The sequence below is a fragment of the Haemophilus sputorum CCUG 13788 genome, from assembly GCF_000238795.1.
Classification (GTDB): Bacteria; Pseudomonadota; Gammaproteobacteria; order Enterobacterales; family Pasteurellaceae; genus Haemophilus_A; species Haemophilus_A sputorum.
Genome location: NZ_AFNK01000085.1, coordinates 1 through 56560 on the forward strand (window position 1 = coordinate 1; position 56560 = coordinate 56560).

General features: G+C 40.3%; 61 protein-coding genes, 4 tRNA genes and 1 pseudogene (1 of these 66 cut by a window edge). 15 read left to right on the top strand and 51 right to left on the bottom strand.

Features of this window, described 5'->3' with window-relative positions; all coding sequences use genetic code 11:
* The first annotated feature begins 210 nt into the window (after window positions 1-210).
* Window positions 211-1158: a transaldolase gene (gene tal / locus HSP_RS0110390; protein WP_010130084.1), complete on the top strand. Its 948-nt coding sequence runs from the start codon at window positions 211-213 to the stop codon at window positions 1156-1158.
* Between the two features lie 131 nt (window positions 1159-1289).
* On the opposite strand, the gene gnd is transcribed toward tal, so the two are convergent.
* The 16 genes from gnd to galE all read right to left on the bottom strand — a co-directional run bounded on the left by gnd (window position 1290) and on the right by galE (window position 17933).
* Window positions 1290-2744 carry a decarboxylating NADP(+)-dependent phosphogluconate dehydrogenase gene (gene gnd / locus HSP_RS0110395; protein WP_010130085.1) on the bottom strand — a complete coding sequence of 485 codons (1455 nt, stop codon included), beginning with the start codon at window positions 2742-2744 and terminating at the stop codon, window positions 1290-1292.
* 172 nt (window positions 2745-2916) lie between these two features.
* Window positions 2917-3168 carry a YceK/YidQ family lipoprotein gene (locus HSP_RS0110400; RefSeq protein ID WP_007526261.1) on the bottom strand — a complete coding sequence of 84 codons (252 nt, stop codon included), beginning with the start codon at window positions 3166-3168 and terminating at the stop codon, window positions 2917-2919.
* 71 nt (window positions 3169-3239) lie between these two features.
* Window positions 3240-3632 carry a GNAT family N-acetyltransferase gene (locus HSP_RS0110405; RefSeq protein ID WP_007526268.1) on the bottom strand — a complete coding sequence of 131 codons (393 nt, stop codon included), beginning with the start codon at window positions 3630-3632 and terminating at the stop codon, window positions 3240-3242.
* Window positions 3633-3789: 157 nt separating this feature from the next.
* Window positions 3790-4830: a DUF1176 domain-containing protein gene (locus HSP_RS0110410; RefSeq protein ID WP_010130087.1), complete on the bottom strand. Its 1041-nt coding sequence runs from the start codon at window positions 4828-4830 to the stop codon at window positions 3790-3792.
* Window positions 4831-4901: 71 nt separating this feature from the next.
* Window positions 4902-5957, bottom strand: a complete 1056-nt coding sequence (locus HSP_RS0110415; RefSeq protein WP_007526273.1) for a DUF1176 domain-containing protein — start codon at window positions 5955-5957, stop codon at window positions 4902-4904.
* 71 nt (window positions 5958-6028) lie between these two features.
* Window positions 6029-7075 carry a DUF1176 domain-containing protein gene (locus HSP_RS0110420; RefSeq protein ID WP_007526270.1) on the bottom strand — a complete coding sequence of 349 codons (1047 nt, stop codon included), beginning with the start codon at window positions 7073-7075 and terminating at the stop codon, window positions 6029-6031.
* Window positions 7076-7147: 72 nt separating this feature from the next.
* Window positions 7148-8173: a DUF1176 domain-containing protein gene (locus HSP_RS0110425; protein WP_010130090.1), complete on the bottom strand. Its 1026-nt coding sequence runs from the start codon at window positions 8171-8173 to the stop codon at window positions 7148-7150.
* 72 nt (window positions 8174-8245) lie between these two features.
* Window positions 8246-9283: a DUF1176 domain-containing protein gene (locus HSP_RS0110430; protein WP_010130091.1), complete on the bottom strand. Its 1038-nt coding sequence runs from the start codon at window positions 9281-9283 to the stop codon at window positions 8246-8248.
* Between the two features lie 71 nt (window positions 9284-9354).
* Window positions 9355-10389: a DUF1176 domain-containing protein gene (locus HSP_RS0110435; protein ID WP_010130093.1), complete on the bottom strand. Its 1035-nt coding sequence runs from the start codon at window positions 10387-10389 to the stop codon at window positions 9355-9357.
* Window positions 10390-10460: 71 nt separating this feature from the next.
* Entirely contained in the window at window positions 10461-11516 is a 1056-nt protein-coding gene (locus HSP_RS0110440) for a DUF1176 domain-containing protein (protein ID WP_007523664.1), read from the bottom strand.
* 320 nt (window positions 11517-11836) lie between these two features.
* A complete protein-coding gene (gene pgl / locus HSP_RS0110445) occupies window positions 11837-12535 on the bottom strand; it encodes a 6-phosphogluconolactonase (protein ID WP_007523660.1) in 699 nt (232 codons plus the stop codon).
* Window positions 12536-12567: 32 nt separating this feature from the next.
* Window positions 12568-14052: a glucose-6-phosphate dehydrogenase gene (gene zwf / locus HSP_RS0110450; protein WP_007523762.1), complete on the bottom strand. Its 1485-nt coding sequence runs from the start codon at window positions 14050-14052 to the stop codon at window positions 12568-12570.
* A 74-nt stretch (window positions 14053-14126) separates the two neighbouring features.
* On the bottom strand, window positions 14127-14936 hold the full coding sequence (gene cysQ / locus HSP_RS0110455; RefSeq protein ID WP_007523916.1) for a 3'(2'),5'-bisphosphate nucleotidase CysQ: 810 nt from the start codon (window positions 14934-14936) through the stop codon (window positions 14127-14129).
* Window positions 14924-15472, bottom strand: coding sequence for an ADP compounds hydrolase NudE (nudE, locus tag HSP_RS0110460; RefSeq protein WP_007523856.1), 549 nt, complete (start codon window positions 15470-15472; stop codon window positions 14924-14926). Before nudE ends, cysQ begins: the two co-directional genes overlap by 13 nt.
* A gap of 12 nt (window positions 15473-15484) precedes the next feature.
* On the bottom strand, window positions 15485-16771 hold the full coding sequence (locus HSP_RS0110465) for an AmpG family muropeptide MFS transporter (protein ID WP_007523882.1): 1287 nt from the start codon (window positions 16769-16771) through the stop codon (window positions 15485-15487).
* Window positions 16772-16916: 145 nt separating this feature from the next.
* Window positions 16917-17933 (bottom strand): UDP-glucose 4-epimerase GalE, encoded by a 1017-nt coding sequence (galE, locus tag HSP_RS0110470; RefSeq protein ID WP_007523667.1) that lies wholly within the window; start codon window positions 17931-17933, stop codon window positions 16917-16919.
* A gap of 192 nt (window positions 17934-18125) precedes the next feature.
* Between galE and HSP_RS11555 the strand changes: the two are divergent.
* From HSP_RS11555 to rraB, 4 genes and pseudogenes are all read left to right on the top strand, one after another.
* Window positions 18126-18209: pseudogene (locus tag HSP_RS11555) on the top strand (ZIP family metal transporter); the annotation flags it as partial.
* Between the two features lie 6 nt (window positions 18210-18215).
* Window positions 18216-18638, top strand: a complete 423-nt coding sequence (locus HSP_RS0110475) for a DUF805 domain-containing protein (RefSeq protein ID WP_007523716.1) — start codon at window positions 18216-18218, stop codon at window positions 18636-18638.
* A gap of 27 nt (window positions 18639-18665) precedes the next feature.
* Window positions 18666-19295: a ribosome biogenesis GTP-binding protein YihA/YsxC gene (gene yihA, locus HSP_RS0110480; protein WP_007523770.1), complete on the top strand. Its 630-nt coding sequence runs from the start codon at window positions 18666-18668 to the stop codon at window positions 19293-19295.
* Between the two features lies 1 nt (window position 19296).
* Window positions 19297-19737, top strand: coding sequence for a ribonuclease E inhibitor RraB (gene rraB, locus HSP_RS0110485; protein WP_007523909.1), 441 nt, complete (start codon window positions 19297-19299; stop codon window positions 19735-19737).
* Between the two features lie 87 nt (window positions 19738-19824).
* Here the strand turns inward: rraB and hslO are convergent, their stop codons facing one another.
* Window positions 19825-20718, bottom strand: a complete 894-nt coding sequence (gene hslO, locus HSP_RS0110490) for an Hsp33 family molecular chaperone HslO (protein ID WP_007523785.1) — start codon at window positions 20716-20718, stop codon at window positions 19825-19827.
* 75 nt (window positions 20719-20793) lie between these two features.
* On the bottom strand, window positions 20794-21201 hold the full coding sequence (gene hslR, locus HSP_RS0110495; RefSeq protein WP_007523797.1) for a ribosome-associated heat shock protein Hsp15: 408 nt from the start codon (window positions 21199-21201) through the stop codon (window positions 20794-20796).
* 204 nt (window positions 21202-21405) lie between these two features.
* Between hslR and adk the strand changes: the two genes are divergently transcribed.
* Window positions 21406-22050, top strand: coding sequence for an adenylate kinase (gene adk / locus HSP_RS0110500; protein ID WP_010130096.1), 645 nt, complete (start codon window positions 21406-21408; stop codon window positions 22048-22050).
* Window positions 22051-22099: 49 nt separating this feature from the next.
* On the opposite strand, the gene rho is transcribed toward adk, so the two are convergent.
* Together rho and HSP_RS0110510 are read right to left on the bottom strand one after the other, a co-directional pair.
* On the bottom strand, window positions 22100-23362 hold the full coding sequence (gene rho, locus HSP_RS0110505) for a transcription termination factor Rho (RefSeq protein ID WP_007523741.1): 1263 nt from the start codon (window positions 23360-23362) through the stop codon (window positions 22100-22102).
* Window positions 23363-23586: 224 nt separating this feature from the next.
* Window positions 23587-23910, bottom strand: coding sequence for a zinc ribbon domain-containing protein YjdM (locus HSP_RS0110510; RefSeq protein WP_007523877.1), 324 nt, complete (start codon window positions 23908-23910; stop codon window positions 23587-23589).
* A gap of 261 nt (window positions 23911-24171) precedes the next feature.
* On the opposite strand from HSP_RS0110510, the gene rlmN reads away from it, so the two are divergent.
* The 4 genes from rlmN to HSP_RS0110530 all read left to right on the top strand — a co-directional run bounded on the left by rlmN (window position 24172) and on the right by HSP_RS0110530 (window position 28753).
* Window positions 24172-25341: a dual-specificity RNA methyltransferase RlmN gene (gene rlmN, locus HSP_RS0110515; RefSeq protein WP_007523681.1), complete on the top strand. Its 1170-nt coding sequence runs from the start codon at window positions 24172-24174 to the stop codon at window positions 25339-25341.
* Between the two features lie 126 nt (window positions 25342-25467).
* Complete coding sequence (gene pilW / locus HSP_RS0110520; protein WP_007523764.1) at window positions 25468-26010, top strand: type IV pilus biogenesis/stability protein PilW; 543 nt, start codon at window positions 25468-25470, stop codon at window positions 26008-26010.
* A gap of 35 nt (window positions 26011-26045) precedes the next feature.
* A complete protein-coding gene (locus HSP_RS0110525; RefSeq protein WP_007523783.1) occupies window positions 26046-28361 on the top strand; it encodes a Tex family protein in 2316 nt (771 codons plus the stop codon).
* A 128-nt stretch (window positions 28362-28489) separates the two neighbouring features.
* Window positions 28490-28753 carry a GrxA family glutaredoxin gene (locus HSP_RS0110530; protein WP_007523895.1) on the top strand — a complete coding sequence of 88 codons (264 nt, stop codon included), beginning with the start codon at window positions 28490-28492 and terminating at the stop codon, window positions 28751-28753.
* Window positions 28754-28794: 41 nt separating this feature from the next.
* Here HSP_RS0110530 and trmB read toward each other — a convergent pair whose 3' ends face one another.
* The 6 genes from trmB to pepQ are packed head-to-tail and all read right to left on the bottom strand — an operon-like array spanning window position 28795 to window position 33852.
* Entirely contained in the window at window positions 28795-29544 is a 750-nt protein-coding gene (gene trmB, locus HSP_RS0110535) for a tRNA (guanosine(46)-N7)-methyltransferase TrmB (protein ID WP_007523672.1), read from the bottom strand.
* Window positions 29545-29553: 9 nt separating this feature from the next.
* The gene (locus tag HSP_RS0110540) at window positions 29554-30504 is read right to left on the bottom strand and encodes a beta-ketoacyl-ACP synthase III (RefSeq protein ID WP_007523839.1); all 951 of its coding nucleotides are present in this window, start codon (window positions 30502-30504) and stop codon (window positions 29554-29556) included.
* Between the two features lie 54 nt (window positions 30505-30558).
* Complete coding sequence (gene nudC / locus HSP_RS0110545; RefSeq protein WP_007523910.1) at window positions 30559-31320, bottom strand: NAD(+) diphosphatase; 762 nt, start codon at window positions 31318-31320, stop codon at window positions 30559-30561.
* Window positions 31321-31330: 10 nt separating this feature from the next.
* Complete coding sequence (locus tag HSP_RS0110550; RefSeq protein ID WP_007523710.1) at window positions 31331-32047, bottom strand: pseudouridine synthase; 717 nt, start codon at window positions 32045-32047, stop codon at window positions 31331-31333.
* On the bottom strand, window positions 32035-32502 hold the full coding sequence (locus HSP_RS0110555) for an FxsA family protein (RefSeq protein ID WP_007523903.1): 468 nt from the start codon (window positions 32500-32502) through the stop codon (window positions 32035-32037). The genes HSP_RS0110550 and HSP_RS0110555 overlap by 13 nt, the downstream gene beginning before the upstream one ends.
* 9 nt (window positions 32503-32511) lie before the next feature.
* A complete protein-coding gene (gene pepQ / locus HSP_RS0110560; RefSeq protein WP_007523852.1) occupies window positions 32512-33852 on the bottom strand; it encodes a Xaa-Pro dipeptidase in 1341 nt (446 codons plus the stop codon).
* A gap of 9 nt (window positions 33853-33861) precedes the next feature.
* Here pepQ and tusA point away from each other — a divergent pair, with 9 nt between their 5' ends.
* Window positions 33862-34104 carry a sulfurtransferase TusA gene (gene tusA / locus HSP_RS0110565; protein ID WP_007523822.1) on the top strand — a complete coding sequence of 81 codons (243 nt, stop codon included), beginning with the start codon at window positions 33862-33864 and terminating at the stop codon, window positions 34102-34104.
* Here the strand turns inward: tusA and HSP_RS0110570 are convergent.
* The gene (locus HSP_RS0110570) at window positions 34101-34850 is read right to left on the bottom strand and encodes a class I SAM-dependent methyltransferase (RefSeq protein ID WP_007523800.1); all 750 of its coding nucleotides are present in this window, start codon (window positions 34848-34850) and stop codon (window positions 34101-34103) included. The two genes, tusA and HSP_RS0110570, sit on opposite strands and share 4 nt — an antisense overlap.
* A 124-nt stretch (window positions 34851-34974) precedes the next feature.
* Between HSP_RS0110570 and suhB the strand changes: the two genes are divergently transcribed.
* A complete protein-coding gene (suhB, locus tag HSP_RS0110575) occupies window positions 34975-35787 on the top strand; it encodes an inositol-1-monophosphatase (protein ID WP_010130099.1) in 813 nt (270 codons plus the stop codon).
* A 121-nt stretch (window positions 35788-35908) separates the two neighbouring features.
* Window positions 35909-37768 carry a 1-deoxy-D-xylulose-5-phosphate synthase gene (gene dxs / locus HSP_RS0110580; protein WP_010130100.1) on the top strand — a complete coding sequence of 620 codons (1860 nt, stop codon included), beginning with the start codon at window positions 35909-35911 and terminating at the stop codon, window positions 37766-37768.
* A 68-nt stretch (window positions 37769-37836) separates the two neighbouring features.
* Here dxs and HSP_RS0110585 read toward each other — a convergent pair whose 3' ends face one another.
* From HSP_RS0110585 to mlaF, 21 genes are all read right to left on the bottom strand, one after another.
* Entirely contained in the window at window positions 37837-38664 is an 828-nt protein-coding gene (locus tag HSP_RS0110585) for an NAD(P)H-hydrate dehydratase (RefSeq protein WP_010130101.1), read from the bottom strand.
* A 10-nt stretch (window positions 38665-38674) separates the two neighbouring features.
* Window positions 38675-39601: a LysR family transcriptional regulator gene (locus HSP_RS0110590; RefSeq protein ID WP_010130102.1), complete on the bottom strand. Its 927-nt coding sequence runs from the start codon at window positions 39599-39601 to the stop codon at window positions 38675-38677.
* Between the two features lie 67 nt (window positions 39602-39668).
* Window positions 39669-41309: a glucose-6-phosphate isomerase gene (gene pgi / locus HSP_RS0110595; protein ID WP_010130103.1), complete on the bottom strand. Its 1641-nt coding sequence runs from the start codon at window positions 41307-41309 to the stop codon at window positions 39669-39671.
* A gap of 148 nt (window positions 41310-41457) precedes the next feature.
* Window positions 41458-41532, bottom strand: a tRNA-Gln gene (locus HSP_RS0110600).
* 41 nt (window positions 41533-41573) lie between these two features.
* A tRNA-Gln gene (locus HSP_RS0110605) sits at window positions 41574-41648 on the bottom strand.
* Between the two features lie 24 nt (window positions 41649-41672).
* Window positions 41673-41757: transfer RNA gene (locus HSP_RS0110610), tRNA-Leu, on the bottom strand.
* A gap of 3 nt (window positions 41758-41760) precedes the next feature.
* Window positions 41761-41837, bottom strand: a tRNA-Met gene (locus HSP_RS0110615).
* A 153-nt stretch (window positions 41838-41990) separates the two neighbouring features.
* Window positions 41991-42812 (bottom strand): shikimate dehydrogenase, encoded by an 822-nt coding sequence (gene aroE / locus HSP_RS0110620; RefSeq protein WP_010130104.1) that lies wholly within the window; start codon window positions 42810-42812, stop codon window positions 41991-41993.
* A 2-nt stretch (window positions 42813-42814) separates the two neighbouring features.
* Window positions 42815-43369, bottom strand: coding sequence for an L-threonylcarbamoyladenylate synthase type 1 TsaC (gene tsaC / locus HSP_RS0110625; protein ID WP_010130106.1), 555 nt, complete (start codon window positions 43367-43369; stop codon window positions 42815-42817).
* Window positions 43362-43907, bottom strand: a complete 546-nt coding sequence (locus HSP_RS0110630) for a DNA topoisomerase family protein (RefSeq protein WP_010130107.1) — start codon at window positions 43905-43907, stop codon at window positions 43362-43364. The genes tsaC and HSP_RS0110630 overlap by 8 nt, the downstream gene beginning before the upstream one ends.
* Before the next feature lie 5 nt (window positions 43908-43912).
* Window positions 43913-44389, bottom strand: coding sequence for a recombination regulator RecX (recX, locus tag HSP_RS0110635; protein ID WP_010130108.1), 477 nt, complete (start codon window positions 44387-44389; stop codon window positions 43913-43915).
* Between the two features lie 46 nt (window positions 44390-44435).
* A complete protein-coding gene (gene recA / locus HSP_RS0110640) occupies window positions 44436-45560 on the bottom strand; it encodes a recombinase RecA (protein ID WP_007523835.1) in 1125 nt (374 codons plus the stop codon).
* A 218-nt stretch (window positions 45561-45778) separates the two neighbouring features.
* Entirely contained in the window at window positions 45779-46378 is a 600-nt protein-coding gene (locus HSP_RS0110645) for an aminotransferase class IV family protein (RefSeq protein WP_007523685.1), read from the bottom strand.
* Complete coding sequence (locus tag HSP_RS0110650) at window positions 46356-47324, bottom strand: aminodeoxychorismate synthase component I (RefSeq protein ID WP_007523911.1); 969 nt, start codon at window positions 47322-47324, stop codon at window positions 46356-46358. Before HSP_RS0110650 ends, HSP_RS0110645 begins: the two co-directional genes overlap by 23 nt.
* A 54-nt stretch (window positions 47325-47378) precedes the next feature.
* Window positions 47379-48656 carry a UDP-N-acetylglucosamine 1-carboxyvinyltransferase gene (gene murA / locus HSP_RS0110655; RefSeq protein WP_007523868.1) on the bottom strand — a complete coding sequence of 426 codons (1278 nt, stop codon included), beginning with the start codon at window positions 48654-48656 and terminating at the stop codon, window positions 47379-47381.
* Between the two features lie 87 nt (window positions 48657-48743).
* Window positions 48744-49004 (bottom strand): BolA family protein, encoded by a 261-nt coding sequence (locus tag HSP_RS0110660; protein ID WP_007523722.1) that lies wholly within the window; start codon window positions 49002-49004, stop codon window positions 48744-48746.
* A gap of 24 nt (window positions 49005-49028) precedes the next feature.
* On the bottom strand, window positions 49029-49355 hold the full coding sequence (locus HSP_RS0110665) for an STAS domain-containing protein (RefSeq protein ID WP_007523776.1): 327 nt from the start codon (window positions 49353-49355) through the stop codon (window positions 49029-49031).
* Window positions 49356-49362: 7 nt separating this feature from the next.
* On the bottom strand, window positions 49363-50001 hold the full coding sequence (mlaC, locus tag HSP_RS0110670; RefSeq protein WP_007523884.1) for a phospholipid-binding protein MlaC: 639 nt from the start codon (window positions 49999-50001) through the stop codon (window positions 49363-49365).
* Between the two features lie 114 nt (window positions 50002-50115).
* Window positions 50116-50631 (bottom strand): outer membrane lipid asymmetry maintenance protein MlaD, encoded by a 516-nt coding sequence (gene mlaD, locus HSP_RS0110675; protein ID WP_007523899.1) that lies wholly within the window; start codon window positions 50629-50631, stop codon window positions 50116-50118.
* Between the two features lie 19 nt (window positions 50632-50650).
* Window positions 50651-51427: a lipid asymmetry maintenance ABC transporter permease subunit MlaE gene (gene mlaE / locus HSP_RS0110680; RefSeq protein ID WP_007523831.1), complete on the bottom strand. Its 777-nt coding sequence runs from the start codon at window positions 51425-51427 to the stop codon at window positions 50651-50653.
* The gene (mlaF, locus tag HSP_RS0110685; RefSeq protein ID WP_007523864.1) at window positions 51420-52223 is read right to left on the bottom strand and encodes a phospholipid ABC transporter ATP-binding protein MlaF; all 804 of its coding nucleotides are present in this window, start codon (window positions 52221-52223) and stop codon (window positions 51420-51422) included. The genes mlaE and mlaF overlap by 8 nt, the downstream gene beginning before the upstream one ends.
* Window positions 52224-52486: 263 nt before the next feature.
* On the opposite strand from mlaF, the gene HSP_RS0110690 reads away from it, so the two are divergent.
* Entirely contained in the window at window positions 52487-53926 is a 1440-nt protein-coding gene (locus HSP_RS0110690) for a DegQ family serine endoprotease (RefSeq protein WP_029495422.1), read from the top strand.
* Window positions 53927-54022: 96 nt separating this feature from the next.
* On the opposite strand, the gene HSP_RS0110695 is transcribed toward HSP_RS0110690, so the two are convergent.
* The gene (locus HSP_RS0110695) at window positions 54023-54718 is read right to left on the bottom strand and encodes a YggS family pyridoxal phosphate-dependent enzyme (RefSeq protein WP_007523833.1); all 696 of its coding nucleotides are present in this window, start codon (window positions 54716-54718) and stop codon (window positions 54023-54025) included.
* A 55-nt stretch (window positions 54719-54773) separates the two neighbouring features.
* On the opposite strand from HSP_RS0110695, the gene HSP_RS0110700 reads away from it, so the two are divergent.
* Window positions 54774-55310 (top strand): KdsC family phosphatase, encoded by a 537-nt coding sequence (locus HSP_RS0110700; protein ID WP_007523827.1) that lies wholly within the window; start codon window positions 54774-54776, stop codon window positions 55308-55310.
* A gap of 315 nt (window positions 55311-55625) precedes the next feature.
* Here HSP_RS0110700 and HSP_RS0110705 read toward each other — a convergent pair whose 3' ends face one another.
* Complete coding sequence (locus tag HSP_RS0110705; protein ID WP_007523908.1) at window positions 55626-56081, bottom strand: type II toxin-antitoxin system VapC family toxin; 456 nt, start codon at window positions 56079-56081, stop codon at window positions 55626-55628.
* A 1-nt stretch (window position 56082) separates the two neighbouring features.
* On the bottom strand, window positions 56083-56560 hold the 3' portion of the coding sequence (locus tag HSP_RS0110710; protein ID WP_007523847.1) for an AAA family ATPase. The gene runs 632 nt beyond the window's last position; 478 of the gene's 1110 nt are visible here — the last part of the coding sequence; its start codon lies beyond the right edge, outside the window; the stop codon is at window positions 56083-56085.

Here is a 56560-nt window from a genome sequence, read left to right on the forward strand (position 1 = left end):
ACCGCTTGTTGAAAATTACGACAACAAGTGTAAATTCGCATCAACAAGCGGTCTATTTTTCTCCAAGTTTTGCAAATTACTTAATAATATATAGTTTGTATGTTGTGATTGTTTTTAATGGAGTCTGAAAAAAATTGATATAAACTACATAAAAGCTTTTCTATTTAGGTTAATATGCCATAATAAGAAAAAAACAGAAGAGGAACTATTATGAACCAATTAGACGCTTTACGCGAAATGACTGTTGTTGTTGCTGATACTGGCGATATTGATGCAATTAAACAATATCAACCACAAGATGCAACAACTAACCCTTCTTTAATTTTAAGTGCTTCTGCATTACCACAATATGCACCATTAATTGATGAAGCTGTGGCTTATGCAAAATCTAAAAGCAATGATAAGGCTCAACAGCTAATTGATGCTGAAGACAAATTAGCCGTAAACATCGGTTTAGAAATCCTAAAAATTGTCCCAGGGCGTATTTCAACAGAAGTTGATGCTCGTTTTTCTTACGATACAGAAAAAACTATTGCTAAAGCGCGCAAATTAATGGCTTTATATAATGAAGCTGGTATCTCTAACGATCGTATTTTGATTAAAATTGCCTCTACATGGCAAGGTATTCGTGCCGCTGAAGTGTTAGAGAAAGAAGGTATTAACTGTAATCTCACATTATTATTCTCTCAAGCACAAGCACGCGCTTGCGCAGAAGCTGGTGTTTATTTAATTTCTCCTTTTGTGGGTCGTATTTTAGACTGGTATAAAGCACACGAAGGTAAAGAATATGCAGCAAATGAAGATCCGGGCGTAATTTCTGTAACCAGCATTTATAACTACTATAAACAATATGGTTATAATACTATTGTAATGGGTGCGAGTTTCCGCAATGTTGGCGAAATCACTGAACTTGCAGGTTGTGATCGTCTTACTATTGCACCACCTTTATTAAAAGCATTACAAGAAAGCAAAACTGCTCTTGTACGTAAATTAGAATATAAAGGTGAAGTAAAAGCTCGTCCAGAAAAACTGACCGAAGCAGAATTCTACTGGGAGCATAACCAAGATCCTATGGCAGTTGAAAAATTAGCTGAAGGTATCCGTAAATTTGCGATTGACCAAGAAAAATTAGAAGCGATGTTAGCTGAAAAACTATAAGGCTACATTGAGCAATTTAAAAGGCTGAGTTCGGAAACTTGAAACTCAGCCTTTTATTTTAGCTATAAAAATCTGCATCTAGTTTCATTAGCTATCTAATTTAACTAAGATGCAGAATCATTCATTGTCAGTTACACATCATATTTTGTTGATGCAGTATTACCACCACGACCAGTCCAGTTTGTATGGAAGAACTCACCGCGTGGTTTGTCGGTGCGCTCATAAGTATGTGCGCCGAAGTAGTCACGTTGTGCTTGCAACAAGTTTGCTGGTAAACGTGCTGAAGTATAGCCATCTAAGAAAGTAATAGCTGATGCCATACAAGGCATCGGAATACCCACTTCAATAGACTTCGCTACCACTTTACGCCATTCACCCATTGCAGATTCTAAAATACCTTTAAAGTAGCTATCTGAACCTAAGAAAATTAAATCTGGATTTGCCTCATACGCATCACGGATATTACCTAAGAAACGGCTACGGATAATACAACCTTCACGCCATAATAATGCGGTATTGCCGTAATTGATATTCCAGTTAAAGTTTTCTGATGCTTCACGAATTAACATAAAGCCTTGTGCGTAAGAAATAATTTTTGATGCTAACAATGCTTTACGAACAGCTTCAATCCAAACGTTCTTATCACCTTCCACTTTACCCACAGTTTTACCAAATAATTGGCTTGCTGCAATACGTTGATCTTTGAATGCAGATACACAACGTGCAAACACAGATTCAGTAATTAACGTTAATGGAATACCAAAATCAAGCGCATTGATACCCGTCCATTTACCCGTACCTTTCTGCCCTGCAGTGTCTAAGATCTTATCTACTAAACGGCTACCATCTTCATCTTTATAGCCAAGAATATCCGCTGTAATATCAATTAAGTAGCTATCTAATTCAGTATTACGCCATGCTTTGAACGTTGCTTCTAACTCATCATCAGATAAACCTACGCCTTCTTTTAAGAATTGGTAAGCTTCACAAATTAACTGCATATCGCCGTATTCGATGCCGTTATGCACCATTTTCACGAAATGGCCTGCGCCATCTTTGCCCACCCAATCACAGCAAGCTTCGCCTTTGTCAGTTTTTGCTGAAATAGCTTGTAACACAGGTTTTACAAATGGCCATGCTTCTTCATTACCACCTGGCATAATAGATGGCCCATGACGCGCACCTTCTTCACCACCAGAAACACCTGTACCGATAAAGCGAATACCTTTCTCACGTAATGCTGCCACGCGGCGGTTGGTGTCTGGATAGTTTGAGTTACCGCCATCAATAATGATATCGCCTTCTTCTAAATGTGGCAGTAATGCCTCAATGAATTGATCCACTACATCACCTGCACGCACCATTAACATCACTTTACGTGGTTTTTCTAATTTAGAAGCTAAATCTTCTAAAGAGTATGCACCGATAATATTGGTGCCTTTTGCTGCACCTTGTAAAAATTCATCCACTTTTGAAGTGGTACGGTTATATGCTACGACTTTAAAGCCATGATCATTCATATTTAAAATGAGGTTTTGCCCCATTACGGCTAAGCCGATAACACCGATGTCGCCTTTGATTGACATTGTTTTCTCCTGTTATAGGGTGGGATTATCCCACCGTTATTTTTGAAATGGTTAATGGTGGGAAATCCCACTCTAATTAATAAAATTAGTATGCCTCTAGTTTATCTAATTACTCTCTCTTATTGATACATTTTAACAGGACGTCACTAACATGCTCACAACACTGCAGTGCCTAATCTTGAACTAAATTTTGAATACCCTTAACGGGTAACATTAATGTATCCCCAACGAAACTGAATGGAAAATCAATAATTGCAAGTGGAGTAAGTATAACAAGCCCTGCGCAACCTACGTTCTTACAAGGTTCCATCAATTCCATATCCTGTTGAATACCACTATAAGGCTTAGATTGATCTAAGGTCGACAAGGTACCACAACCTGCTAAAGGTAATGTTATTAATGCAAGAAAAAGCCATTTTTTCATTTTTATGCCTATACACATTCCAGGAAAGGGACTATTTAAATCTAAAGTGCGGTCACTTTCCCAAACGTTTTTTAACTCTTCGTCCACGCACTCATATGCTGCGTAAATCCAATATGCGGATAATATTCCACTGCTTGCGGTGCTGCTAATAATACGATTTTTGCTTGTGGATGCAAGGCTTGCTTGGTGTATTTAATCAACTGTTGACCAATCCCTTGTTTTTGATACTGTTCCTCCACCGCTAAATCAGACAAATAACAACAATAAGCAAAATCTGTTACTGAACGGGCTACACCCACTAATTGCTCGCCATCCCAAGCGGTGACTAACAAATCTGCATGATGCAACATCATTGCCACGCGCGCTTCATCTTCTAATGGACGGCGAGAACCCAGCGTTGTTTTATTTAGCAATTCAATAAATTGTTTGACTGAAATCGGTTCGTTAATTTTATAGTGAATCACTTGAACCTCCTAATAGTCCTATGTCGCTAAAATGGAATAAAGATTTTACCATTGTATACCGCATCTTGCCCAGACTAACGAGACTTTTTCACCCTATAAACATACAAAAACAAATTTGCAAACGAATCATTAAATCTGACCGCTTGCAAATAAGCCTCTATGGCTTGTTAACCACCTGTTGACTCACAAAAGTTGGGAAAGCACCCCACGCACCACCAATAAATCTTTTACAAGAACCAGAGGTCTGTGCTTTAGTGAGAATAAAAGTTTTACCATTCCATCCAACTTCTTGACTATACCAACAATCTCCAACACCATCCGTTTTTAATACGCCTACAATGAAAGCATCAAATTTTTTATCATAATAACTCGCAAAGTCATATTGATTTTCCAATACTTGTTCTACTTTACCCAATTCATTATCCATGACCGCATAATAGTTATTATAAGGTGCACCACCATTGTCACATTCTACCTCAGCTAAAATTTTTCCATCAGTGAGCGAATAAAGTGTAATTTCATAATCATGAAGAGAATTGCAGTAATTACTTGAGATGGTCTCATTACTTTTACGCAATAATGCTAATACGGCATCAAATTGTTTTTCGCCTCGTTTTAATTTGGTTTTTCTAGGATTTTTAATATAGGCAAGTTGAATTTTCGGCACATCTTGTGGCGCTAATACAGCATGCTTTTCTTGACCTTGGCGAATTAGCGCTGACGGCGTGTCTAAACGCTGTTGAAATTCATCCATTTTAAGCATCGCAGCTTTAGCTCCTTCATTCGATAACTTGCCCCTAAATTGACCAGAAATGAATTCAATATCTGCATTGTTTTTTAAGGCAGTTAATAATGCATCCGTTTGTTTCTCATCTAATGCTGCGACTTGTTTATCAAGCGCTATATCCTCCATCTTTGGCACGATACTGAGCAATTCCCCATTGAGCCTAATTTCTACGGGCTTGCCCTTATCGCTCCCATTATTGACCGATATTGTTAAAGATGATTTTACTGCCGCATTCTCACCGGCTTCTCGCCTAAATAAAAGTGAAACCAAACCATTTTGATAACCTACCATATTACAAGTACCGGTATTATCGCAAATCAAATCCCAATCTTGATAGTTTTCAAAAAAACCTTGAATGGGTGTTGCAATTGCTGTGAACGGTAATAGTGAGAGAAGAATAATTTTTTTCATGTTATAAATACCCAAAAGAAGATTTGCAAAAAATAGAGAAAATCTGCCCGCTTACAAGCAGGCTGTGATTTTTATTTTACTTTAAACTCGCTCACAAAAGTCGGCAATCCGCCCCATGCTCCACCAATAAAGCCTTTACTAGAACCAGAAGTATGTTCCGCTGTAGTGATGAAAGTTTTGCCATTCCATGCTGCTTCGTAGCCATACCAGCTCTCAGCAAGGCCACTAGATTTATATGATCCTTCTACAATTAAAGCATTAAGCTTCTCATCATAATATGCAAAGTTGTATTGATCTTCCAATACTTGTTCTACTTTGCTCAATTTATTGTCCATGACCGCATAATAGCCGGTGTAAGCTGCACTACCACTGATACACACTGCCTCAGCTAACACTTTTCCCTGCGTAAGTGAATAAAGTGTAATTGTCTTCTGTTCAGAATCATCATGAAGAGACAAACAGTAATCAATTGCACTACTATCAGCACTTTTACGCAATAATGCTAATACAGCATCAAATTGTTTTTCGCCTCGTTTTAATTCTGTTTTGCTAGGGTTTTTAATATAGGCAACTTGAATTTTGGGTGCGGCTTGTGGTGCTAATACCGCATGTTTTTCTTGACCTTGACGAATAAGTGCTGAAGGCGTATTTAACCGCTGTTGGAATTCATCCATTTTGAGCATGGCTGCCGCTGCACCTTTGTCTGACACTTTGAGCGTGGTTTTTCCATAGGTGAGACGAATTTCGCTTTCTTTTTTCAATCCGCTAAGTAGTGCCTTAGTTTGCGCCTCAGTGAGTTTATCTGGGTTCTCATCAGAAATATGTTTGACTGTGCCTAATGATTTGCCATTTAGCCAAATTTCAATGTCTTGACCGACTTGAACATCACGGTCGGCTTCACCGAATGGTGAAATAGTGAGTTTCCCTTCAACAGCAGCATTTTCACCTGCTGCGCGAGTAAATAAAATAGAAACTGGATCGTCTCCTTCCTCTTGATAACCTGCCATACGACAAGTGCCAAGATTATCACAAATTAAATCCCAATCTTGGTAGTTTTCTCCAATACCTTTGATTGAAGTTGCCATTGCAGTAAGTGGCAATAATGATAGAAGAATATATTTTTTCATTTTATCAATTCCTAAAAGAAGTTTTGCAAAAAATCATAAAAATCTGCCCGCTTACAAGCGGGCAGTGATTTTTATTTGACGTTAAGCTCAGTCACAAAAGTCGGCAATCCACCCCACGCACCACCCATAAAGCCTTTACCAGAACCAGAAGTATATTCCGCTGTAGTGATGAAAGTTTTGCCATTCCATGCTGCTTCGTGGCCATACCAGCTATAACCAATGCCATCAGATTTAAATGATCCTTCTACAATTAAAGTATTAAGCTTCTCATCATAACGTGCAAAGGTGTATTGATTTTCCAATACTTGTTCTACTTTGCTCAATTTATTGTCCATAACCGCATAATAGCCGGTGTAATATGCGCCATCACTGAGACACGCTGCCTCAGCTAAAACTTTTCCATGCGTAAGTGAATAAAGTGTAATTGTCTTCTGTTCAGAATCATCATGAAGAGACGCACAGTCACTTGCACTACTATTAGCGCTTTTACGCAATAATGCTAATACGGCATTAAATTGTTTTTCGCCTCGTTTTAATTCTGTTTTGCTAGGTTTTTTAATATAGGCAACTTGAATTTTAGGTGCTGCCTGTGGCGCTAATACCACATGTTTTTCTTGACCTTGACGAATAAGTGCTGAAGGTGTGTTTAAACGTTGTTGAAACTCATCCATTTTGAGCATCGCGGCAGCTGCACCTTTATCAGAGACTTTCTCCTTAAACTCCCCAAAAATCACTTCAATACTTGCATTACCTTTTAGTGCAGTGAGTAATTCAGTTGTTTGTTTTTCACTTAATTTTGCGTTCCCATCCTCTGAAATATTTGGAACAGTACCGAGTGATTGACCATTTAAGATAATTTCAGCCGTTTTATTACCAACATCTTCACGTAATAATGCCAACTGTGCGGTCACAGATGCTTTCTCACCCGCACTTCGAGTAAATAAAATCGAAACAGGATGCTCAGAGCCATCTCTTTCTTCTTGATAACCCGCCATATTACAAGTACCGGTATTATCACAAATCAAATCCCAGTTTTGATAAGTTTCCACAATACCTTTTAACGATGGCGCAGCCATTGCAGTAAGTGGTAATAGTGAGAGAAGAATAACTTTTTTCATGTTATAAATTCCTAAAAGAAGATTTGCAAAAAGTTCGTCAAATCTAAGCGCTTGTAAGCACGTGTTGTTGATTTATTTTACGATGATATCGCTGACGAAAATCGGTAACTGCCATGCGCCACCAGTAAAACCTTTACAAGATCCCGTTGTCCACTCTGAAGTGCGGATAAAAATTTTGCCATTCCATACTGCATCTTCACTGTTCCAGCAATCACCTATTACTCGCCCCTTGTAAATGCCTCTTACAAACGCATAACCTTGTTTTTCATCATAGCCTGCTTCGTTGTACTGATCCGCCAACACTTGTTCTACTTTGCTCAGTTTGTCATCGAGTACAGCATAGTAATTAGTGTATTGATAAGCGGCTCTGGCACAGAGTGCTTCAGCTAATACCTTGTTTTGTGTTAAGGGATAAAGCGTTATATCTTGGCTTTCTAAGTCTTCATCAACGCAGCCATCGTGGGCTTTACGTAACAGTGCTAGAACATGATTAAATTGTTTTTCACCGCGTTTTAATTCTATTGTTTTGCGGTTGTTCACGCTAACAGCATCAATTTTGGATTCAGCTTTTGGCGCTAATACCGCATGTTTTTCTTGACCTTGACGAATGAGTGCAGAAGGCGTATTTAAACGTTGTTGAAATTCATCCATTTTGAGCATCGCGGCAGCTGCACCTTTATCAGATACTTTCTCCTTAAACTCACCAAACACCACTTCAATACTTGCGTTTCCTTTTAGCGCCGTGAGTAATTCTGTTGTTTGTTTTTCACTTAATTTTGCGTTCCCCTCTTCTGAGAAATTTTGGATCGTACCGAGTGATTGACCATTCAAGATAATTTCAGCCGTTTTATTACCCAGTTCATCGGGTAATAATGCTAATTGCGCCGTCACAGGTGCTTGCTCCCCCGCACTTCGAGTAAATAAAATCGAAACAGAATGCTCAGAGCCATCTCTTTCTTCTTGATAACCCGCCATATTGCAAGTGCCGGTATTATCACAAATCAAATCCCAGTCTTGATAAGTCTTTTCAAACCCTTTTAACGATGGCGCAGCCATTGCAGTGAGTGGTAATAGTGAGAGAAGAATAATTTTTTTCATGTTATAAATGCCTAAAAGAAGATTTGCAAAAAATTCGTCAAATCTAACCGCTTGTAAGCATGTGTTGTTGGTTTATTTAACGATAATGTCACTGATGAAAATCGGCAACTGCCATGCGCCACCGGTAAACCATTTATAACAACCGCCTGTCATCCAGTCCGAAGTGCGGATAAAAATTTTTCCATTCCATACTGCGTCTTGCCCAGCCAAACAATCACCTAATGCTCGACCTTTGTAAGAACCTCTTACAAACGCATAACCTTGTTTTTCATCATAGCCTGCTTCGTTGTACTGCTCCGCTAAGACTTGTTCTACTTTGCTCAGTTTGTCATCGAGTACAGCATAGTAGTTGGTGCCTTGATAAGCGCCTTCAAAACAAAGCGCTTCAGCTAATACCTTATTATGCGTTAACGGATAAATCGTTATATCTTGGCTTTCTAAGTCTTCATCAACGCAGCCATCGTGAGCTTTACGTAATAGTGCGAGCACGTTATCGTATTGTTTTTCACCGAGTTTTAGTTCAGTTGTTTTGCGGTTTTTCACGCTAACAGCATCAATTTTGGGTTCAACTTTTGGCGCTAATACTGCATGTTTCTCTTGACCTTGGCTGATGAGTGCGGAAGGTGTATTTAATCGTTGTTGGAATTCATCCATTTTGAGCATGGCTGCCGCTGCGCCTTTATCTGACACTTTAAGCATGGTTTTCCCATAGGTTAGACGAATTTCGCTCTCTTTTTTCAATCCGCTAAGTAATGCCTTGGTTTGCTCTTCAGTCAGCTTATCTGGTGCGTCGTCAGAAATATGCTTGACTTTGCCTAATGATTTACCGTTTAACCAAATTTCAATGTCTTGACCGACTTGAACATCACGGTCGGCTTCACCGAATGGTAAAATAGTGAACTTTCCTTCGACAGTAGCATTTTCACCTGCCGCGCGAGTAAATAAAATAGAAACTGGATCGTCTCCTTTCTCTTGATAACCTGCCATACGACAAGTGCCCGTGTTATCACATACTAAATCCCAATCTTGGTAGTTTCCAATACCTTTGATTGATGTTGAAGCTGCCATTGCAGTAAATGGTAATAATGAGAGAAGAATAACTTTTTTCATGTTATAAATGCCTAAAAGAAGATTTGCAAAAAATTCGTCAAATCTAACCGCTTGTATTAAGTGTTGTTTGTTTATTTGACGATGATGTTACTAACAAAAATAGGTAACTGCCACGTACCTCCGGGAAGCCCTTTACAAGAGCCTGTTGTCCACTCTGAAGTACGGATAAAGATTTTGCCATCCCATACTGCGTCTTGCCCAGACCAACAATCACCTAATGCCCGACCTTTGTAAGAACCTCTTACATACGCATAACCTTGTTTTTCATCATAGCCTGCTTCGTTGTACTGATCCGCCAACACTTGTTCTACTTTGCTCAGTTTGTCATCGAGTACAGCATAGTAATTAGTGTATTGATAAGCGGCTCTGGTACAGAGTGCTTCAGCTAATACCTTATTTTGTGTTAAGGGATAAAGTGTTATATCTTGGCTTTCTAAGTCTTCATCAACGCAGCCATCGTAAGCTTTACGTAACAGTGCTAGCACATGTTTAAATTGTTTTTCACCGCGTTTTAATTCTATTGTTTTGTGGTTATTCACACTTACAGCCTCAATTTTGGGTGCAGCCTGTGGCGCTAATACCGTATGTTTTTCTTGACCTTGGCGAATAAGTGCGGAAGGGGTATTTAATCGTTGTTGGAATTCATCCATTTTGAGCATAGCTGCCGCTGCGCCTTTGTCTGACACTTTAAGCGTGGTTTTCCCATAGGTTAGACGAATTTCGCTCTCTTTTTTCAATCCGCTAAGTAATGCCTTGGTTTGCTCTTCCGTCAGCTTATCTGGCGCGTCGTCAGAAATATGCTTGACTTTGCCTAATGATTTACCGTTTAACCAAATTTCAATATCTTGACCGACTTGAACATCACGGTCGGCTTCACCGAATGGTAAAATAGTGAACTTTCCTTCCACTGCAACATTTTCGCCTGCCGCACGAGTAAATAAAATAGAGACTGGGTCACTACTTTCATCCTGATAACCTGCCATACGACAAGTGCCCGTGTTATCACATACTAAATCCCAATCTTGGTAGTTTCCAATACCTTTGATTGATGTTGAAGCTGCCATTGCAGTAAATGGTAATAATGAGAGAAGAATAACTTTTTTCATGTTATAAATTCCTAAAAGAAGATTTGCAAAAAATAGAAGAAATCTGCCCGCTTACAAGTGGGCAGCGGTTTTTATTTAACGTTCATCTCGCTCACAAAAATCGGCAATCCGCCCCAAGCTCCACCTGCAAACCCTTTGCAAGAGCCAGAGGTATGTTCTTCAGTACGGATAAAGGTTTTGCCATTCCAAACAGCTTCTTGTCCAGCCCAACAATCACCGATGCCACGCCCTTTAAATGATCCTTCTACTTTTAAAACATGAGTGTTTTTATCATAATCAGCATAGTTATACTGGTTTGCTAGCACTTGTTCAATTTTGGTTAATTTTTCGTCTAATACGGCATAGTAATAAGTGGATTGATAGGCGCCAGCAAGACAAATCGCTTCAGCTAGTACTTTTCCTTTCGTTAGCGGGTAAAGTGTAATTTGTTCATTCCATACATCATCTTTATGAAGTGCATAACAGTAATTTTCTGAGTTTTTATTCGTCCTATTACTTTTACGTAATAAAGCTAATACTGCATCAAATTGTTTTTCACCGCGTTTTAGTTCCGTGGTTTGGCGGTTATTCACACTTACTGCCTCAATTTTGGGTGCAGCCTGTGGCGCTAATACCGCATGTTTTTCTTGACCTTGACGAATAAGTGCAGAAGGCGTATTTAAACGTTGTTGAAACTCATCCATTTTGAGCATCGCAGCGGCTGCACCTTTATCAGATACTTTTTCCTTAAACTCACCAAAAGCCACTTCAATATCTGCATTACCTTTTAGCGCCGTGAGTAATTCAGTCGTTTGTTTTTCACTTAATTTTGCGTTCCCCTCTTCTGAGATATTTGGAACAATACCGAGTGATTGACCATTTAAGATAATTTCAGCCGTTTTATTACCAACATCTTCAGGTAATAATGCCAACTGTGCGGTCACAGGTGCTTGCTCACCCGCACTTCGGGTAAATAAAATTGAAACAGGATGTTCAGAACCATCGCCTTCTTGATAACCCGCCATATTGCAAGTGCCAGTATTATCACAAATCAAATCCCAGTCTTGATAAGTCTTTTCAAACCCTTTTAACGATGGCGCAGCCATTGCAGTGAGTGGTAATAGTGAGAGAAGAATAATTTTTTTCATGTTATAAATTCCTAAAAGAAGATTTGCAAAAAATTCGTAAAATCTGACCGCTTATTTGACCCTGCAAATTTCCAGACAATACTGATAACCATAAATACTCGAAAATACAGGCAAAAACCATCGCTTTTAGTCAATTATGACTGGAAATAATTGAAATTACAATCATAATTTGTGAAGTGATAGTAAATACTTTTACTTGTGATAAAAAAATACTAAATAAACTTTGTAAAAATGGCTTGATACCTAGCTTTATGCCTTCTGCTAAGCATTTAAAATCATAGGCAAAAAAAAGAGCGTACCTCGGTACGCCCTTTGTTTAATTATAATAACCTTGCCGCATCTTTATCTAAATACCATTCAGTCACACCGTTTTGTGCCTGAATTTTCGCTGCCGGATAAGGCAAGCTTTCTGCTGGTGTTTCTTCAATCTCTTTCAGTATTTCTGCTTTCGCAGCCCCAGTCACTAAATAAGTAATGCGTTTTGCCTTCTCAATTAGTTTTGCGGTTTTTGAAATACGGATTTGCCCACTTTCTGGATGTTTGGCAATGACCGCCACATTAGGATCATCAAAGTTTGTTTGATGTGGAAAAAGTGAAGCTGTATGCCCATCATTGCCCATACCTAAAATAATCCAATCGAATGCTAAATCTGGCATACAAGCGGTCAATTCCTGCGAAAATCTTGCAAGTTCAGTTTCTACATTTTCTTCACCACGAATACGATGAATATTCTCAGCCGGAATATTGATGTGATCAAACAATAGCTTCTGCACTTCGCCATAATTACTTTGCTCATCGGTTGGTGGCACCATACGATCGTCACCCCACCAAAAATGCAAGTTTTGCCATTGAATTTCATTAGCATAAGGCGCTTGGGCTAAAGCTTTAAACAACAATTTCGGGGTTGAACCGCCAGAAAGTGAAATATGCACAGGAGTGCCTTTTTCACTATAAGCTTTGAATTCTTGTGCGATTTTTTCAACCGCTTGTTGCGCAGTCTCAAAAATAAATTTATTCATTTTATGCTCTTCTTATTGTTGTGTGATATATGCTATTTCGCTTTTTTCTTCGCCCCTGAAGGTTTTCCCCAGAGTTTGCCATGTCTAGCAATCAGCTTATCAGCCTCAGTCGGCCCCCAGCTGCCTGATTCATATTCATAAACTCGACCATGCGCCGCTTTGTAATCCAAAATCGGTTGAACAAAGCGCCAACAAGCGTGAACAGCATCAGTACGCGCAAATAAGGTTGCGTCGCCTTTCATCGCGTCTAATAATAAACGCTCATAAGCAGTCAACAAGTTAGTTGAAGCTAAATCAGAATAACTGAAGTCCATTGAAACTTCTTTCGCCTCAAAGCCCGCACCCGGTTTTTTCAAACCAAAACGCATTGAAATACTTTCATCCGGTTGAATACGAATAATCAATTTATTCTCTGGCGCATTTTGGCTAAAGACGGGATGTGGTGTCGTTTTAAAGTGAATAACAATTTCTGTCACGCGTGTCGGCAAACGTTTGCCCGAGCGAACATAAAATGGTACGCCTGCCCAGCGCCAGTTATCAATTTCACATTTCAGTGCAATAAAAGTTTCAGTACTAGAATCTGGCGGCACACCTTTTTCTTCTAAATACCCGACTACTTGTTCCCCATCTACTGTACCAGCGACATATTGCCCAAGTACCACATCATTTTTTACATTTTCTGCACTTAATGGGTGTAAGCAATGTAGCACTTTTGCCACTTCATCACGCATAGATGTTGCGTTGATAATTGCTGGTGGCTCCATCGCAACCATTGCAAGCACTTGTAATAAGTGGTTTTGCAACATATCACGCATTGCGCCCGAACCGTCATAATAACCACCACGCTCTTCCACACCAATGGATTCTGCACCAGTAATTTCTACATAATCAATAAAGTTACGGTTCCAAAGCGGCTCAAATAACCCATTAGAAAAACGTAATACTAAAAGGTTTTGGACGGTTTCTTTGCCTAAATAGTGGTCGATACGATAGATTTGATGCTCTTCAAAGAATCGGTGGATTTGGATATCTAAAGCTTTGGCAGTTTCGATGTCATAACCGAAAGGTTTTTCAACGATAATGCGTTTCCAGCCAAACTCTTCAGTATTTAAACCATGTGCTGCTAAACATTCTGGAATCACGCCGTAAAGACTTGGTGGCGTTGAAAGGTAATAAAGTGTGTTACCGCTGCTGCCATATTTATCATGCAGCTCATCTAAGCGAGGTAATAATTTGGCATAATCAAGCGCATCAGAAGTATTCACCGCTTGATAGTAAAGATGTTCGCAAAATGCTTCTAATTCTGGACCGCTTGCTTGCTCGAATTTAATTAACGCTTCATGCATTTTTTGACGAAATTCATCATCACTAAGTCCGGTTCTAGCAACCCCTAATACAGAAAAATGCTTGCCTAAGCGACCAACTTTATAAAGGTTATACAGTGCTGGCACTAATTTACGGGCAGTTAAATCCCCTGAAGCACCGAAAATAACAATACAGCAATTCTCTACATTCATAAGCTTTCCTTTAGTTTTTCTTGTGTAAGAATGAAGGCGAATGAGAATAACATAAAATTGACAGATGAAAAGGGTTATTCAAATGAAAAAACCTTTTGCTCTGATATAAAGTTTGCACCAACCATAACAAAATTGGGATTGATCCACGTTTCCCGCTGATTATAAGTAAGTGGTTGGAAGTGGAAATCAAAAATTTTCCCTCCAACTTCCCGTAATAGTACCTCAGCAACCGCTGTGTCCCACTCTCCCGTATCGCCTAAGCGAATATAACAGTCCGCTTTGCCTTCTGCCACCAACCCCGCTTTTAAGCTGCTTGAACCATAAGTCAAAAATTGCGCTTGATAAGGTTCATTGAGGAATCGGCAAACTTGTTCTTCACAAATAGTTGAGCCAACTGTAATCGTTAAAGTTTTAGGTAAGTTTTGAGAGGCGGCTACAAGCGGCCGAATTTGCTGATTTTCTTGCAAAAAAGCACCGCCATCTTGTTTGGCAAAATAGGTTTTATTGAGAATTGGGGCGTGAATCACACCAAGGACAGGACGATTTGCTTGTACTAAGCCAATCACCACAGAAAATTGATCAGTTTTATCTAAAAATTGTTGCGTACCGTCTAATGGGTCAATAATCCAATATTCCTGCCAATGCCTGCGTTCTGCTAAGGGAATATCACATTGCTCTTCCGATAAAATTGGAACATTCGGCGCCAAAGCTTGCAATTTCTCGCTAATAAAGCGACTTAAAAACAGATCTGCCTCAGTCACCGGTGTATTATCCGCTTTTAGGTGCGGAGAAAGCGATTGTTGATAGAACGCTTTCAGATGTTCGCCAGCTTCTTGTGCGATAGCCCGGACAGTATTTAATAAAGTATCGGTTAATGGCTGCATAAAAACTCCCTAAGCATAAATAGCGCAGATAAATAGCGAGATTCGGCAAAGTTCGGATCTGCTAATAAACGGTCAATCTCACTTAATGGTAAACGGACAATTTCAAGCGGCTCTGGCTCATCGCCTTCTAATTGAGAAGGATAAAGATCTTGCGCAATAAAAACATGCATTAAACCATACATATGGCTTGGCGAAGAATAAAGTGAACGTAAAAAATGTAACTTTTTCGCACCAAAACCAATTTCTTCTTGCAACTCACGATTTGCTGCCACTTCTGGCGATTCATCCGCATCGACAATGCCTTTTGGAAAACCTAGCTCATAGCGCTCCGATCCTACGGCATATTCTTTGATAAGAATTAACTCATTTTGATGAATGGGCAGAATCAACACAGAAGAGCCTCGTTGCGGCGTTAAACGCTCAAAGGTTCGCTCTTCGCCATTGGAAAAACGTAAATCAACCGCTTGAACCTCAAAAATACGACTTTTTGCGACCGTTTCAACTTTTAGAATAGTGGGTAATGTTCGTTCTGTCATCTATTTCTTCTCCTAAGCTTGCTTAGTTTTTTCCTGCCAAGGGGCGACTTTAAATAGCATAAGCATGCCAGGAATAGCTAAAAAGAAACAGATCCAGAAGAAATCATAATAACCCACAGCTTCCACCATTTTTCCTGCATAAGCCCCTAGCAGTTTGCTTGGTATTGCCGCCAAGCTGGTAAAAATCGCTAATTGCATTGCCGTGTACATTGGATTCGTTTCGCGAGCCATAAAAGCCACAAAAGCAGCGGTGCCAAGCCCTACGCCAAGATATTCACCTGCCATCACCACGCCAAGTCTAATGAGCTCAAGCATGCCAATTGAAGCCGTTTCAAACTTACCAAAGCTCGCCAAATAAGCAAAACCTAAAATAGTAATCAACTGAACAAAGCCAAATAACCATAAGGCACGATTTACCCCTAGTTTCAACATGGCAATTCCACCTAAAATTCCACCACCGATGCTACACCAAAGCGATGTCGTTTTTACGACAGCTGCAATATGCGATGTGGTAAACCCCATATCTAAAATAAAACGAGTTTGCAAAGAGGTGGCTAAAGAATCGCCTAATTTATAGAGGAAAATAAATAAAATTAACCCTATTGCTCCCCACATCCCTTTACGAGTCACAAATTCTTGGAACGGGGAAACAAATGCCATATAAAACGGTTGAGTGCGATCAACGGGGCGGTGATTTGGTTCTTTCGTGAACAAAGTAATAAGCAAACATGGCAACATGAAACTTGCTGTTATCACAAATACTGTTTGCCATGAATAATGATCGGACAAATAGAGTGACAACCCACCCGGAATCAAGCCCGCAACACGGTAAGCATTAACATGGATGGAATTGCCTAAACCCAGTTCATTATCGGTTAATATCTCACGTCTGAAAGCATCTACGACAATATCTTGGGTGGCAGAAAGAAAGGCGAGTGCAATAGATAATAAAACGATAATTTTCAGATTTTCAGCTGGATTCAAATAGCCAAAGCTAAACAAAATCGCCAAAAGCCCAAGCTGAGAAATAAAAATCCAACTCCTACGCAATCCTAAAAATGGTGGAGAATAACGGTCTAATAATGCCGCCCAAAGAAATTTCCAAGTATAAGGCAAAGAGGTCAGCGTAAAAGCTGCTACGGTTTTAATGTCTAATCCTGCTTTAGTAAACCATGCTGGCATCAGCTGAATCAACACAAAAAACGGTAAGCCTGAACAAAAGCCCGTGTAAACACAGAGCAACATATTTTTAGAGAAAATCTGTTGCCAAATGGAAGGCTGAGAAGTGGAAGCGGTCATTTTTCTCCCGTGTTTTGCAAAACTAGAATGAAATGATGAAAGAACGATTGCTAAGCCTAGCAAAGCATAAGTAGATTCAAGAATAAAAAACTTACCCTAACATCTGCTTAGCAACCGCTTTTCTTATAGTGGAATACTCCGTGAATTAGCCTTTATATCCATTCGGATTTTTCTTTTGCCAATTCCAAGTATCTTTCATCATTTGCTCTAAACCACGCTCAGTTTTCCAACCCAACTCCACTAAAGCTTTATGCGGATTTGAATAACATTCTGCGATATCTCCCGGACGGCGATCAACTAATTTATATGGTACTGGAACATTATTTGCTTTTTCAAAGGCTTTTACCATATCTAACACTGAATAACCAACGCCTGTACCTAAGTTATACACGTGGAAACCAGCATCATTAGTATGTTTTTGTAGTGCTTTTAAATGACCTAACGCTAAATCTACCACATGAATGTAGTCACGCACGCCAGTACCATCGTGGGTTTCGTAATCGCTACCGAAAATAGAAAGCTCTTTTAATTTACCTACTGCCACTTGGCTAATATAAGGCAATAAGTTATTTGGAATACCATTCGGATCTTCTCCAATTAAACCACTTTCATGCGCACCAACTGGGTTAAAGTAACGTAGCACGACTGCACTAAATTGCGGAAAAGCTTTTGCTGTATCTTCCAAAATACGTTCCACCATGTATTTTGAAGTCCCATAAGGGTTAGTTGTACCACCAACTGGGAAAGTTTCTTTAATCGGGCAACTTTCTGGATCACCATAAACGGTTGCAGATGAGCTAAATACAATAGTATTCACATTCGCACGTAACATTTCTTCAACTAAAATAATAGAACCCGTTACGTTATTTTGATAGTAACGCAGCGGCTCACGCACACTTTCACCAACTGCTTTTAAACCCGCAAAGTGAATGACAGATTCAATCTGATTTTCTGCAAACACTTTACGCAAAATTTCACGGTCAAGAATGTCACCTTTATAGAAATTTACTTTTTTGCCAGTAATTTGCTCAATTCTTGCTAAAGAAATCTCTGAAGAATTGTATAAATTATCTAATACTACGACTTCCTGTTGGTTATTTAACAGCTCAACAACGGTATGCGAACCGATATAACCTGCACCGCCTGTTACTAAAATTGCCATAATAACTCCTGTCATTTAATTATTTTTATGCAATAAACTGTTTTGATTATACCCGTTCAAGCACTTAAATTTAACTAGAAATTTCACACAGAATTTGTAAAAATCAGCCACATTTAAGAAAGTTTTTAAGCAACATTGCAATAGGCTGTGCTGCAGCACGATAATTTTTATAATAATCTAAAATCGCAAATAAGCCTCAGTAACACCGATACTGCCACATTAAGTTTAACGCTCGGCTTTGTGGTAATGATGATTTTAGATGTAGCATTAGGGTAATTTATTATGATTTGGTATAATCTTCTCTTCAGTTTAAAAGGCAGATTAAATCGACAGGGCTTTTGGATTGGCGTTGGATTTAATTTTATTATTTTATTTCTGATTGCAAATTTTTCCCAAAATCTGACCGCTTTCCAGCCGTTATTTTTCTTGCCACTGTTTATTTGCGGTTATAGCTTACTCACTATTGGTGTTAAAAGATTACACGACCGTGGACGTTCAGGCAAAAATGCACTCATTTTAAGTGTGCCGTTCATTTGCTTAATCACCGCACGTTACCTACCGCAACAAAGTACAGAATACTGGCTTATTGGCTTACTTATGCCGATGCTCATATTTACCCTCATTACGATTGAATGGGGATTTTTTAAAGGCGAGAGCCAAGCTAATTTATACGGCGAAAAAGGGCTTTCGCTGAGCTTAAAATAACAGCATACAGCTGTTTACAGAGACATTATGACTGACACAATTCAACTTAATTATCATAAAACCCATTTTTTAACTTCAGCGCCGGATATCCGCCACTTACCAGAAGATAGCGGCATTGAAATTGCGTTTGCTGGCCGTTCTAATGCGGGAAAATCAACTGCATTGAATGCATTAACTAACCAAAAAAACTTAGCGCGCACTTCTAAAACACCGGGGCGCACGCAGCTGATTAATTTATTTGAAGTAGAACCTCAATGTAAGTTAGTTGACTTACCAGGATATGGCTATGCTGCGGTACCTGAACAAATGAAGATCCAATGGCAAAAAGCTTTGGGTGAATACTTACAAAAACGCGAATGTTTAGGCGGTGTGGTAATCTTGATGGATATTCGCCACCCACTTAAAGATTTAGACCAACAAATGATTGAATGGGCAGTATCTGCCGATCTTCCTGTGTTATTACTACTGACTAAAGCAGATAAACTGAGCCAATCAGAACGTAGTAAAACCGTGAAAATGGTACGTGAAGCGATTCTTCCCTTCCAAGGCGACATTCAAGTAGAGGCTTATTCTGCGCTGAAAAAAATCGGCATTGATAAACTTTCTGCCAAACTAAATGCCTGGTTCTCCCCTGCAACGTCCTTACAAGGAGCTTAACATGACCGATTTCAATGCACTACGCCAAGAAACCGATGAGATTATTCAAAACTTACTCGATGATGGTTCTGATCCTGATTCACTTTATATTATTGAGCATCATGTCGCACACCATGATTTTGATAAATTAGAAAAATTAGTGGTCGATGCTTTCAAACTTGGCTATGAAATTTCTGAAGCAGAAGAAGTTGAAGAAGATGGAAAAGTCTTTTTCGTCTGCGATATCGTCAGTGAGATTCATCTAAATGCTGATCTCATCAGCGCACAACAAAAAGAGTTACTCCCACTAATTGAGAAAAACGGTGGAGAATACGAAGGTTGGGGAACATACTTTGAAGATCCAAACGGCGAAGAAGACGAATATGGTGAAGATGGCGAATTCTTTGATGAAGATACCGATGAAGATTTCGACTTTGATGAAGAAACAGTAACTCGCCACTAAAATTTAACCGCTTGTAAGCAGCTGCTACAAGCGGTCTTTTTTTGGAAAAAGTTTGCAAAAGTGCGTATCGCACGCACTTTTTCTAACTTAATGTAAATTCAACTGGCTTAATTTTTCTGCTTCGATTCTAAAGTCCTCAATCGCTTTTTTATCGAAGAAATATTGCGTGCCGCAACATTCACATTGCATATCAATTACGCCATTTTTTTCCGCTAACATTTCTTCAATTTCTTCTGCTGGAACTAATAAAATCGCATTGCCTGAACGTTCACGCGAGCAACCACAATGGAATGCTGTGGCTTGTGCAGGATAAACCTCTACTTTTTCTTCATGGAATAAGCGGTATAGCAACTCTTCAGCAGTTAATCCAAACAGCTCTTCATCTTTTACCGTTTCAGCTAATGTCATTAAATGCTCGAAGTCTTCTGGTGTTCCTGTACCATCTGGCATAATTTGCAACAACATTCCACCTGCTACAGCTTTACCTTCATATTCGCCAGTACGAATCACCAAGTGTGTTTGTAGCTGTTCAGAACGGGCAAAATAATCTTCCAAACATTCACGGATAGTTGGCTTATCAAGGCTAATCACGCCTTGGTAGCGTTCGCCATCAATTGGCATAATAGAGATCACTAACACACCATTGCCGATCATTTCATTTAAACTCGCTTGTTCAGAGATCTCTCCACCAACACGAGCTAAAGCGCGTAATTGTTGTTGATCATTACCATTAACAACCGCTAATTTTAATGGCCCATCACCTTGAATTTGCACGGTTATCGTGCCTTCAAATTTCATGGTTGCCGTTAATAAGCTGGTTGCTACCAACATTTCCCCTAATAGGTTTTGTACGGCTTTTGGATAGTTATGCGTGTTAAGTGTCTCAGTAAAAGTCTCGTTTAAACGAACCCATTCACCACGTACAGCACGGTCTTGGAATAAATAACGATAAAGTTTGTCGTTGTCTTGTTGATAACTCATGGAATTCCTCAAATAAAAAGCCCCTCAATGAGGGGGAATCAATGTTGGCTTTAATATGGAGATATTGTGCCTAAATTACAAGATGTGATCTTTAAATTTCACTAACTCGCGGCGCTCTTTTTTGTTCGGGCGACGATCTGGATGTGGCATTGAAAGCGCATTCGCTTTACGCGCCAATGCAATAGCTTCACGCTGCTTCACACTTTTTTCCGTTTCTTGATAAAGTAGCTGAGCTTCTGGCGCACCACGGCGTTGGTCGCTTAATGCTGTGACGATAATTTCTTTTTCATCATTACCTTGTCTTAGCTTAATCGTTGCGCCGACTTCTACCTCTTTACTGGTTTTAGCACGCTGACCATTATAATGAACTTTACCCCCTTCAATCATCGCTTTTGCGATAGAGCGCGTTTTATAAAAACGTGCCGCCCAAAGCCACTTATCTAAGCGCACACCGGATTTTTCATTAGCAGATTGGGCTTTCATTGCAAACTCTCTTCTCTCAAAATTGGCAAATCTTTAGTCAAAAATGACCGCTTGTTAGCAGAATGCCTTGCATTTAACCGCAAACAAGCGGTCTAATTCAAGCAAAAATTTGCAAATTCCGCCAAGCAACACGAAAAAATTTGCATTTTCAGGCAGTAATCGGTAAGGTTAATGCCTATTTATTCTCGTTTTTAAGAGGTTCTTATGAAAATCATTCTTCTTGGCGCACCAGGTGCAGGTAAAGGCACACAAGCGCAATTTATCATGCAAAAATTTGGCATTCCACAAATCTCAACCGGCGATATGTTCCGTGCTGCGATTAAAGAAGGCACTGAATTAGGCAAACAAGCAAAAGCGTTAATGGATGAAGGTAAATTAGTGCCGGATGAATTAACCGTTGCATTAGTAAAAGATCGTATTGCACAACCAGACTGTGCAAATGGTTTCTTATTAGATGGCTTCCCACGCACTATTCCACAAGCAGATGCATTAAAAGAATCTGGCGTGAAAATTGACCTCGTTTTAGAATTTGATGTGGCAGACGAAGTGATTGTTGAACGTATGAGCGGTCGCCGTGTTCACCAACCTTCAGGCAGAACCTATCACGTAGTTTACAATCCACCAAAAGTGGAAGGAAAAGATGATGTTACCGGTGAAGATTTAATCATTCGTCCAGATGATAAAGCAGAAACCGTATTAGAACGTTTATCAATCTATCACAAACAAACCAAACCGTTAATCGCTTACTACACAGCAGAAGCAGAAGCAGGTAACACTCGCTATGAGCGTTTAGATGGTACTAAACCTGTTGAAGAAGTGAGCGCTGAATTAGCAAAAATTTTAGGCTAATACTTTAAAAACAGAAAAGGAAGTCGATTGACTTCCTTTTTTGCATTGATTAACCACGTTTCATGATTTCGAAAAACTCTTCGTTGGTTTTTGCCACACCAAGTTTATCAATTAACCATTCCATCGCTTCTACTTCACCCATTGGGTTAATTACTTTACGTAACATCCACGTTTTTTGATGCTCTTCTGGGCTCATTAACAAGTCATCTTTACGTGTACCAGAACGATTAAAGTCAATTGCTGGGAATACGCGACGCTCTGCAATTTTGCGAGAAAGATGGAGCTCCATGTTACCGGTTCCTTTAAACTCTTCAAAGATAACCTCATCCATTTTCGAGCCGGTATCAATTAACGCCGTTGCAATAATCGTTAAGCTGCCGCCTTCTTCTACGTTACGTGCAGCACCGAAGAAGCGTTTAGGACGATGTAATGCGTTTGCATCCACACCACCAGATAAAATCTTGCCTGAAACTGGCGTTACAGTATTATAAGCACGCGCCAAACGTGTAATCGAGTCTAATAAAATCACAACATCTTTTTTATGTTCAACCGCACGCTTAGCTTTCTCAATTACCATTTCTGCAACTTGAACATGGCGAGTTGCTGGCTCATCAAATGTGGAAGCAATAACTTCACCACGCACAGTACGTTGCATTTCGGTTACCTCTTCCGGACGCTCATCGATTAACAAGACAATCAACTCACATTCCGGATAATTATGGGTAATGCTTTGTGCAATATTTTGTAGTAACACCGTTTTACCTGCTTTTGGTGGAGCTACGATCAAACCACGTTGGCCTTTACCAATTGGAGCAGCTAAATCTAAAATACGAGCGGTTAAATCTTCGGTTGAACCGTTGCCGCGTTCCATACGCAAGCGAGAATTGGCGTGTAATGGGGTTAAGTTTTCAAAGAGAATTTTACTGCGGGAGACTTCCGGTTTGTCATCATTTACTAAATCGACTTTTAGTAACGCAAAATAACGTTCGCCTTCTTTTGGTGGTCGGATTTTGCCTTCAATCTTATCACCCGTTTGTAAGTTAAAACGGCGGATTTGACTTGGCGAAACATAAATATCATCCGGCCCTGCAAGATAAGAACTGTCTGCCGAACGTAAGAAACCGAAACCATCCGGTAAGATTTCCAACACGCCTTGACCGAAAATATCTTCGCCACTTTTTGCGTGTTGTTTAAGGATTGCAAACACAATATCTTGTTTGCGCAGACGGGCTAGATTCTCTAAACCCATTTGGTTTTCACCCATTTCGACTAATTCCGAAACAGGAAGATTTTTAAGTTGAGTAAGATGCATAGGAATAAAACTACTTGATAAAAAATGAATTCGTTAGATTAGGAATGCGTTAAGAAATGATATAGAAGGTTCATACCTTAAAAACGTGGCGAAGAATACGCCAATTTAGGCAAAATTGCAAATTTTTTATCAGAAAAGACCGCTTGTTATACGCGGTTATTTTATATATTAACGCCCTATTTCCTAAAAAAATCGGGTAGCCAATCTACCCGAAAAATCATTGATTACGCTTTTTTCAAGAACTCTGATTTCAGCATAATTTTGCCACAATCTACGTTATGATCACCATTTACTAAGCGAATATTTTTAAATTTTGTCCCTTTTTTCAATACTTCTGATGAGCCTTTTAGTTTTAAATCTTTGATTAACAGCACATCATCGCCATCAGCTAATAAATTGCCATTGCTATCTTTTACGATAAGTTGATCTTCATCCGCTTCAGCAACTTCTTCACCAGTCCATTCATAAGCGCAATCTGGGCAAACAAATTGAATAGAATCGTGATAAGTATTTTCGCCTTTACATTGTGGGCAAGCTGGAAATGTCATTTTTTGTCCTCTATTTAAAAGCCGTTAGTGTATAACAAAAATGCTGAAAAATTAAGCCAACAAGCGGTCTATTTTGACCAAGATTTTACAAATTTTGCGATCTAGCTCGAAAATCCGTGAGAAAAAACTTCCGATTTTCTAGAAAAATCGCTAGCCTTAATTAAGGGAGAACAGTAAAATTCGCTTCTTTTATTCATTGCAAAACTAATCCTTTTGCCATAATTCGTTCTTTAACGAGCGTGTAATAACGAGGCTATTTTAATGACTTCTCAAACTCTTCAAGCAGAGGCGAAAGATGCATCTGTACAGCCTGCTAAAGCAGAAAAAATAAATTTAATGAATCTGACCCGCCAAGAAATGCGCGAGTTGTTTGCACAAATGGGCGAAAAACCGTTTCGTGCGGATCAGCTAATGAAATGGATTTACCATTTCGGTGAAGATAATTTCGATAATATGAGCAATATCAACAAGGTATTGCGTGAAAAACTTAAACAAGTCGCGGAAATTAAAGCACCAGAAGTGGCAGTAGAACAACGTTCAGCCGATGGCACAATTAAATGGGCAATGCAGGTTGGCGACCAACAAATTGAAACCGTATATATTCCTGAAGCCGATCGCGCAACGCTGTGTGTCTCTTCGCAAGTAGGTTGTGCGCTGGCTTGTACGTTCTGTTCAACCGCGCAACAAGGATTTAACCGTAACTTAACAGTGTCTGAAATTATCGGACAAGTTTGGCGTGCTTCTAAAATCATCGGTAACTTTGGTGTCACGGGTGTTCGTCCAATTACGAATGTAGTGATGATGGGCATGGGCGAGCCATTGTTAAATATGAATAACGTAATTCCTGCGATGGAAATTATGTTAGATGATTTTGCTTATGGCTTATCTAAACGCCGTGTCACACTCTCAACCTCTGGGGTTGTGCCGGCATTAGATATGATGCGTGAGAAAATTGACGTAGCATTGGCAATCTCTCTGCATGCGCCGAATGATGAATTGCGTGATGAAATCATGCCAATCAATAAAAAATACAACATTAAAATGTTGATGGATTCAGTGCATAAATATTTAGAAGTGTCTAACGCGAACCACGGTAAAGTCACCATAGAATACGTGTTACTTGATCATGTTAATGATGGCACTGAGCACGCTCATCAATTAGCTGAAGTGTTAAAAAATACGCCATGTAAGATCAACTTAATTCCATGGAACCCGTTCCCTGAAGCCCCTTACGGTAAAAGTTCTAATAGCCGAGTGGACAGATTCCAAAAAACGTTAATGGAATATGGTTTTACTGTTATTGTTCGTAAAACACGTGGCGATGATATTGATGCGGCTTGTGGACAACTTGCTGGTGAAGTTATTGACCGAACCAAACGTACATTAGAAAAACGAAAATTTGGGCAAGGCATTGCGGTAAAAAATCAGTAATTGCCTACTCATAAAAATTGAATAAAGAGAGCGGCAGTTTGCCGCTTTCTTGCCATTGCACTTCGTAATAAAGCTTGTATGATAGCAAGGCAATCATTGGTAACCTCTCTCTTATCAAGGCGCTTTATGTTATTTGTAAAATTTCTGAAAAATCTGACCGCTTGTAGTTTAATTATTCTGCTTGTCGGCTGTACTACTTCATCCCCGCCACAAAAAGCACCTCGTTCAGAAGCAGTCAAAGCTCGATTGAACTTAGCGCTTGCCTATCTTGAACAGCAAGATTACCCAAAAGCCAAAGAGAATATCGATAAAGCCCATCAACATGATACTCATGATTATCTGCCTTATTCGGTGATGGCTTATTACTATCAGCAAATCGGCGAACCAACTTCAGCAGAACAAGCCTATCAGCAAGCGTTGCGTTTAAGTGATTCTCGCCCAGATGTGCTAAATAATTACGGCACTTTTTTATGTAAACAAGGTCAGTTTCAACAGGCTTATCAGCAATTTGAACAAGCGGTTAAAAGCCCTGAACCTTATTATCACCAAGCCGATAGTTTAGAAAACATCGTGCTATGCGCTAAAGCTGAGCCGAATCAAGCAAAAATGCAACAAGCATTAGCTCAATTAGAAAAACTTGATCAAGCTCGCGCAGCAACACTTCGTTAGTGATTTAACGATAAGATTTTATTCATAGGAACCCCATGTCAGAACTTAATCTCCAAATCAGCCAAATTATTGCTGGCGAACTGAATGTCGGCAGTCATCAAATCCTTGCCGCAATGCAATTACTCGATGAAGGCAACACCATTCCTTTTATTGCACGTTACCGTAAAGAAGTCACTGGCGGGTTAGACGATACGCAACTGCGTCATTTTGAAACACGCTTGATTTATCTTCGCGAATTAGACGATCGCCGCCAAACTATTCTTAAATCGATTGAAGAACAAGGCAAATTGACTGATCCACTACGAGAAAAAATTCTCTCTTGTGAAAGTAAAACAGAATTAGAAGATCTTTATCTTCCTTATAAGCCAAAACGTCGCACCCGCGGACAAATCGCGATTGAAGCAGGGCTAGAACCATTAGCTGAAATGCTTTGGCAAGATCCATCTTTAACCCCAGAAGAAGCTGCAAGAGCCTTCGTCAATGCGGAAAAAGGGGTGGCAGATGAAAAAGCAGCCTTAGATGGCGCACGTTATATTTTAATGGAACGCTTCAGTGAAGATGCCGAATTACTTGCAAAACTTCGCCAATATTTGACCGCTTGCGCAACGTTAGAAAGCCGCGTTATTGAAGGAAAAGAAAGCGAAGGTGAGAAATTCCGTGATTATTTTGAGCACAGCGAACCGTTCAAACAAGTTCCTTCTCATCGTGCTTTAGCAATGTTCCGTGGTCGAAACGAAGGTATTTTGGCGCTAAGTTTAAATGCCGATCCAGAAGCTGAAGAAGGCAGCAAACAAAACCACTGTGAAACGATCATTCGTGAACATTTAGGGGTAATTTTCAATCAGCAACCTGCCGATAAATGGCGTGAGCAAGTCATTAGCTGGACGTGGAAAATTAAAGCAGCACTACATCTTGAAACAGAATTGATGGCAAGCTTACGTGAAAAAGCTGAAGAAGAAGCGATTGATGTTTTTGCGCGTAACCTTTCAGCACTGTTAATGGCCGCACCTGCCGGCGCACGCAATACTATGGGGCTTGACCCAGGTTTACGTACAGGGGTGAAAGTGGCAGTGGTTGATAATACGGGGAAATTGCTCGATACCGAAACCATTTACCCGCATACCACCGGCAAAGCTGCTGCAGAAGTCACGCTTTATAAATTGATTAAACAGCATAATGTGGAATTGATTGCCATCGGTAACGGAACGGCATCACGTGAAACCGAACGTTTTGCGAAAGATGTGCTTAAGCAAATTAAAGCCTCTAAACCAGATATGCTCATTCCACAAACTGTGGTAGTTAGTGAAGCCGGTGCATCAGTTTATTCAGCCTCTGAATTTGCAGCGAATGAGTTCCCAAATTTAGATGTATCTTTGCGTGGTGCGGTGTCAATTGCCCGTCGTTTGCAAGATCCACTTGCTGAATTAGTGAAAATTGAACCAAAAGCGATTGGGGTTGGGCAATATCAACATGATGTTAACCAAAGCCAATTAGCTCGCAAACTGGATGCGGTAGTAGAAGATTGTGTAAATGCCGTTGGGGTAGATTTAAATACCGCATCTGCAGCCCTACTTGCTCGCGTTGCAGGTATGAGTAAAACTTTAGCGCAAAATATTGTTGATTATCGCGATGAAAATGGACGTTTTGCTAGCCGTTCTGAATTGAAAAAAGTCCCTCGTTTAGGGCCAAAAGCTTTTGAACAATGTGCTGGCTTTATGCGTATTTTAGGGGGCAAAAATGCACTTGATGCTTCAAGTGTTCACCCAGAAGCTTATCCAGTCGTAGAGAAAATCTTACAAGCTACTCACTCTACCTTACAGGAATTGATGGGCAATAGTAGTCAAATTCATCAACTGCAAGCTAAAGACTTCGTAGATGAACAGTTTGGTTTACCAACCGTGCTGGATATCTTCAAAGAATTAGAAAAACCAGGACGTGACCCACGTGGTGAGTTCAAAACCGCTGTTTTTATGGATGGCGTAGAAGATATCAAAGATCTCAAAGTCGGAATGATTTTAGAAGGAACCGTCACCAATGTGGCTAACTTTGGTGCTTTCGTCGATATTGGGGTTCACCAAGACGGTTTAGTGCATATTTCCATGCTTTCCCACCAATTTGTTGAAGATCCACACAAAGTGGTTAAAGCGGGTGATGTAGTGAAAGTCAAAGTGTTAGAGGTTGATGTGGCTCGTAAACGCATTGCACTCACTATGCGCTTAGAAGATAAAGCGGAATCTAAACCTGTTGGACAAAAGGCAACTGAGCCTAGACGAGAAAAATCAGCTGCACCATCTCGCAACCAATTTGCGAATAATGCCTTTGCTGATGCGTTAAAAGGTTGGAAAAAATAAAAACATGAAGTTTGTGCAATAACTTGGCTCAAAAGTACTGCTTTTCTGTCATGGTTTAGTAAATTTTTGGTAAAATAATACCGCTTGTACCCTCTCCCGCGCAAGCCGGAAAAATAAAAGGAACAATTATGTTTGTAGAAATTTATGGCCGCTTAACTTGCCCTTACTGTGTAAGAGCGAAAGCGTTAGCAGAAAAAATGAAAGGCGAATTAGCTGATTTTGATTTTAAATTCATTGATATGATTGCAGAAGGCATTTCAAAAGAAGATTTGGAACCAAGAGTAGGAAAACCTGTCGCAACCGTGCCACAAATCTTTTTGGACAATCAGCATGTTGGAGGTTGCACCGATTTCCAAGCCTTAGTCAAAGCAAAATTTGGTATTGAAGTATAATGAAAGAAAAAGTCGTTTATCCAAGATAAACGACTTTATTTTTATCGCTTGATGAAATAGAGATCCCACACACCATGCCCTAATCGATGCCCTCGCTCTTCAAATTTGGTTAATGGGCGGAAATCTGGACGTAGAATAAAATCATTAGTAGCGGAAGTATTTTCCAATTCAGCATCAAACTGACGTAAAACTTCTAACATATGCTCCGCATAATTTTCCCAGTCTGTGGCAAAATGGATAAAGCCACCACTCTTCAATTTGCTTAATACGCGCGTAATAAATGCTGGTTGAACAATACGACGTTTGTGGTGTTTCGCTTTCTGCCACGGGTCTGGGAAATAAAGCTGTAAGCCACCTAACGTATTATCTGCAATCGCATCACGTAGAATTTCAGTCGCATCATGGCAAATCACTCGTAAATTCTTGACCTGTTTTTCTAACGCATAAGCAATACATGCGCCCACACCAGGGGTATGAACTTCAATGCCGATATAATTGCGATCTGGGTTTTGTGCTGCCATTTCAACTAATGAACGCCCCATCCCAAAACCAATTTCCAATACGACTGGGTTATCATTGCCGAAAATCTCACGAAAATTGAATGGGGTTGGCTGATAATCTAACCCTAAATTTGCCCAGTTACTATTCATCATATCGCGCTGATAATCACTTAAGCGACCAGTACGCAACACGAAACTACGCACTTTGCGCAAATAGCGACCATCTTCGGTAAACTCGGCTTGTTCTACGGTTTTACGCTTTTTATCTGCAAAAGTTTGTTTTTCTGACATCGGTTTACCTTAGAATCTCACCAAAGCTGAACCCCATGTCCAACCGCCACCAAAGGCTTCTAATAGCAATAATTGCCCACGTTGAATACGACCATCTCGCACCGCCTCATCTAATGCCACTGGCACAGTTGCAGCACTGTTATTACCGTATTTTTCAACCGTTAATACTACTTGTGACATATCCATTTCGAGTTTCTTTGCAGTGGCTGCAATAATACGAATATTAGCTTGATGTGGCACTAACCAATCTAAATCAGACTTGTCTAATTGATTCGCTTCTAAAGTTTCTTCTACAACACTTGAAAGCTGGCCTACTGCAAGTTTGAAAGTTGCATTACCTTGCATTTGGATAAACCCTGATTTTTCCTCACCGCGTTTTTGAGCTGGGAGGGCTAGCATATAATCCATATCTGCAGATGCGTGTAAATGGGTCGATAAAATCCCTGCTTGTTCGCTTGCCTCTAAAATCACCGCGCCCGCACCGTCACCAAAAAGAACGACTGTACTACGATCGGTTTCATCTAATGCACGCGAGTTTAGATCTGCACCAACCACTAACGCTTTTTTCACTTTACCTGATTGCACAAATTGATCAGCGACGCTCAACGCATAAATAAAGCCTGTACAAGCCGCAGCAACATCAAAAGCAATCGCATCACGAATGCCTAATGCACCCTGAATTTGGCACGCAGCACTTGGGTACGCATGTGAATTAGTCGTGGTTCCTACCACAATGAGTTCAATATCATTTGGATCAATATTCGCCATTTCTAAGGCTTTTTTAGCAGCTTCGGTACCCATTGTGGCCACCGTTTCATCTGCTGCGGCGATGCGACGCTCTTTCATGCCAGAGCGGGTGAAAATCCATTCATCGCTAGTTTCGACCATTTTTTCTAGGTCTGCATTGGTGCGCACTTGCTTTGGCAAGTAGCTGCCCGTTGCTAAAATTCGACTTTTCATAGTGTTCTCTGTTATTCAGTTAATTGGGAGATTATAGCGTAATTTTGGCATAATTTATAGCGGGCTTTCTGTACGACACAGCGCAAGAGTGGCTTCAATCAATGCTAAGGCAATCGTACCTTTAGGCGGTAATTCTGGCAATGGCTCATCACAATCAAACCATCTTGCATCACAAAGTTCGCTCTCTTGTAGCTTGATCTCGCCTGAATCATAATCAGCTAAAAAACCTAACATCAACGAATGCGGGAACGACCACGGCTGGCTACCAAAATAACGAACATTCCGAATTTTCAATCCACTTTCTTCCCAAACTTCGCGCTGCACGGTTTGCTCAATCGGCTCGCCTGCTTCAACAAATCCAGCCAGCGTGGTATAAATTCCGCCTTTATGGCGCTGATGATTGGCTAAAAGAATTTGTCGCCCTTTCCGCACCGCCACAATAATAGACGGAGAAATAGTGGGATAAATTCGGTGCCCACAAGCCTCACACGCCAAAGCTATTTCAGATTCAGCTAAATGCAATGGTGCAGCACAACGCCCACAAAAACGGTGAGATTGTAAAAATTGGGACAAAGAAACTGCACGATGCAATAAATTCGCTTCAGGCTTAGCAATTAACGTGCGTAGAAAAGCAAAATTTCGCATTTCATCACGCGCGTCAGCCTGCACTAAATGCACGGGAAAGCCATTTAATTCACCAATCGTTAAGAAATTTCGCCCGCTTAATTGCACTTCATCTGCGCAACCAAACGGTATTTCGCCATTCACTAATGCCACATCAAAATCTTTGGTGATAATCCAATATGCCTGTTTCATATTTGCCTTATTATTTTAATGATTTAAAGAGTCGCTGTTTTTCTGCAAGCGATAATTCTCTAGACTCGCCACTGGCTAAATCCCCCAGTTGATAATCGCCCAGTGCTACTCGAATAAGTCGTAATGTCGGAAAGCCAACATGCGCAGTCATGCGCCGTACTTGGCGGTTTTTACCTTCATGTAACCCGATTTCTAACCAACTTGTTGGGATCGTCTTTCGCTCACGGATTTTCGGTGCGGTTGACCAATTAAAATCAGGTGGTTCAATCTGGTTCGCTGTCGCAGGTAATGTAAGTCCATCTTTAAGTTGAACCCCTTTTCGTAAAGCTGTTAACGCCGCTTCATCAGGTACACCTTCTACTTGCACCCAATAAGTTTTACGCTTCTCAAATTTCGGATGCGATAAACGATGTTGTAACCAGCCATTATTCGTTAACAAGAGCAGCCCTTCGCTATCTCGATCTAAACGCCCAACCGGATAAACATCAGGCGTATGGATAAAATCTTTCAACGTATGTCGCCCTTGCTCATCAGTAAATTGAGTAAGCACGTTATAAGGCTTGTTAAACAGAATAACCACTGTATCTTCAATGCTTAAGCGAGGAACAAGCGGTCGTTTTTCTGTTTTTTTTTGCCAACGCTTACCTACACGATTTTGCTCAGTAGGGCTTTTAAAACGCGCTTGCTTGGTGCCAAATCTTGAGTGACTGGGGCTTATTTTATCCATTTGTTTTTATCCTGTTCGCGGGTAAATTCTGCCTCAAACACTTCAGACTCAGCGCCTTGTTCCGAACGGAATTGTGTAAAACGGGTAAAGCGTACACGATTTTTGAAAAATTTGAAAAACCATAATTTAAACAGTGTCCGAGTAATCGGCAGTACCATTAGCACCGCTAAAATATCGCTGAGAAACCCAGGAATAATGAGCAATATCCCCGCCAAAATGAATAGCACGGCATTGATTACTGCATCCGTTGGTAATTCGCCTTTTGCTAGCTGCTGACGCACAGCCATTAAGGTATAAGCCCCGCGTAATTTCACAAACCATAATCCAACAAAGGAAATTACAATGAGTAATAATAGCGTTGGCAATACCCCTAATGCACTACCGACTTCTACTAATAGCGAAATCTCACAATAAATGTAAAAAATGATGCCTAATAATCCCCATAAAACCGGCATAATTCCTCCTTAAGCGTTGAGTGTTATCAACGCTTTTTCAGTTAAATTCTCCGCACCTTCAGGGCGAATAACAATGTTATCTTCACTACGAATCCCACCATAAGCCGAAAAATCCGCAATTTTCTGCCAATTAAATGTATGGCCTAAATGTGATGATTTCCATGGCGCTAATAACATCTCAATAAAATAGAAACCGGGTTCAACCGTTAACACCATACCTGGCTGTAGATCTCGCAAACAGCGCAAACTTGGATAAGCTTCAGGTGGACGTTTTTGTGTGCCCCGCGCATTTTGCATAAAACCGCCAACATCATGCACTTGCAAGCCCAATAAATGCCCTAGCCCATGTGGGAAAAATGCTCTTGAAATACCCTCTTCAAAAATCTGTTCCGGGCTTAACCGCACAAAATCAAAATCGTGAAGCAATTTCGCCATCCATTGATGCATCTGTGTATGATATTGTAGATAATTCACGCCCACGCGCATTTGCTGAATAATTTCATGTTTAAAACCGTCAACAGCTTTAATCAGTGCCGCAAATTCACTTTGCGGATCAGCTGCATAAGTCCGCGTAATGTCTGAAGCATAATTGAGATGCGTTGCACCAGCATCAATTAAAAAACTGTGGCGAGAACTTGGCGCGAAAAGTTCAAGCTCGGTGTAATGCAAAATAGCCGCATGCGCGTTTAATGCTACAATATTGCCATATGGCAGTTCACTTTCAAGTTGCCCACTCGCTTGCAAATAAGCTAAATGAATCTCTCGCTCACTGCGACCTTCTAAAAAAGCCTGTTTCACGGCATGATGCCCTTTTAATGCGGGAAATTGCGCTTGATAGAGTTGTTCAATCTCAAATTCCGTTTTGATTGAGCGTGCAAAATGCAGTATATTCAGCGCCTTTTGTGAGTTAATTGCACCAAAACCAAGAGATTTTGCGAGTTCTTCATCTTCGCCAATAAATAAACAAGCGGTCGGATTTTCAATCCATTTTGCAATGTCTTGGGCATCGTGAAAAATCACCCAATCAAATGCTTCACTGAAAAATGCTTCCGTGGGTGGTGTAGGCGCACAATGCCAATAATCTTGCGGCGCATAGAAATAAATTTTCGGTTTATTCACGCCATCTAAATAAAGCCAGCTATTTTCCGCTTTAGCATACGGAAAAAAATAATTAAAATGCGGGTTAATTTTAAACGGTGCAGTTAAATCATCTTGAAAATAGCGATAACTCACCCCTGCATGAATCCAAATACCTTGAAGAAAATGGCTTTCTAGAATTTGTCTAACGTGCTGTTGTAGCTGCGCTAAATGTTCGGAAAACCGTTGTGATAAATCATTTTGTTTTAGCATAGGAAAACCATGAGAGAGATTGAAATTAGTCAAACTTTAGATACCGTTGGGCTTCGCTGTCCAGAGCCCGTGATGCTTACCCGTAAGGCAATTCGCCACCTCAATGATGGCGATGTACTTTATATTTTAGCTGACGACCCTGCTACAACCCGCGATATCCCTAGCTTTTGTGCCTTTATGGATCACCAGCTGCTGGCTAGTCAAACTGAAACCTTACCTTATCAATATTGGGTCAAAAAAGGGCTAGCCTAGCGTTTTTTCGCTTTAACAAATAGCAATGGCGGACGGTGTTGTAAATCTTTAAATTCCTGATGCCATTGCGTTTGATTAGCTAACATAGGCTCTTCAACCTGCTCAATCTCAAAGCCTGCAGCAATAAGTTGATTAAGAATCGTCGCCATCGTGCGATGATAGGTTTTAAACGATTGTTGAAACCAAGCCCGCTCACGCACACCCTCTTCGCGATAATAATTTAAGCGATAAGCCACTTGCTGCTTTTCTGCATTTTTTTCCCAACGATAACCTTGTCGATAACACGTCACAATTGGGTGTTCTTGCGAGAAAATTAACGTGCCGCAAGCGGTCAATTTTGCAGAAATTTTTGCTAACAGCTCAGGAAAATCTTCAATGTAGTGAAAAGCAAATGAGCTAGTAATTACATCAAATTCGTTTTCAGCAATCTCATCTAACTTTTCCATTGGCAAAGCATAAAAAGCCATTTCTGCAGTTGATGTCTGCGCGCGTAAACGTGCTTCAGCCGCTTCTAGCATACGTTCTGAAAGGTCTAAACCCACGACTTGCCGAGCCCCTTTTGCTAAATAATGTGCTAAGTGTTCGCCCGTGCCACAGCCTAAATCCAGCACCCGTTTACCAGATAGATTCGGTAAAAGTGAAAACATCATCGGTTTTTCGACCACTTCATTCATACTTATCGGATTTTGGCGTAGCTGCTGATAGCGCTCAAAAAAAATGGGGGTGTCGTAAATACTTTTTTGCATAGCAATAGGTTTTATCAAAACAATAGGCGCTATTCTACTGCATTTTTACGCTTAGTTATTCCTTTATCTTGCTAATTTCATTATAATCAAACCCCTTATTCGTTCTTTAAAATCTGGTGGAAATATGAACCCAATGTTAAACATTGCTATTCGTGCTGCACGAAAAGCAGGCAATATTATTGCAAAAGGCTATGAGCAAGCGCCAAGCGAGACTGAAGTTGCTCAAAAAAGTACAAATGATTATGTGACTGAAATTGATAAAGCGGCAGAAGCGGCGATTATCGAAGTCATTCGTAAATCTTACCCAGACCACGCTATCGTAGCGGAAGAATCTGGTATTTTAGATGGCGAAAATAAAAACGTGCAGTGGGTAATTGATCCACTAGATGGCACAACCAACTTCGTTAAACGCTTACCGCATTTCTGTGTGTCGATTGCTATTCGCGAAAATGGCCGCACCACTGTCGGCGTAGTGTACGATCCTATCCGTAATGAACTTTTCACTGCTGTGCGTGGCGAAGGCGCAAAACTCAATGAGTTCCGTCTACGCGTGGATAGCAGCCGCCGTGATCTAAGCGGTACTGTATTAGCAACCGGTTTCCCATTTAAAGCCACTAAACATCGTGCAGCGCACTTAAATATGCTTGAAGGCTTAATGAACCAAGGCGTAGCAGATTTCCGCCGTACGGGTTCAGCCGCGCTTGATTTAGCATATGTTGCAGCAAACCGTATTGATGGTTACTTTGAAATTGGTTTAAAACCATGGGATTGCGCAGCAGGCGATTTAATCGCGCGTGAAGCTGGTGCGATCGTATGTAACTTTGTTGGTGGCACCGATTACTTAAAATCTGGTAACGTAGTGGCAGGCCCAGCACGTGTGGTTAAAGAAATCTTAAACGCACTTCAACCCACTTTAACTGAAGATCTTAAAGGTTAATCACGCATCAGCGCGGTTAGGAATTTACAAGCGGTCAATTATTTCCACTTTGTTGCAAAAATGTTAGAGTGACCGACCTAACCGCCTTGCGTTGAGTTTCTATTGATAAAAGATAAACATTATGCAAAAAAATTATCCCCTATTAAGCCAAATTGACTCGCCGGAAGCCCTCCGTTTGCTCGATAAAGATCAATTACAAACGCTTGCTGACGAGCTTCGCGCCTACTTATTAGAATGCGTCAGCCAAAGTAGTGGGCATCTTGCCTCTGGCTTAGGGGTAGTTGAGCTAACTATCGCCTTGCATTATGTTTATCAAACCCCATTCGACCAGCTTATTTGGGACGTCGGGCATCAAGCCTATCCACATAAAATTCTAACTGGTCGTCGTGATCAAATTAAAACCATTCGCCAAAAAGACGGTATCCATCCATTCCCATGGCGCGAAGAAAGCGTTTATGATGTGTTAAGCGTAGGACATTCCTCAACCTCTATCAGTGCCGGATTAGGCATTGCGGTCGCGGCTCAAAAAGAAAATGCCGGTCGCCAAACCGTTTGTGTTATTGGTGATGGCGCTATTACTGCGGGAATGGCATTTGAAGCACTAAACCATGCAGGCGCATTGCACACAGATATGTTGGTTATTCTCAACGACAACGAAATGTCTATTTCTGAAAACGTTGGCGCACTGAATAACCATCTCGCGCAAATTTTCTCTGGTTCACTTTATACCACCGTGCGTGATGGCAGTAAAAAGGTGTTAGAGAAAGTCCCTTCTCCAATAAAAAACTTCATGAAAAAAACCGAAGAGCATATGAAAGGGGTGATTTCTCCTGTCAGTACGCTTTTTGAAGAGCTTGGGTTTAATTATATCGGGCCTGTAGATGGGCATAACATCGAAGAATTGGTGAAAACACTTAAAAATATGCGTGAGCTCAAAGGCCCACAATTCTTACATGTTCGCACCAAAAAAGGGAAAGGTTATCAACCTGCAGAAAATGATCCTATCGGCTATCATGGCGTACCAAAATTTGATCCTGCTAGCGGTCAACTGCCAAAAGCGAAAAGCATTCCAACCTATTCCGATATTTTCGGCCAATGGTTATGCGAAACGGCTGAACAAGATACTAAGCTCATCGGCATTACCCCTGCTATGCGTGAAGGCTCAGGCATGGTGGAATTTTCTAAACGCTTCCCTGAACAATATTTTGATGTTGCCATTGCCGAACAACATGCAGTTACCTTTGCGGCAGGGTTAGCGATTGCTGGCTACAAACCGGTCGTTGCCATTTATTCTAGTTTCTTACAACGTGCTTACGATCAGCTGATTCATGATGTGGCTATTCAAAATCTACCTGTGATTTTTGCAATTGACCGTGCCGGTATTGTAGGAGCGGACGGTCAAACCCACCAAGGCGCGTTTGACTTAAGCTTTATGCGTTGTATTCCGAATATGACTATTATGACGCCAAGCGATGAAAACGAAATGCGTCAAATGTTATATACGGCTTATCAGATGAATACGCCAACTGCAGTACGCTATCCAAGAGGTAACGCTAAAGGTGTGGCGCTTGAGCCGATGGAATCTTTAGAAATTGGTAAAGGCAAACTTATCCGCCAAGGCGAAAAAGTGGCTATTCTCAACTTTGGTACGTTCTTAACTGAAGCTCAAAAAGTGGCTGAAGCAGGCAACTATACCTTAGCCGATATGCGCTTTGTCAAACCACTTGATGAAGCCTTAATCCAAGAACTAGCAAACAGCCATGATTTACTAGTAACGCTAGAAGAAAATGCTATCCAAGGTGGTGCTGGCTCTGCAGTAAATGAATATTTGCAAAAAATTGGCAAAATCAAACCGCTTGTCATGCTTGGTATTCCAGACGAATTTATCCCACAATCTACCCAACAAGAAGCCTATGAAGCACTTGGATTAGATAGTGCAGGTATCAAACAAAAAATCGAACAAGCATTAGCAAATCGTTAATGACTCATAACACAAGCGGTCGAATTCGCAAATTTTTTGCAAATTCGACCGCTTACTTTTAGAAAAACTTAAATCACCAATTTAAGATAAGCAGAAATCTCACCGATAATCTCAGTAGGAAGGACGACATGCTGAGTTTTAGCTAATTGCTCAGCAATATAGCTATGTAGATAAACGGCAGTGCAAACGGCTTGTTCCGATTGTTTTGGATATTGCGCAAGCAACCCTGTAATCATGCCAGCAAGCGTATCTCCCATTCCCCCTGTTGCCATTGCAGGCGTTCCAACATCAATACAAAGTGGCTCATGATTGAGCAAATAAAGCGTTGTACCATGTTTTTTGAGAATCACATTAAGTTGTAATCGGCTGACGGCGTGTAGATTGTTGGCTGGCGTTTGCGCATCAATCGCTAAACCAGAAAGGCGTTCCCACTCTTTTTGATGCGGAGTTGCCCAAATGGGAAATTCATAATGATTCTGTGAATATTTGGCAAATAAGGTAATGGCATCGCCATCAATAATCAGCTTTTGCGACGGCTGTAAATGGCTCAGCACTAGGTCTAATAATGTCGTAGCTTGTTCACTTAACCCTAAACCGCAGCCAATAAGTACTACATCTGATTGATGAAGCTTTTCCAGCAATAACTCGGTATTTTCCCAGTCAATTACCATTGCTTCAGGTAAATGGCAATGTAATGCGGTATGATTTGAAGCGTCGGTTGCCACTGTGGTTAAACCCGCACCACTATGCACAGCAGCTTTCGCTGCCATCATCATCGCTCCGCCCATATTCGCATTACCACCAATCAATAAAACTCTACCATAATCCCCTTTATGCGAATCAGCTTGTCGTTTAGGCAGTTTATGCAGAATATCTTCATAGCGGAGCATTTTCATCTTTATCTCCTTAATCCAATACAATCAACCCTGGTAAAGTGGCAAAGCTTTGTGCTTTGACTGTATTGTGGAAATCTTCTAAATAGGCACTATGCGCATCGTGCGCCCTGATCGCACCATATAAATTACTATACAAACCTTGTTCAGTAATTTTATTTGCAACCACATAACCTAACTCTAAATAAGGTTTCACCGCCCAATAAGGTAGCGTTGCGATACCTCGCTTGCTTGCCACTAATTGAATAATCGCAATGGTGAGTTCAGTCGTTCGGCGTTTAGGTGAAATCCCCGCAGGTTTAAGTACTTGGCGCAGTAAATCTAACATATCATCCGGAACAGGATAGGTAATCCAAGTTTCTTCTTTGAAATCTTCCGCCGCCCAAATTGGTTTGGTTGCCAAAGGATGATCTTTCGCACAAATGCCGACCATTTCATAAGAAAATAACGGCTTATAAATCACATTCGGATTATCTTCCATTTCAGAGACCACCGCCCAATCCGAACGGTCGCTCAGCAATAAGCCAACTGGGTCGGTATGGAAACCAGAAACAATATCTAGTTCCACTAGCGGCCAGCTTTGACGGAAAGTCGCCATAGCAGGCATAAGCCAATCAAAGCAAGTATGGCATTCAATTGAAATGCGAAGATTGCCGAGCTCGCCTTGTTTCACACGCACTAAGTCCCGTTCAACATCACGAATTTTAGGCAGAATCTCATAGGCAAGCGCTAAAAGACGCTCCCCTGCCGGCGTAAAACGAATCGGGGTAGTTTTACGCTCAAACAAAGTTAAATCATATTGGCTTTCTAACACATTAATTTGGTGAGAAAGAGCCGATTGCGTTAAATGCAAGCGTTTCGCGGCTAATGATAAATTGCCGCTTTCTTTAATTGCCACTAACGTACGTAAATGACGGATTTCAAGGAAAATTGGTTTCATAATGTAAGACTAAGCGGTAATTTTTGCAAAAGTCTGATGAAAAACTACCGCTTGTAAAAAGCTAAACTTAACGCCAAGCTTTGTATTGGTTAATTAAACCATTGGTTGAGCTGTCGTGACTTTCAACTGACTCACTGCCTTTTAACTCAGGTAAAATGCGGTTAGCAAGTTGTTTGCCAAGTTCAACACCCCATTGGTCAAAGCTGTAAATGTTGAAAATTACACCTTGTACGAAAATTTTATGTTCATACATGGCAATCAATGCACCTAAGCTGTAAGGCGTAATTTTTTGCAATAAAATCGAGTTAGTTGGTTTGTTGCCCGTAAATACTTTAAACGGCACAATTTCTTTAACTGATTCAAGTGATTTTCCTGCTGCTAAAAATTCTTCTTCAACCGCTTGTTTAGATTTACCAAAAGCAAGGGCTTCAGTTTGTGCAAAGAAGTTAGACAACAATTTTTCATGATGATCACTTAATGGATTGTGTGTTTGCGCTGGCGCAATAAAATCACAAGGAATGATTTTCGTACCTTGGTGAATCAATTGATAAAATGCGTGTTGGCCATTAGTACCCGGCTCACCCCAAACAATTGGGCCAGTTTGATAATTCACAACTTTACCGTCACGCCCTACATATTTTCCGTTTGACTCCATATTGCCTTGTTGGAAGTACGCCGCAAAACGATGTAAATATTGATCATATGGCAATAATGCTTCTGTTTCTGCACCTAAGAAGTTGCTATTCCAAATGCCGATAAGCGCTAAAATGGTTGGAATATTTTTCTCAGCTGGTGCGTGTCTGAAATGGTTATCCATCGCATGCGCACCAGATAACAATTGTTCAAACTGCTCAAAACCAATAGAAAGGGCAATAGATAATCCAATCGCTGACCATAAAGAATAACGGCCACCAACCCAATCCCAGAATTCAAACATATTGGCCGTATCAATACCAAATTTTTCCACTTCTTTCGCATTGGTAGAAAGCGCTACGAAATGTTTAGCTACCGCAGATTCATCTTTTGCTGCTGCTAAAAGCCAATCACGAGCCGAATGCGCGTTAGTCATGGTTTCTTGGGTGGTAAAGGTTTTAGAAGCCACTAATACTAACGTTGTTTCTGGGTTTACTTTTTTGAGCGTTTCGGCAATATGTGTGCCATCCACATTTGACACAAAATGCACGTTTAAATGATTTTTATAAGGGCGTAATGCTTCTGTCACCATATAAGGACCAAGATCAGAACCACCAATACCAATATTGATAACATCTGTAATCGCCTTACCCGTATAACCTTTCCATTCGCCAGAAATGACTCTTTGGCAGAATGCTTTCATTTTAGCTAAAACAGCATTGACTTCAGGCATTACATCTTTACCATCAACCAATACTGGCGTATTGCTACGATTACGCAATGCAGTGTGTAATACCGCGCGATTTTCAGTATAGTTAATTTTCTCTCCACTAAACATAGCTTCTTTCGCTTGCGCTAAACCACATTCTTCAGCTAATTGTTGTAATAACGCTAAAGTAGTTTCATTCACTGCATTTTTAGAAAAATCGACTAAAATTTGATCTTCGAAATTGACATGATATTGTGAAAAACGTTGTGGGTTTGCTTGAAATAATTTGGCAATAGTTAGGTTTTCAGCTTGATGCGCAGTTAATGCCTGCCATGCCGCTGTTTGGGTCGGGTTGATTTTTTTCATAACATATCCTTCAGTGCTTAGAAATCGTTAGTAACGGGGGAAAAATCCCTCATAATGCGTAAATTCTAATAAATTTTGAAAGAAATCTAAAGAAGAAATAGGCTATTGAATAGATTTACTGAAGAAAATGAATAAAATAGAAGAAAGATGGCTGGGGTACTAGGATTCGAACCTAGGGATGCCGAGATCAAAACCCGGTGCCTTACCGCTTGGCGATACCCCAAAAGAAAAACTAACCATTGGTTAGCTTACTAAGATAAGAAGTGGCTGGGGTACTAGGATTCGAACCTAGGGATGCCGAGATCAAAACCCGGTGCCTTACCGCTTGGCGATACCCCAACTACTGATTTGCAAATCGATAAATGGTGCGGGACGAGGGACTTGAACCCACACACCTCGCGGCGCCAGAACCTAAATCTGGTGCGTCTACCAATTTCGCCAGTCCCGCAAATGGTGGCTACAGCGAGATTCGAACTTGCGACCCCAACATTATGAGTGTTGTGCTCTAACCAGCTGAGCTATGTAGCCATTTTGCGTCACCATATCGGCTTTGCGAGGCGTATTATGCTGATTTTGACTAACCTCGTCAAATACTTTTTTGCAAAAAAGTCTTGTTTTCTGTCTTTTTGCTTACAGATTCAACATTTTGCTAAAAAAACGATAGCTTTTTCTTGTACTAAATTAACTGCCAGCTTCCATTTCCGCTTGAAGCTGGGCAACTACTGGCGCAACATCTGGCAACACACCTTCCCATAATTCAAAAGCAAAAGCCGCTTGATTAACCAACATCCCTAAACCATCACTACAATGTTTTGCGCCTTGGCTTTTGGCATAACGCAAAAATGGCGTATCTTGATGCGGAGCATATTGCATATCATAAACCGCAGATGATGCGAATAAACTTGCTGGAAGTGGAACATATTTCCCTTGTAACCCTAAAGATGTTGCATTGATAATGACATCAAATGATTGATTCACTAATTCTTCCCAAAAAGCGGTCTGAATTTGTCCGTAATTTGCAAATTTTTCCGCTAACATGACCGCTTTTTCTGGCGTGCGATTGTAGAGCGTAATCTGCTGCTTAGCTTGTAACAAAGGAAATAGCACGCCTTGCGTTGCGCCCCCCGCCCCTAAAATTAACATTTTCTGATTTGGTTTTAACCAACCTAAACGAGCAAGATCGGCACATAAACCGACCCCATCTGTATTATCTGCATAAAGTTGCCCATCTGCTAATTTTCTCAACGTATTACAGGCTTCTGCCAACAAACAGCGCTCACTGTATTGTTTCGCTATCGCAAATGCACGATTTTTAAACGGTGCCGTAATGTTGGCACCTTTGGCTTGCGTAAAAAATACTGCTAATTCTGCTTCAAAATTAGTTTCATCCCCTAGTTTCGCTACATATTGTAAATTTCGACCAGTTTGTTCAGCGAATAACTGATGAATGCGAGGAGATTTGCTTTGAGCAATCGGATTGCCCCATACAGCATACTGATTCATGCTTATCCTTGTCTAAAAATATGTTGGGTAAAAATATCTCGAATTTCAGAGGGTTGTTTTGCTCCACCGGTTGCCTGCTCTAACACAGGAAAATCGTTGCCAAATTGGGCATAAACTTCTTGCGCTGTTCGACAAGGAGGTAAACCGGTTAAATTGGCACTAGTTGAAGTCAGCGCAAACCCAGCAGCTTCACAAAGTGTTGCTACTGCTGGTAAATGACAAAGCCGTACAGCGATAGTGTCAAACTGCCCGGTTAAATAGCGCGGCACAGACTTTTTCACGGGAACGACCCAAGTAATCGCCTGTGCACCAACTTGCGTTAGACTTTGCCACTCCTTTTCAGTTAAACGAGATTCATCAATAAAAGGGCGTAAATAACGCAAATCGGAAGCCAATAAAATTAAACCTTTTTCTACTGGCCGTTGTTTTAAAGTTAATAATGCTTGAACGGCAGTTTCACTATTCGGATTACAACCTAGACCGAAGACGGCTTCCGTTGGATAAGCGACCACTTCATTGTTTTGCAAGCGGGCAATAATTTCATCTAAATTACTCATTTTCTATCTCTGCCTCAAAGATTGCCTGACAATGTTTATTCGCACATTGTAAATATTGCGTTCCTTTCACTTTTTTTTCACAAGCAATTGCCCCGCCACATTGCGGACAATGCGCTAAAATTGGCTTACTCGCTAACGTGAATTTGCACTGAGGAAAGCCACTACATCCGTAAAATACCTTACCTGCACGGCCTGTTCTCGCGACTAATTTATACGTTTTACATTCTGGACAATCAAATTCAACTTCACTGTCTGCAGGAGTGTTTTCATGTACGGTAAAATGGCAATTTGGATATTGGCTACATCCAATAAAAATACCAAAATGCCCCTGTTTGACTTGCAAAAATGCCCCACATTCTGGGCAAGTTTCTGTTAACTCTTTAATAATACGACTTTCTTGGTGCAGCGGTTTAATATAATCGCAAGCAGGATAAGCGCTACAACCTAAAAAAAGCCCTTGTTTACCGCGCTTTAGTTGTAACGGCGATTGACATTGCGGGCAAAACTCCGCTTGTTTAGTTGATTTAAATAAACTCATCCGCGTTACTCATCTTCATCATAATCTTGATTGAGCAAATGGCTAAAATGATCTTGGTAAAAACCTCGGCTGACCATAAAACGCCACATTTTTTGTTTGGCCTTCAAATCCCAAACTCGCGGACGTTTTTTTTCAAAAGTCTGCTCGGCAAGTTCAAACCAATCTAACCCTTCTTCAGCTTCTGCGACTTCAAGGCATTGACTAATCAGCCAATCTGCTATGCCTTTCATCTTTAATTCTTGCTTTAATCGGCGAGGCCCTATGCCTTGTTGAGCGCGATAACGGATAAAAGTTTGACAAAATCGTTCATCACTTAACCAATTGTGCGCTTTCGCAGTTTCAATAGCTTGCTCGATCTCCTCAGCTGAATATTCTTTCAATTTCAGCTTCCGATGTAATTCTTGCTCACTATAATCTCGTTTTGAAAGTAAATAAAGCAAGTAATTTGTCGCGCTGTATTTCTGTGTTGGCTGCTTGTCCATAAATTTCTCATAAAGAAAATGCGGTTTAGAAAACCGCATTTTTTATTTATAGATCTTCGTCGTTAAAATCGTCGTCTTCTGTGAAATTGTCATCGTCTAACACATCTTCATCAGTTGAAACTAATGCTGTTGGTGTGTTGTTGCTAAATTTCTCACGCAATTCTTGTTCAATTTTTTGCGCAATATCCGCATTCTCTTTTAACCATTTCACGGCATTATTTTTACCTTGCCCGATTTTGGTACCCTCATAGGAGAACCACGCGCCTGATTTCTTAATCAGATCATTCGCTTCAGCTAAAATCAATAATTCATTAGTACGCGCAATACCTTCACCATACATAATATCGAAATTCACTTCACGGAATGGTGGAGCAACTTTGTTTTTTACCACTTTAACACGTGTTTCGCTACCGATAATGTTATCACCATCTTTTACTACGCCTGTACGACGAATATCTAAACGTACAGAAGAGTAGAATTTCAGTGCATTACCACCCGTTGTCGTTTCTGGGTTACCAAACATAACACCAATTTTCATACGAATTTGGTTGATAAAAATCACCAAACAATTGGTTGCTTTAATGTTAGCGGTTAATTTACGTAGTGCTTGTGACATTAATCGAGCTTGTAAGCCCATATGAGAATCCCCCATATCGCCTTCAATTTCCGCTTTTGGTGTTAATGCCGCCACCGAGTCCACCACGATAACATCTACTGCACCTGAACGAACTAACGCATCACAAATCTCTAAAGCTTGCTCACCGTTATCTGGCTGAGAAATCAATAACTCATCAGTATCTACGCCTAATTTGCGTGCATAAATTGGATCAAGTGCGTGCTCGGCATCAATAAAAGCACATGTTTTGCCGGCTTTTTGTGCTTGTGCAATCGCAGACAGGGTTAATGTTGTTTTACCAGAAGATTCTGGTCCAAAGATCTCAACGATACGTCCCATTGGCAAACCACCGATGCCTAAAGCCATATCTAAACCGATTGATCCTGTTGAAACTGCTTCAATATCTAAGCTTTGCGTTTGCCCCAGTTTCATAATTGAGCCTTTACCAAATTGTTTTTCAATTTGAGCAAGCGCAGCGGAAAGTGCTTTCTCGCGTTGTTCAGGATCGGTTTGTTTTACAACACTATTTTTTTGGTTTTTCTTTTCTGCTGCCATGCTAGGCTCCTTATTTTAGTAAATTCTTTGGAAAAAATGACCGCTTGTGCATCATTTACTGGACATTAGTATAGTGTATTACCATCCAGTTTCAAGCATTTTATGCTTATTTTATGAGCACAAAATGACTTTTTAGGATCGTTTGCTGATCTAAGCACCAAAATAGTGGATGAAAAGTTTAATTTTTAGTCAATAAATGATTGGATATTTATCAATTTTTATAATTTTATATTAGAAATGGGTAAAATATGACCATTTTCAAATAAATTTAGTGCATTAATGATCATCACTTTTTCGTAACGAAATAAATCCGATATTGGAAGCTTAATCAGCTCTACTTTTTGCTCATCTAACAATTTGCTTAACTGCGTGCCTTTAAGTAAATAATCCTCACTGCAATACCAGCGTCCTGCTTTAAAAAACAATAAATTACCAATCGTGCAATCGCTCACATAACCTTGATGAACAATCACGACTTCATCACTTTGGCTATTTTTCAGCGCTTCTAGTTGACTACGATCACTATATTTAAAGCGGTAGTCGATCTCATCAACATAAACACATTGCAAGGTTTGAATCTGGCGTGGCTGATAAGGAAAAAACGTTAATTCAAAATGATGTGCCGAATAATCTATTCGGCAACGAACAAGCCCTTGCTGATGCTCAGCTGGAACTTTAATCACTTCGGCTAATTGAAGATTCGGCTCAATTTGAAAATAATTGCGCATAGCATGTTCAAATCGAGCCTGATGATAAGCTAGATTTTGAGGCTTACCATCTATAATCGCAATGGTTTCAAACAGCGGAAATAGGGACATAGACTTTCTCCAATAACTCTTGATACTCTTCTTTCAATTGGCTTTTAGCTGTAATCCCGCCGCCACTTCTAAACCAGAACTGACCGTTGATTTGCTCAATATAGCGAATGGCAACGGCGCTATCGAGATTTTCTCCATCAAAATAGCCAAACACGCCTGTATAATAGCCACGCTTTCCTTGCTCTGCCTGCTGAATCACCTCTACCGTTTTCACTTTCGGTGCGCCACTAATTGAGCCGGCAGGCAGTAGTTTTGCTAAAATTGTGCCAATTTCCGCTTGCCAATTCTCAGCTAATTCACCACAAATTTCCGAACTGGTTTGATAAATAGCGCCTCGATGGGTTTGGACTAATTCTGCATAGCGGTATTTAGTTACTTCGATATGCTTAGAAACCAACGCCAAATCATTTCGGATTAAGTCCACAATCGTATTATGTTCGGTTTGTTCTTTATCAGATTCCATAAGCGTTGTCAGTGCATTGGGCTGTTCAGCATTTATGGTGCCTTTCATTGGATAGGCATAAATTTTATTTGCTTGGGTACGAACAAAGGTTTCTGGTGAGAAACAGACAAACTGATCTGGCAAATAAAGCTTATATTTCGCACTTGTTGCCGCAAAAATATCCGCCAAGCTGTAATTCATCTCAATTTGTGTTGGATAAGTTAAATTCAGTAAATAACTATTGCCGAGCTGAATCGCTTGTTGCACTAACGAAAAACCTTGCTCGTAATGCACAAATGGCATCGGTCTCATTTCAAAATGAAAAGGCGCTATCGGCTGAGGCAACTCAGCATTTTTTTTGCAATCGAATTCAAAAAATAGACCGCTTGCAGTAGCCTCTTCAACCGACATAATCAGCGGTTTTTCCTGTTCAAAATCAATTAAAAAGAAAAAAGGTTGGCGTGCTTTTCCTAATTGATTTGCGAGGTTAATAAAATTATTCATCATCTATCCGAATAAAAAATGACCGCGAATGCGGCCATTTTCAAAACTAGGAAATTACTCCCCTTCAAACGGGGCACGAAAACGTTCGATGTTTGCACCAATACCGCGTAATTTCTCTTCAATATGCTCATAACCGCGGTCAATGTGATAAATACGATCTACGATAGTTTCCCCTTCTGCGATACAACCTGCTAACACTAAGCTGATTGATGCACGTAAGTCAGTCGCCATTACTTCTGCAGACTTTAATTTTTCCACGCCTTGGCAAATAGCAGTATTGCCTTCAATTTCGCCTTTTGCCCCCATACGATTGAGCTCTGGAATGTGCATGAAACGATTTTCGAAAATGGTTTCCGTAATGCGACTGGTGCCTTCTGCCACTACGTTCAATAAAGTAAATTGCGCTTGCATATCCGTTGGGAAACCTGGATGTGGCATTGTACGGATATTAACTGCTTTCGGACGTTGTCCTTTAGAATCTAAAGTGATGCTGTCTTCCGTTACGGTCACTTCCATACCAGCTTCACGTAATTTTTCAATCACTGCGTCTAAAGTATCTGCTTTTGTACCACGACAAGTAATTTTGCCGCCTGAAATAGCTGCCGCAACTAAGAAGGTTCCCGTTTCAATACGGTCTGCAACGACGCGATGACAGCAACCACCTAATCCTTCAACGCCTTCAATGGTAATGGTATCTGTACCCGCACCTGAAATTTTTGCGCCCATGGCGTTTAAGAAATCTGCAGTATCGACAATTTCCGGCTCACGCGCTGCATTTTCAATTACGGTTGTTCCTTCCGCTAAGGTGCCCGCCATCATGACAGATAAGGTTGCGCCTACGCTCACTTTATCCATATAAATACGCGCGCCTTTTAAACGACCATTTGAAGTTGCTTTCACATAACCTTCATCTAATTCGATCGCAGCGCCCATTTTTTCTAAACCAGAGATATGCATATCTACAGGACGAGCTCCGATAGTACAACCGCCTGGTAATGATACTTGTCCTTCGTGGAAACGCGCCACTAACGGCGCAAGCGCCCAAATAGACGCACGCATGGTTTTCACTAACTCATATGGCGCAATATAGTGATCGATTTTGCTTGCATCAATTTGTACCGCACCTTTTTCATCACGTTCAACAACCACACCTAATTGGCGTAAAATTTTGAATGTAGTATCAACGTCTTTTAAATCAGGTACATTAGTTAAAGTAACGGGTTCTTGCGCTAAAATTGCAGCAAATAAAATGGGTAACGCAGCATTTTTTGCGCCCGAAATATCAACCGTTCCACTTAAAGTAACCGGCCCTTGCACACGGAATTTTTCCATCTAAATCCTACCTTTAATTCTTTTTATAAGATGCAAGCGGTCTATTTTGCAGATTATTTTGCAAAATAGACCGCTTGTTTGAAATGATTAGCCAACGATATTTAATAAGCGTTCTTTCTTCCACTGTTCGGTCGAGAACACTTTAATGGTTAATGCATGGATAGCGTTGGTCGAAAATAGCTCAGCTAACGGCGCATAAACTGCTTGTTGTTGTTTAACTTTAGTCAACTGTGCTAATTCATCACTGACGACAATCACGCCATAATGCGAGTTTTCGCCTTGTGCGTGAACTTCTGAAGCGTTAGGGAATGCTTGCTTGAGCATTTCTTCAATTTGTTTAGGTTCCATTGAAACAATCCTTAAAAATATTCGTTAGAGGGTATATTGCGCTAACCACTCATCTAAATCATATAATTCTGCCAAAGTAAAAATAACTTTAGGTGTATGAATTAAGTGATTGGCCGTTTGTTTGCCATAATGATTGAGCATTTCAGCAAGTAAGGTAAATCCTGCTGAGTCTAGATGGGTTAGCCCTGCTAAATCCCAATAAATCTGTTGGTTACCGCTTGGCGATAAAAAAGAAGCACGTTGCTTCCAAAGAGGAAGCAACGTGTTGCGGGTTAATTCACCAATGAGCGTTACCACTACACTTTCATTGTTTTGAGAGACCGCCCATTGTAATGTTTTTTCCGATTGCATAAAACGATTATTTGCTTAATTTGATAGGTTGTTTTGCTGCTTGTGCAACTTGGTTTGTTAACGCATCAATACCTTGTTGGCGTAACACACCACTCCATTCATTTTGTTTCGTTGCAACCATACTTACGCCTTCAGCCGCCATATCATAAGCTTGCCATTCGCCAGTTTTGCTGTTTTTGCGCCATTTAAAATCTAATTTAATTGGCTGTGCACCATTATTTTGTACTAAATTCACGCGAATGCTTACGATAGTTTTACCATCAACCGGTTTTTCGCTTTCGATTTGTACTTTTTGGTCTGTGTATTGTGTTAATACTTGCGCGTAAGCTTGTTCAACAAATTGACCAAATGCGTTGAAGAATGCTTCACGTTGTGCTTCAGTGGCAGATGAAAGGTTTTTACCTAACACTAATTGACCTGCATATTTGACATGCACATGTGGCATTAAATCGTTGCGCACAATAGTACGTAAATATTCTGGATTTGATTTAATTTTACTTTGGTTAGCCTTAATATCGCCAAATAATTTGTCTGACGCTTGTTGAGTCAATACATAAGGACTAGTTTCTGCGAAAGCTTGTGCAGAAACAAAAGTTGAAAATGCAACCACTGCGGTTGCGATAATTTTTTTAATTTGTTTGAACATTGAATAAACTCCAATATGTCTTAGAAAATTGCATACGGCAGTTAAAATGCCATATGCAGGAAATTGTTTCATTTTACCCGAAGTTCGGGGAATAGGCACGCAAAATAGCGTGTATTATTCAGCTTTCGACGCCTCAGTTTTTTCAGTTTCACTATTCGATGACTTTTTGTCGCCATATAGGAACTGACCGATTAAATCTTCTAATACCATAGCTGAATTGGTATCTGTAAAGCTGCTGCCTTCTTTCATATATTCCGTTTCGCCTTCCATCATAAAGCCGATGTTTAACGCAATATATTGTTCACCCAATAAACCTGCGGTTTTAATTGAAAGTGAGCTAGTGTCTGGGATTTTATTAAAATCTTGATTCACTGCTAATGCTACTTTCGGTGTATAGGTTTGTGCATCTAATTGAATGTCTTCAACACGCCCTACCACAACCCCGCCGACCTTTATCGGTGCACGCACTTTTAGTCCGCCGATGTTATCGAAAGTTGCGTAAAGAGTGTAAGTTTTCTCGGAAGTAAATCCTTGCACACCCGCGACACGCAAGCCTAAAAATACAAGAGCTGCTAAGCCTAATAGTACAAATAAGCCGACCCAAAATTCATATTTAATTGATTGACGCATTGTCTTTTCCTTTTGTGAATTAACCGCCAAACATAATGGCTGTTAAAATAAAATCTAATCCTAAAACCACTAACGAGGCGTTTACCACCGTTTTAGTTGTAGCTTGGCTAATACCTTCTGAAGTTGGCATTGAGTCATAACCGTTAAATAAAGCAATCCAAACTACTGCGAACGCAAAAATAATGCTTTTAATAAAGCCATTAGTTAAGTCGCTTAAATTAACGGAGTTTTGCATTACCGACCAGAAACTACCGCTATCAACGCCTTTCCAATCGACCCCAACTAATGAGCCACCCCAAATACCAATAGCCGTAAAAATTGCTGCTAATACAGGCATTGAAATCACACCTGCCCAAAAACGCGGTGCAATAATTCGGCGTAGTGGGTCAACTGCCATCATTTCAAGGCTTGATAGCTGCTCTGTTGCCTTCATCAAACCAATTTCTGCCGTTAATGCCGAACCTGCTCGACCTGCAAACAATAATGCCGTTACCACAGGCCCTAGCTCACGCAATAAAGAAAGTGAAACTAAGGTTCCTAAACTTGTTTCTGCGGCAAAATCAACCAGTACCACATAGCCTTGTAAACCTAATACCATGCCGATAAACAAGCCGGAAAGCATAATAATCAATAAAGATTGTACGCCTATTGAATATAGCTGTTTAATTAAAAGCGGGCTGTGCTTACGGAAATTAGGTTTGCCAACCAAAGCGCCCCAAAGCATAAAAGCAGAACGTCCGAAGGCGCGAATAAAATGAATGACAGAAGCGCCAACTCGACTAATAAAATCAATCATTAAATAGCTCCTCTGTATAATCTTTCGCCGGATAATGGAATCGAACCGGCCCATCTGCTTTACCCGACAAGAACTGCACGACTTGCTCATCTTGGCTGGCTAACAATGCTTGTGGTGTACCTTCTGCAATCACATGCTTATCTGCCACAATGTAAGCGTAATCGGCAATACTTAACACCTCTGCTACATCGTGCGAAACCACAATAGAAGTCAAGTTCATCGCTTGGTTTAATTTTTTAATCAATTCTACGATAACGCCCATACTAATTGGGTCTTGGCCCGCAAAAGGCTCATCGTACATAATTAAATCTGGATCTAACGCAATCGCGCGTGCTAATGCTGCACGACGTGCCATCCCGCCAGAAAGCTCAGAGGGCATTAAATCTGCTGCGCCTCTTAATCCAACTGACTCTAATTTCATCAACACCAATTTTCTAATCACTGCTTCAGGTAAATTGGTATGTTCACGAATCGGGAATGCCACATTGTCAAAAGTAGATAAATCGGTAAACAATGCGCCCGATTGGAATAACATGCCCATTCGCTGGCGAATTTGGTAAAGCTGTTTATTTGAGGCTTTCACGACATCTTCGCCATCGAATAAAATCTCGCCGGCATTAGGAATTAACTGGCCGCCAATTAAGCGGAGCAAGGTGGTTTTCCCAATCCCTGAAGGCCCCATAATGGCGGTGACTTTTCCCTTCTGCACTTGCAAATTCAGATTGTCGTAAATGACTCGCTCACCTCGCTTAAAGGTGAGGTTTTTTACCTCAATCAAGTTCTCTGTACTATGCATTCAGATAATCTTCTTCCTTATAATAAAGCGTGTATGCTCTATCAATTTGTTTCTAATGTCAAAGAGCTTTTAAAAGTTGACATTTGCAATCTAGTCATAAAATTTAACCGCTTGCAAATTTTTTATTGACTATTTTTCATTCATTTATTTACATTTTGATGAACCAATCTCAAAATGAGTCTGTCTTATCGACACAAGCAAACGCGCTTGGTTCCCCAAGTGGCATCGCTTGATTTTGTACAACACAAACATAAACAGGAAACATAATGAAAACATTTAAAAAATCTATTTTATCTGCAGCAATTTTAGGCCTTGGCATGGCTAGCTTACCAATACAAGCACAAGCAGAAATCAGCCTTCCATTTTTCTCAAACAACCCACAAGAACAAGCACCGTCTTTAGCGGATATGTTAGATAAAGTCCGCCCAGCTGTGGTTGCAATTTCTGTAGAAGGCAAAGCCAAAACTAGCCAAAGCCGCAGTTCTAGCCGTGATAGTTTAGACGGTCTTCCAGAAGATTTAGAAGATTTATTTAATGAATTTTTTGGTGGTCAAAGCAGCCGATCATCTGAACGTAGCGCTCCACAACGTCAATTTAGAGGATTAGGTTCTGGCGCAATTATCAATGCAGAAAAAGGTTATGTGATTACCAATAACCACGTGATTAAAGATGCGGATAAAATTACCATTAAGTTAGAAGATGGCCGTGAATTCCAAGCAAAATTAGTGGGTGCAGATCCGCAATCAGACGTTGCATTAGTTCAAATTCAATCTCCGAAAAACTTAACTGAAATTAAATTTGCAGATTCAGACAAATTACGCGTGGGTGACTTTGCGGTGGCTATCGGCAACCCATTCGGCTTAGGACAAACCGTGACTTCGGGAATTGTTTCTGCATTAGGTCGTTCAACGGGCAATATTGATGATGGCTACCAAAACTATATTCAAACAGATGCTGCGGTTAACCAAGGTAACTCAGGTGGCCCACTCATTAACTTAAAAGGCGAATTGATCGGTATTAACACTGCTATTCTTTCGCCAAGCGGTGGCAATGCGGGTATTGCATTTGCAATTCCTGCAAACATGGCAAATAACTTAATTCAACAAATCATTGAATTTGGTGAAGTAAAACGCGGTATGCTTGGCATCAAAGGAGGCGAACTTAACGCCGATCTTGCGAAAGAATTCAATATTGATGCACAACAAGGCGCATTCATTAGCGAAGTTTTACCAAACTCTGCAGCATCTAAAGCTGGCTTAAAAGCAGGCGATGTCATTACCGAATTAAACGGTCAAAAATTACGTAGCTTTGCTGAATTACGTGCCAAAATTGCTACGGCAGGCGCAGGTAAAGAGTTTGAATTAACCTACTTACGCGATGGAAAAGTGGAAAAAGCGAAAGTAACATTACAATCTGATGGCGATGCACCAACTGCAAGCGCAACTGACTTGTTACCTGCATTAACTGGGGCACAATATAGCAATTACAGTAAAGATGGCTTAAAAGGGGTAGAAATTTCTAAAGTAGAAAAAGGTTCACCTGCAGAGTTACGTGGCTTGAAAAAAGGCGATGTGATTATCGGTATTAACCGCACCCAAACTGAAACCATCAGTGATTTACGTAGAGCCCTTGATGCAAAACCATCTGCAATTGCACTTAACATCGTGCGTGATGGCGCAAATTTCTATGTACTTATTCAATAATTTGTAAAATCTCGATAAAAAATGCCCGCTTGTTTGCGGGCATTTTAGTCATTACAGAATCAAAATCTTTTGTATTCCATCTGGCATAACGCTTCTTTATTCAGCTTTCACGCCATAATCTCTGGCGCCAAAAACGGCAGTGCCAATACGCACCATCGTTGAACCACATTCAATTGCAGCCGCCATATCATCACTCATTCCCATTGAAAGCGTGTCTATTCCTTCAAATTCTGTTTGCAAGCGGTTAAAAAGTTGCTGCATTTTACTCAGTGCGATTTTTTGCTGCGCTGGTTCATGTTCAGGTTTTGGAATAGCCATTAAACCACGCAGTTTTAAATTTGGTAATAACGCAATTTCTTTGGCTAACGGCAGCATTTCTTCTGGCGCAATACCAGACTTAGAAGCTTCATCACTAATATTGATTTGAATCAGCACATTCAATGGCGCCTTATCAGCTGGGCGTTGCTCACTTAAACGTTGAGCAATTTTAAGTCTATCCACCGTTTGAATCCAATCAAAATGAGCAGCCACTAATTTGGTTTTATTTGATTGAAGTGGCCCAATAAAATGCCATTCTAGGTCGGTTTGCTGATTAAAATAAGCAATTTTCTCCACGCTCTCTTGCACATAATTCTCACCAAAGGCTTTTTGCCCTGCTTGAATTGCCTCTTCAATAGCGCTGACTGGCTTAGTTTTTGATACCGCCAATAAGCGCACATTTTCACGTTGAAACTGCGCGGAAAGTGATTCAATTTGTTGCTGAATTTGCGCTAAATTTTGTGAAATCGACATTTTACCCTCCTAAAATTATAATAGTGTCATCTTATCATATTGAGGAACTGACAGAATGGATTTAACCAAGATTAAATTAGTCATCACTGATGTCGATGGCGTACTCACTGATGGCGGTTTATATTACACCGCAGAAGGTGAAGTCATGAAACGTTTTCATGTACATGACGGACTTGGCATGAAAATGCTCCAAACTTGTGGCATTCAAGTCGGCGTCATTTCAGGTGGGGATCATCCACTATTACGCAAACGTCTTGAAGTGTTAAAAGTGAATTTTGCCAAATTAGGCAAAATGGAAAAACGCACGGCATGTTTTGAATTGATGGAAGCCGCAGGCGTAACCCCTGAACAAACCGCATTTATCGGCGATGATACCCTTGATTTACCTGCATTTGAAGTTTGCGGTTTAGCGATTGCTACTCGCAATGCTCACGATTATGTGAAGCAACAAGCGGACTGGGTTTTAGAAAAAGCAGGTGGTGAAGGCGCATTTCGAGAAGTGTCAGATAAAATCCTTGCAGCACAAGGATTTGAAGAAATTTTTAGCACTGCAGATGGTTTCTTAACTATTGCACAAAAAATGGCGCAGTAGTTTTATCCACAATCACTAAACAAGCGGTCTGATTTTGTCAAACTTTTGCAGCATTATGTATGCCTTTTTATAATGTTCTAAACCAATTAAAAACCTTAAGATATCTGTTAAACTGAATCTATGTGCCTAGGTTACTTAAAAGTTAGCATATATTTTGCTAGAAACCTAAAAAGAACGCTGTCAAATTCAGTAAAAATTTTACTAAATTTAATCATTTGGAACATTAACTGGTATACCAATTTTCTAAAATGAGGTTGAAAAAACCTAAGAACTTTATCGTTCGTCAAAAAATTGGTTAAGATATATAATATCGCGCTATTGATTCGTAAATTCAGAATAAAGCGATTCCCACGCAGCAATATCTTCATCTTCAGAAGCTAACATAAGCCCATTCTGCTTAGCTGTGGCAAAGTGCATAATATCAAAATTATGCTTATTAATTTTCTTTGGCGTTTGTCCATTATCTTGGCGCAAACGTCTTTCATATCGAAATAGTCCAGCCGCCAAATCTGCAATCGGCTTATCAATATTCAAATTGCTTAGGCTATTTAATACCTCAAGATGTTTTTCGTAATTAGGAATATCCGCCCAATCAACACCACGCAATACCTCATAATAAATAAGTGGTGTAATATAAACAACATTTTGCGAATCTGATAACAACTTACGTAAAAGCTCTGCTTCTAGGCTTTGATTATCTTTAATTGCCGCAATTAAGATATTCGCATCTAATAATACTTTATTGTTTGAAGAAGCTTGACTTACCGACATATTAAGCTCCTAATAGATATAATAACGCCTTCTTCATATCAGATTGGCTTTCTGCTGTAGTATTTTCAAGTCGTAATTTATTAAGGTTTACCCCAAATGCTTCTTCTAATAAATCAATTAACGCGGCTTGCCCTGCATTTTGAATAGGTTTAGTGACCACAACATCATTTTCTCGAACTAATTGATAAGCTGCCCCATCAACAAGTTGAGTTAATACCAAGGAAGAGTGAGTGGTAATCACAAAATAGGTATTAGGAAAAATTTTGGTCAGCAACGGCAATATCTTTGTTTGCCATTCGATATGTAGATGGCTTTCAATTTCATCAATCAAAACATAACCTTCTACTTGTTCAATATCTTCTGCATTCGTAAAGTAAGAATAGCCTGCAACAATAGATTGAACAATTTTAATTAAAGAAGCAAACCCACTACTTAATTCACTCAAATAATGCGTTTTTCCATCTAATTTAATGGTTACA

Bases quoted from the DNA above. Each gene is read 5' to 3' on its own strand.
- tal (WP_010130084.1), top strand. From the start codon at position 211: ATGAACCAATTAGACGCTTTACGCGAAATGACTGTTGTTGTTGCTGAT.
- gnd (WP_010130085.1), bottom strand. From the start codon at position 2,744: ATGTCAATCAAAGGCGACATCGGTGTTATCGGCTTAGCCGTAATGGGG.
- HSP_RS0110400 (WP_007526261.1), bottom strand. From the start codon at position 3,168: ATGAAAAAATGGCTTTTTCTTGCATTAATAACATTACCTTTAGCAGGT.
- HSP_RS0110410 (WP_010130087.1), bottom strand. From the start codon at position 4,830: ATGAAAAAAATTATTCTTCTCTCACTATTACCGTTCACAGCAATTGCA.
- HSP_RS0110415 (WP_007526273.1), bottom strand. From the start codon at position 5,957: ATGAAAAAATATATTCTTCTATCATTATTGCCACTTACTGCAATGGCA.
- HSP_RS0110420 (WP_007526270.1), bottom strand. From the start codon at position 7,075: ATGAAAAAAGTTATTCTTCTCTCACTATTACCACTTACTGCAATGGCT.
- HSP_RS0110425 (WP_010130090.1), bottom strand. From the start codon at position 8,173: ATGAAAAAAATTATTCTTCTCTCACTATTACCACTCACTGCAATGGCT.
- HSP_RS0110430 (WP_010130091.1), bottom strand. From the start codon at position 9,283: ATGAAAAAAGTTATTCTTCTCTCATTATTACCATTTACTGCAATGGCA.
- HSP_RS0110435 (WP_010130093.1), bottom strand. From the start codon at position 10,389: ATGAAAAAAGTTATTCTTCTCTCATTATTACCATTTACTGCAATGGCA.
- HSP_RS0110440 (WP_007523664.1), bottom strand. From the start codon at position 11,516: ATGAAAAAAATTATTCTTCTCTCACTATTACCACTCACTGCAATGGCT.
- pgl (WP_007523660.1), bottom strand. From the start codon at position 12,535: ATGAATAAATTTATTTTTGAGACTGCGCAACAAGCGGTTGAAAAAATC.
- zwf (WP_007523762.1), bottom strand. From the start codon at position 14,052: ATGAATGTAGAGAATTGCTGTATTGTTATTTTCGGTGCTTCAGGGGAT.
- cysQ (WP_007523916.1), bottom strand. From the start codon at position 14,936: ATGCAGCCATTAACCGATACTTTATTAAATACTGTCCGGGCTATCGCA.
- nudE (WP_007523856.1), bottom strand. From the start codon at position 15,472: ATGACAGAACGAACATTACCCACTATTCTAAAAGTTGAAACGGTCGCA.
- HSP_RS0110465 (WP_007523882.1), bottom strand. From the start codon at position 16,771: ATGACCGCTTCCACTTCTCAGCCTTCCATTTGGCAACAGATTTTCTCT.
- galE (WP_007523667.1), bottom strand. From the start codon at position 17,933: ATGGCAATTTTAGTAACAGGCGGTGCAGGTTATATCGGTTCGCATACC.
- HSP_RS0110475 (WP_007523716.1), top strand. From the start codon at position 18,216: ATGATTTGGTATAATCTTCTCTTCAGTTTAAAAGGCAGATTAAATCGA.
- yihA (WP_007523770.1), top strand. From the start codon at position 18,666: ATGACTGACACAATTCAACTTAATTATCATAAAACCCATTTTTTAACT.
- rraB (WP_007523909.1), top strand. From the start codon at position 19,297: ATGACCGATTTCAATGCACTACGCCAAGAAACCGATGAGATTATTCAA.
- hslO (WP_007523785.1), bottom strand. From the start codon at position 20,718: ATGAGTTATCAACAAGACAACGACAAACTTTATCGTTATTTATTCCAA.
- hslR (WP_007523797.1), bottom strand. From the start codon at position 21,201: ATGAAAGCCCAATCTGCTAATGAAAAATCCGGTGTGCGCTTAGATAAG.
- adk (WP_010130096.1), top strand. From the start codon at position 21,406: ATGAAAATCATTCTTCTTGGCGCACCAGGTGCAGGTAAAGGCACACAA.
- rho (WP_007523741.1), bottom strand. From the start codon at position 23,362: ATGCATCTTACTCAACTTAAAAATCTTCCTGTTTCGGAATTAGTCGAA.
- HSP_RS0110510 (WP_007523877.1), bottom strand. From the start codon at position 23,910: ATGACATTTCCAGCTTGCCCACAATGTAAAGGCGAAAATACTTATCAC.
- rlmN (WP_007523681.1), top strand. From the start codon at position 24,172: ATGACTTCTCAAACTCTTCAAGCAGAGGCGAAAGATGCATCTGTACAG.
- pilW (WP_007523764.1), top strand. From the start codon at position 25,468: ATGTTATTTGTAAAATTTCTGAAAAATCTGACCGCTTGTAGTTTAATT.
- HSP_RS0110525 (WP_007523783.1), top strand. From the start codon at position 26,046: ATGTCAGAACTTAATCTCCAAATCAGCCAAATTATTGCTGGCGAACTG.
- HSP_RS0110530 (WP_007523895.1), top strand. From the start codon at position 28,490: ATGTTTGTAGAAATTTATGGCCGCTTAACTTGCCCTTACTGTGTAAGA.
- trmB (WP_007523672.1), bottom strand. From the start codon at position 29,544: ATGTCAGAAAAACAAACTTTTGCAGATAAAAAGCGTAAAACCGTAGAA.
- HSP_RS0110540 (WP_007523839.1), bottom strand. From the start codon at position 30,504: ATGAAAAGTCGAATTTTAGCAACGGGCAGCTACTTGCCAAAGCAAGTG.
- nudC (WP_007523910.1), bottom strand. From the start codon at position 31,320: ATGAAACAGGCATATTGGATTATCACCAAAGATTTTGATGTGGCATTA.
- HSP_RS0110550 (WP_007523710.1), bottom strand. From the start codon at position 32,047: ATGGATAAAATAAGCCCCAGTCACTCAAGATTTGGCACCAAGCAAGCG.
- HSP_RS0110555 (WP_007523903.1), bottom strand. From the start codon at position 32,502: ATGCCGGTTTTATGGGGATTATTAGGCATCATTTTTTACATTTATTGT.
- pepQ (WP_007523852.1), bottom strand. From the start codon at position 33,852: ATGCTAAAACAAAATGATTTATCACAACGGTTTTCCGAACATTTAGCG.
- tusA (WP_007523822.1), top strand. From the start codon at position 33,862: ATGAGAGAGATTGAAATTAGTCAAACTTTAGATACCGTTGGGCTTCGC.
- HSP_RS0110570 (WP_007523800.1), bottom strand. From the start codon at position 34,850: ATGCAAAAAAGTATTTACGACACCCCCATTTTTTTTGAGCGCTATCAG.
- suhB (WP_010130099.1), top strand. From the start codon at position 34,975: ATGAACCCAATGTTAAACATTGCTATTCGTGCTGCACGAAAAGCAGGC.
- dxs (WP_010130100.1), top strand. From the start codon at position 35,909: ATGCAAAAAAATTATCCCCTATTAAGCCAAATTGACTCGCCGGAAGCC.
- HSP_RS0110585 (WP_010130101.1), bottom strand. From the start codon at position 38,664: ATGAAAATGCTCCGCTATGAAGATATTCTGCATAAACTGCCTAAACGA.
- HSP_RS0110590 (WP_010130102.1), bottom strand. From the start codon at position 39,601: ATGAAACCAATTTTCCTTGAAATCCGTCATTTACGTACGTTAGTGGCA.
- pgi (WP_010130103.1), bottom strand. From the start codon at position 41,309: ATGAAAAAAATCAACCCGACCCAAACAGCGGCATGGCAGGCATTAACT.
- aroE (WP_010130104.1), bottom strand. From the start codon at position 42,812: ATGAATCAGTATGCTGTATGGGGCAATCCGATTGCTCAAAGCAAATCT.
- tsaC (WP_010130106.1), bottom strand. From the start codon at position 43,369: ATGAGTAATTTAGATGAAATTATTGCCCGCTTGCAAAACAATGAAGTG.
- HSP_RS0110630 (WP_010130107.1), bottom strand. From the start codon at position 43,907: ATGAGTTTATTTAAATCAACTAAACAAGCGGAGTTTTGCCCGCAATGT.
- recX (WP_010130108.1), bottom strand. From the start codon at position 44,389: ATGGACAAGCAGCCAACACAGAAATACAGCGCGACAAATTACTTGCTT.
- recA (WP_007523835.1), bottom strand. From the start codon at position 45,560: ATGGCAGCAGAAAAGAAAAACCAAAAAAATAGTGTTGTAAAACAAACC.
- HSP_RS0110645 (WP_007523685.1), bottom strand. From the start codon at position 46,378: ATGTCCCTATTTCCGCTGTTTGAAACCATTGCGATTATAGATGGTAAG.
- HSP_RS0110650 (WP_007523911.1), bottom strand. From the start codon at position 47,324: ATGAATAATTTTATTAACCTCGCAAATCAATTAGGAAAAGCACGCCAA.
- murA (WP_007523868.1), bottom strand. From the start codon at position 48,656: ATGGAAAAATTCCGTGTGCAAGGGCCGGTTACTTTAAGTGGAACGGTT.
- HSP_RS0110660 (WP_007523722.1), bottom strand. From the start codon at position 49,004: ATGGAACCTAAACAAATTGAAGAAATGCTCAAGCAAGCATTCCCTAAC.
- HSP_RS0110665 (WP_007523776.1), bottom strand. From the start codon at position 49,355: ATGCAATCGGAAAAAACATTACAATGGGCGGTCTCTCAAAACAATGAA.
- mlaC (WP_007523884.1), bottom strand. From the start codon at position 50,001: ATGTTCAAACAAATTAAAAAAATTATCGCAACCGCAGTGGTTGCATTT.
- mlaD (WP_007523899.1), bottom strand. From the start codon at position 50,631: ATGCGTCAATCAATTAAATATGAATTTTGGGTCGGCTTATTTGTACTA.
- mlaE (WP_007523831.1), bottom strand. From the start codon at position 51,427: ATGATTGATTTTATTAGTCGAGTTGGCGCTTCTGTCATTCATTTTATT.
- mlaF (WP_007523864.1), bottom strand. From the start codon at position 52,223: ATGCATAGTACAGAGAACTTGATTGAGGTAAAAAACCTCACCTTTAAG.
- HSP_RS0110695 (WP_007523833.1), bottom strand. From the start codon at position 54,718: ATGTCGATTTCACAAAATTTAGCGCAAATTCAGCAACAAATTGAATCA.
- HSP_RS0110700 (WP_007523827.1), top strand. From the start codon at position 54,774: ATGGATTTAACCAAGATTAAATTAGTCATCACTGATGTCGATGGCGTA.
- HSP_RS0110705 (WP_007523908.1), bottom strand. From the start codon at position 56,081: ATGTCGGTAAGTCAAGCTTCTTCAAACAATAAAGTATTATTAGATGCG.